Source organism: Acinetobacter rudis (genome assembly GCF_031157835.1).
Lineage (GTDB): Bacteria > Pseudomonadota > Gammaproteobacteria > Pseudomonadales > Moraxellaceae > Acinetobacter > Acinetobacter rudis_A.
In genome coordinates this window covers 1-57,671 of the sequence record NZ_JAVIDR010000014.1, presented here as the reverse complement: position 1 = coordinate 57,671, position 57,671 = coordinate 1, and the positions used below count along the sequence as shown (strand labels likewise).

Below are 57,671 nucleotides of genomic sequence, written 5' to 3'. Positions count from 1 at the left end.
GGGTGTTGCGGTTTTACCTGATTTTGTTCGTGGAATCGTGAGTGGTAATACAATTGTCAGACGTTTCTCAAATATTCAACCTAAGATTAAATTATTTATTAACTATAAAAATATGCCTAATACACCATCACTTGATCGTTTGATTGAAAACTTTAAGAAAATTATTTAATTTTATATTGCTAGATTAAGGCCTCGCTCCTTATGGGGGCGAGGTCTTAATCTAGTATTCTTGAACTGGTAAGTCGGAAATTGTGAAATTTTATTTAAATTTCCAGGTGTAATCGATATTGATTCGAGTTTCATCTGCAGGTTTGAAGCTGGCTTTTGCACCAAAATCGTTATCATAAATTGCATAACGTGCACGTAAGCCTAGGCCTTTAAATGTACCGGATTGCACTGTATATCCAAGGTCGAAGTCTAAAGAATCTTCTTCATGTTTCTCGTTTGAATAAGCAAGCTTAATATTACGGCCTTTGGTGTATCGGGTCATAAATTTAAGACCAGGTACATAGTCTTTAAAATCATAATCATAACGAAGACCATAAACTTGCTCTTTGGCATTTAAAAAGTCTGTACTCCAGCCATCAATAAAGATTAAAACTTCACCACCAGAAAGATAAGGGTGAGCTGTATCGCCATAGTTTTGCATGGTGCTAAAAGTAAGGCGATGATTGTTGTGGTCTAGACCAAAGTTAGCTGTTGCTAGTGTATTATCAATTTTTCCAGCTTTGGCTGCACCATTTTCAGTACTGTTCCAAACCCGTATATCACTAATCAATTTAAGATTATTATCTAATTTATAATCATTTTTAAATGTGAAAGCTGCTTGATTATAAATATCATCAGCCATTGCATAATATAATCCAAATTGAGTGTTAGGTGAGAAGTTATATTTACCACCTGAAAATATAAACTGGTTGGTTTTTGCAACTTTAAATCTTTGATTAAAACCAATATTAGTTAAATCTTCATAGTTTGTAGAGTCTCGGTGATTGACTTGATTAATATAACCACCAATTAACTCTAGATCTTTAATATCTTTACTCTGAATCATACCACCTAGAAAAGTTTGTGGTAGTAAACGAGAGGGAGAACTAAAAATTACAGGTGTCCAGGGTTGTAATGTTCCTGCTTTTAATTCTGTTTGTTTGTATTTTACTTTTAAGGTGGCTCCTATTTCAGAAGCAGTTTTTTCTCGTTCTCTACTCTGAGGGTCTGTTGGTAATAAACCACTAGGTAGATATTTAGAGTCTCCTTGTAGTTTAATAGATGTTAATGTCTGAATATCTAAACCAAAACCAACAGTGCCAGGAGTATAACCTGAATTAAAATTAAATATAAAACCTTGGGCCCAGTCTTTTGCTCCAGGAATTATATCATTATGTTCTGTAAATGATCGGTCTAAATAATAGTTACGAGTAGTGAGTTTAATTTGGCTATCATCAATAAAACTATTTGCAAAACTAGGTGTGCTAATTAAAGACAGCATGAATACTGAAAACTTTACTCTTTCCATGTGTATATCCTATTTCCTTTCCTGAATTTGGATTAAAAGTATTTTGCATACTTTGTAGTAATTATATTATTTTAAAAACACTGGAATAATTCAAAATAAAGATATTGAAAATTATATTATCTATTAATAAAGATCTTTAAATAAAAAAAGGCTTACTTTGATGGAAGTAAGCCAAAGGGTTGATCGAGAAATAAATGATCTTATTGTGTTTAATTTGCATATTAATATGCAAATTAAATGGATCTATATAGTTTAAATGCCGTGTTGAGTTAAATAATTACAAACGATCTGATTAAACTCGACAGATTTTTCAACTTGTGACCAATGACCACATTGGTTAAAGATGTGTGCATCGGCATGAGGCACGGTATTCAAGATATCCCAACTACGGCTTACAGGAATAACCACATCTTGTACGCCATGAATAAGGAGTACAGGTATTTGAATATCTTTCATTTTTTCAAAATCTAGAGGGAATTCAAAACGGTCACGATCACGAGCACCAACAACCTCAAGTAAGCGGTCTGAAGCATAGTCATTTTTTGCAGCATCAAAACGTACTTTGACCAGTTCATCAGTAATGAGGGTTTTATCAACCACAAACATCTCTAAGGTCTTTTTAATACCCGCAGGCGATAACTCTGGATTTGAATGTTGTTTTAATGCAGCAGTTTGTTTTGCACCGCCTGTACCCATTGAGATAATACCCAGCAGTCGTTCTGGATAATCAAGTGCCATTTGAAATGCGAGCCAGCCGCCAAGTGAGTTGCCAACAACCCATGTTTTTTCAATGCCTTTTGCATCAAGAAAACGGATTGCATGTTCAACCCATGCTTTAATACCATAAGCGGTACCAGGTGCAACAACTGTCTGACCATAACCAATGGAGTCGATAGCGTAACAATGACCTACTTGCGCAATATCATTCAGATTTAACCACCAGTTCGCTGCTGCAGATACACCTGTACCAGAACCATGTAAAAACAAGATAGGTGTACCTTCACCCACTTCATGGTAATGCGTTAATTCACCTGTTGCAGTTTCTAACCATTGATCTTGTAGTCCGAAAAATGCATCAGTTTGATAGTTCGGAATATCCATTGCGCTCATATAAGTTCCTTTCATGTATCTAGATGATTGAGACTCAGTTGATAGAATTGCATAATTTGATTATGTTCGAGCTTTATTTAAAAGATCGATAATGCAATATATTCAACCTCAGCAACATACACTGTAATTATGATAATGGTAGAGTCTGGTTAAAATGACTAATATTATTTTTATTTTAAACAATCTGTTTTTTATATAGTCTCAGCAGCATATTAACTTAGCTGCTGAAACTTTTTATTTTGAATAGCATTAATAAATATTTCGATGTTTTTCTGATTGTTCTTGGTGTTATAGCTCATAAATAAGTCAATTAAAGGTGGCTCTATTTCTAATGAGCGAATTGCAATATTCGGGTGGTTTTTAATCATGGGTTCAATGTAGCTTGGTAAGATAGCGCAGCCTAGACCCATATTTACTGAGTTGATATTAAATAAAATATTTCCTGCATGCTGAATGAAGTTGAACTTAATATTATGCTGTTTTGCAAAGTGCATGACTGAACGATGCAATGTTGGTGCATGTTCAACAGAAGCAATAATTAATGCTTCATGATCTAAGGCGCGAATTGGGATGGTTTCATACCGACAAAGTGGATGAGTTTTTGGTAAAAGAAAAATTAATTTCTCGCGAAACAATAGGCAGCTGCGTAAATCTGGGCCTGTTAAATTTTCTCGGATGAAGCCAATATCAATTTGTCCTGCCTCTAAAGCCTTCTGTTGTTGAATTTCATTCATACTTTGTAGATTGAGTTTGAGGTCGGGATAGTCAAATCTCAAGCTTGGTAAAATATTAGGAAATATTTTTAATTCTGCAACAGGTCCAAAACTAATACTCAAACAATTACTCAGTTCATTGGCTACTTTTTGTGTTTTTTGTATGGTGAGGTCAGCTTGTAATAAGGTGGACTGTGCATAAGGAAGAAAAGATTCACCTTCAGAGGTTAGTTCTACTTTGCGTTTAGTTCGATTAAATAATTGGATGCCAAGTCGTTTTTCCAAATCTTTAATTTGTTGGCTCAAAGAGGGTTGTGCAGTATGTAAGCGTAATGCAGCTTTACTAAAATTTAGCTCTTCAGCAACAGTAACAAAATAACGAAGGTGACGTAATTCCATTTGGTTATCCTATTTGACCTATTATAAATAAGTACACCTAAATATATTATAGGCCTAGCATATCTGATTATTTGGAGATAAATCTATCGCACTATAATCGTTAACAGCTATAGGTGCATATATAAAATATATTTCTCAGACATCAGGCTTAAATCCATATTATCCCAAAATGAATCTTTTTGATTTTTCTTGCTGAGGATACTATGGAGAGTTTAAATGGAAAATAGAATTGAAGCCCTCAATATCGACAGTTTAGTTGATGCCAAAAATGGACGTATTGTTCCTTCTATTTATACAGATCCAGCGATCTATGAACTTGAATTAGAACGAGTCTTCGGTCGTACTTGGTTATTCCTCTGTCATGAGAGTCAAATTCCCAAAGCGGGCGATTTCTTTAATACCTACATGGGTGAAGACCCAATTATTGTTGTCCGTCAAAAAGATGGTTCAATTAAGGCATTATTAAACCAATGTCGTCATCGCTCTATGCGTGTGAGTTATGCAGATTGTGGTAATACACGTGCATTTACTTGTCCGTATCATGGTTGGTCGTATGGCACAGATGGTAGCTTGAAGGATATTCCTTTAGAAGATCGTGCATTTCCTCAAGGTGCCTGTAAAGAAAAATGGGGCCTGATTGAAGTTAACCGTGTTGAATCGTACAAAGGTTTAATTTTTGGTTGCTGGGATGAAACAACGCCAAACTTAGATGAATACATGGGTGATATCGCTTGGTATTTAGACGGTGTTTTAGATCGTCGTCCAGGTGGAACAGAAATCATTGGTGGTGTACATAAGTGGGAAATTGACTGTAACTGGAAATTTGCAGCAGAACAATTTGCTTCTGACCAGTACCATGCTTTGTTCTCTCATGCGTCTGCAATTCAAGTTTTAGGTGCAAAACCTGATGATGATGGATCTAAACAATTAGGTTCAGCTCAAACAGCTCGCCCTGTATGGGAAACTGCAAAAGATGCAATTCAATATGGCCAACGTGGTCATGGTTCAGGTTTCTTCTTTACTGAAAAACCAGATGCAAACGTATGGGTAGATGGTGAAGTAGCTAACTATTTCCGCGAAACCTACGACGAAGTTAAAGACCGTTTAGGTGAAATTCGTGCTTTACGTTTGGCTGGGCACAACACGATGTTCCCAACACTTTCATGGTTGAACGGTACTGCGACTTTACGTGTATGGCATCCACGTGGTCCAAACAAAACTGAAGTTTGGGCATTTTGTATTGCTGATGCAGATGCGCCACAAGATGTGAAAGAAGCATTTGAACGTTCAGCAACACGTGCTTTTGGTCCTGCTGGTTTCTTGGAGCAAGATGACTCAGAAAACTGGATTGAAATTCAAAAAGTATTACGTGGTTTTAAAGCACGTCAAAACCCATTGATTATGGAAATGGGGCTTGGTAATGAAAAAGTACGTGAAGATGGTATTCCAGGCATCACTAACTATATTTTCTCAGAGACAGCAGCACGTGGTATGTATCGTCGTTGGGCAGATTTATTGATCAATGAGACTTGGGAAGAAGTCGAAAAAGCCGCTGAGGCATATGAGCAGGAGCTAATGAAATGAGTCAAGTATCAATGGAATTGCATCACGAAATTAGTCAATTTCTCTATCAAGAAGCTGCCTTACTTGATGAGTGGCGCTTTCGTGAGTGGCTCGATGTTTTAGCTGAAGATATTTCTTATACCTTGCGTACTACGCCGAATGCACAAACACGTGATCGTCGTCGTCATCTTGAATTACCAACAACTTGGGTATTTAACGATAACAAGCATCTGTTAGAACGCCGAGTTGCACGTCTAGAAACAGGTATGGCTTGGGCGGAAGAACCTCCATCTCGTACGACACATATGGTGACGAATATTCGTGTAGAACCGACCGAAGTTGAAGGTGAATATGACGTTCATGTTGCTTACTTACTCTATAGAACTCAAAAAGAGAAAGATGTGACTTTCTATGTTGGTAAACGTTTAGATAAATTGCGTCGTGTTGAAGGTGGCCTTGGTTGGCAAATCTTTAATCGCAAGATCACTCTTGATCAGGTCACTTATACTTCTCATAACCTCAGTGTGTTTTTCTAATGGAAAAGATTTTTGTTTGCCAAATTGGCGAGTTAGATGAAGGCGAAGCAATCAAAGTAGATTGTGGTGTCAATGGTATTGAAGCACTGGCTGTGTTTAATAACGGCGGTGAATACTTCGCTATGAATGACCGTTGCTCACATGGTAATGCTTCAATGTCTGAAGGCTATTTAGAAGATGATGGTACGGTTGAGTGCCCTTTACATTCAGCACGTTTTTGTTTGAAAACAGGACAAGCCCTTTGTTTACCTGCAACTGATCCAATTCAAACTTTCCCAGTACAGGTTGAGGATGGTGCACTTTATGTAGACATGGCAGGAGTACCGGCATGAGCTGGGTCAAAGACCAAGTCGTACTGATCACTGGTGGTGGTTCAGGTTTGGGGTTGGCGTTGGTTGAACGCTTTTTGGCAGAAGGTGCCAAAGTGTCAGTTTTACAACGCTCTCAAGCTAAAGTCGACGCATTGGTTGAACGCTTTGGTGATAAGGTTTTGGCAATTGCTGGTGATGTAACCGTTTATGCAGATAATTTGCGTGCGGTTGAAGCAACAGTTGCTCATTATGGTCGATTAGATTGTTTTATCGCCAATGCGGGAATTTGGGATCATTATGCCGATATCGTGCATATGACAGGTGAGCAATTGGAAAATGCCTTTGATGAGATTATGGCTATTAATACCAAATCTCTGATTTTAGGTGCCAAGGCTGCGCTTGAACCACTGACTAAATCGGAAGGTTCAATCATCTTAACACTCTCTAATGCTGCGCTTTATTCTTCAGGTGGTGGACCCATTTACACTGCTTCGAAACATGCAGGTGTTGGAGTAATGAAAGAGCTTGCCTATGAGTTAGCCCCTAAAATTCGAGTCAATGCTGTCGCACCATCAGGGATGAATGTCAATATTAAAGGTGCTGCAAGTTTAGGTCAGCAGGACAAAGGCTTACTTGATGGTCGTGATATGAGCAAAATTGGTGAAGGCATGCCTTTACAGTTTTTGCCAGAGCCAGAAGATATGACTGGAAGTTATGTATTGTTGGCATCGCGTGAAAATAATCGCCCACTGACAGGTGTATTAATCAATGCGGATTGTGGTTTAGGAATCCGTGGCTTACGTCAACCTCGTGCTGGTTTCTTAGACTAAGTATTTGAACCTTAAAGTAAAACGCAATGGATGATGCGGCATTTAGATGTCGTTGGGAATAGGGGAATCAATTATGGCGGTAAAACTGATTTGTGCTTCGCACAGTCCTTTAATGGAGTTTGCCAAGCCACAAGATCAAGCTCAGGAACGACAAGTTCGTGAAACTTTTGCGACAATGGCAAAACAGGTTGAGGATTATGATCCAACACTGATTATTGCTTTTGGTCCAGACCATTTTAATGGTTTTTTCTATGATCTTATGCCAAGTTTTTGTGCCGGTATTCGCGCGACAGCGGCTGGTGATTGGGATTATGGTCCTGGACGGCTTAATGTGCCTGAACAGACCGCTTTAAGTCTGGTTCGTCATGTATTGAAAGATGGTGTTGATCTGTCGTATTCGTATCGTATGCAGGCTGATCATGGGGTTACCCAGCCTTTACATTTTTTGTGTTCGGGCCAACTAGACCGTTATCCAGTGATTCCAGTGTTTATTAACAGTGCTGCATCACCTATGCCAACAACTCAACGTACTGTGGCACTAGGGCGTGCAATAGGTCGTTTTATTAAAAGCTTAGATTTAACTAGCGAACGAGTTTTAATCCTAGGTACTGGTGGGTTATCTCATGATCCACCAACACCTCAGATGGGTAGTGTTCCAGCTGAAGTTGAAGAGTTTTTGATTGCTGGACGTAATCCAAGTCATGAAGCACGTGCTGCTCGACAAGGAAAAATCATTGCAGTTGGCCAGAAGCTTGCAGCTGGAGATAAAAGTGTTGCTGTACCACTTAATCCAGAGTGGGATCATGCTTTACTTGATATTTTTGCCCGTGCTGATTTTGCGGCTATAGAAGCAATGACTGAACAGCAAATTCGTGAGCAAGGCGGTCGAGGTGGTCAAGAGGTTCGTTGTTGGATGGCGGCATTTGCTGCTTTGAGTGAACTTGGTGACTATCGTATGACGACTCATTGCTACCAAGCAATCAGTGAGTGGATTGCAGGCTTTGGTATTGTTTCAGCCGTTTTAACTTCAGGAAATTCTGCAGATGAGCATTAAAAATATTGTCATTATTGGTGCCGGTCAAGCAGGGGCCAACGCTATTTTACAGTTACGTGCCTTGCAATATACAGGCACAATTACCCTAATTGGGGATGAGACCCATCTTCCTTATGAGCGTCCACCTCTGTCTAAAGACGCTATTTTAGATCCAGAAAATACTAAACTCGAAATTTTGTCTGTACAGAAGCTGCAAGATTTGGGGGTGCGACATATTTCTGGTACAGCAGTTGTGTCAATTGATCGTGATGCTAAGCAGGTTGTGCTGGCTAATGCCGATCGTATTGCTTATGACAAACTGTTAATTGCAACAGGTGGATCTGCACGTCGTTTACCTGCCCTTGATGCCCTTGAAAAACATGTTTATACCTTGCGTAATTTGGAAGATGCACAAGCACTTATTCCTGTGTTACAGCCAGGCCGCCGTATTGTGTTAGTTGGTGGTGGTGTTATTGGTTTAGAGTTGGCTTCATCTGCTCAGTTCCGAGGCTGTCAAGTGACAGTACTTGAAGCCGGTCCTCGTGTGATGGGACGTTGTGCGCCACAATTATTGACTGATTTTATGGCGCAGCAGCATCGTCAACACGGAGTCAATATTTTACTCAACACACATATGGCAAGCTGTCATTTAGACGGTGAGGTTGTCAAAGTTGAATTGCAAAATGGTGAAGTGCTTGAAGCCGATGCCGTGATTTACGGGATTGGTATCGTTGCCAATGCACAGTTGGCTGTTGATGCTGGACTTGAAGTGGATGCTGCTATCATTGTTAATGAATTTGCGCAAACCAGTGATCCAGACATTTATGCCGCTGGTGATGTTGCTAAGCAACGTTTAGCCAATGGTCAAATGCAACGCATTGAAAGTTGGGAAAATGCTAATCGTCAAGCTGAGAGTTTTGCTCGTCATGTTATGGGTGCAAGCCCTCTAACAGAACAAGCACCTTGGTTCTGGACAGATCAATTGGGTGCAAACTTCCAATTTGTTGGTGCGATGGATGCTGAACAATGGTATGTCCGTGGAGAAATGGAGAGTTCTGGTGTACTCTCAAACTTTATTTTATTTGGTGTAACTAATGGTGTAATTACCGCTGCCATTGCAGTGAATGCTGCGAAGGAAATGCGTCACCTTAAAAAAATGGTAAATACCACACAAGCCTTTAAAATGGAACAACATCTAGATTGTAGTTTGGCTTTAAAATCAATGTGTTAATTATTGATTGAGTTTATTTTTAGTTTTTGGAGTCGGTGAGTCCCTAATGTCCGACTCCTTTTTTATTTTAAAATAATCATAAAATATTTTTTACTGTAGCAATATTCAAAAACTTGCCAAGTTTATACAGTTTATTGTGATGAATTTGAATTATAGTTGTAGGTCACATAGATAGATTTTATTCTGATGATTATCCCGTATACTTCAATTGATCTTCGAGCTGTATACTTTAAAGGGCGGCAATGAATCAATTAAATACACAATCGGTACAAGAGGCTGAGCCTCTCAAACCAAAACAGACGACCTCATTGAGTTATAGCTTAAAGACTGCAAATTGTTTGGCGCATGTTTGGGGTGTCCCTAAAGTTGCTATGGCAGTAAACCCTTCAGCTCAGCGTTTCTCAAATGAAATTCCAAGTAGTACGGAGCGTAACTACTGGACTTTATTTAAGTGGTTGTTATTACGTAAATCTAATACTTGGGATGTAGAGGATATACAAGATAATCCTCATCTACATGCCAACGAATATGGTTTAGCACAAGATCGTCCTCATGCTAGCCTTGATGATTGGCAAGTATGGTGGGTTGGACATGCAACAGTGCTCATTCAAATTGGCCCATATAACTTTTTGACAGATCCCGTATGGTGCGAGCATGTGAGTCCACGTCAGGGGATAGGGCCTAAACGGGTGATTTCTGCAGGTATTGCTTTGGAGCAATTACCTCATATTCATGCAGTACTTTTAAGCCATAATCATTATGATCATATGGATTTGGCTACATTAAGTTGGTTACATCAAAAATTTGCTATGCCTATTTATACAGGTTTAGGTAATGCCTATTATCTAGATAAAAGTTGGCATGTGATTGAGATGGATTGGTGGCAAAGTGCGCTGTTCCATGGTTTGAAGATTGTGTATACACCAGCGCAGCATGGTTCAGGAAGAGGTTTACTTGATCAGAATGCTGCTTTATGGGGGGGATTCTCAATAGTAAATGAACATGGTCATTGTTTCTTTGCTGGAGATACTGGCTATTCACCACACTTTAAGCAAATACAACAGCGGTTAGGGCATGCTCGTTTGGCTATTTTACCTATTGGTACTTATGAGCCTCGAGAACTCATGCGTTATATGCATATGAATCCACAAGATGCCTTTCAAGCCCATATCGATTTACAAGCTAAGCGTTCATTGGCGGTACATTATCGAACTTTTCAGCTAACAGATGAGCCTCGTGAACTGCCACAGCAGCAGTTACAACAGACCTTACAACGGCAATCTAAGCTCATGAACCCATTTTATTGTTTAAAAGAAGGTCAGAAGTTGTCTGTTTAAGCAGATATTTTGATTGAGTTCAATGAGATGAGATGGTAAAAGCCCTTAAAATTTAAGGGCTTTTTTATTATTGATTAAAGTAAGCTTGATTGGCCTTGTGCAGGATCAGTGGCACGAGCAGCTTGTGCATCGGCAACGCTAAGTCCAAGGGCTTTTGCAACCCCTTCTCCATAAGCTGGATCACAAGCGTAGCAATTACGAATATGACGGTATTTGATGAAGTCTAACGCATCACCCATAGCAGCAGCGGTATTATTAAATAATGCCTGTTGTTGTTCTGGCTTCATGAGTTGGAACAGGGCACGTGGCTGACTAAAGTAGTCAGCATCATCTTGACGATAATCCCAAAAATCTGCATCACCCGTAATTTTTAAAGCAGGCTCTTTAAATTCAGGCTGTTCTTGCCATTGGTTAAAGCTGTTTGGTTCATAGTGCGGCAAACCACCATAGTTTGCATCTGTACGACCTTGCCCATCACGATGGTTAGAATGTACTGGACAGCGTGCTGCATTCACTGGAATTTGCTGGTAGTTTGCACCTAAACGATAGCGCTGTGCATCGGCATAATTAAATAAACGTGCTTGCAACATACGGTCAGGAGATACGCTAATACCTGGGACTAAATTACTTGGTGCAAAAGCAGATTGTTCAACATCTAGGAAGAAGTTTTCAGGGTTGCGGTTAAGCTCAAATTCACCCACTGGAATAAGAGGGTAGTCACCATGTGGCCAAACTTTGGTAAGGTCAAATGGATGATATGACACTTTTTCTGCATCTGTTTCAGGCATGATTTGGACGTACATGCTCCATTTTGGATAATTGCCTTGTTCAATTGCATTGAATAAGTCTGCTTGGTTGCTTTCACGGTCTTGGCCAATGATTGCTGCAGCTTCTGCATCGGTTAAGTTTTCAATACCTTGTTGTGTACGGAAGTGGAATTTAACCCAAAAACGTTCATTATTTGCATTGATAAAACTATAGGTATGGCTGCCAAAACCATGCATATGGCGGAAACTTTTAGGAATACCACGATCCGACATCACAATAGTAACTTGATGTAGTGCTTCAGGCAGTAGGGTCCAAAAGTCCCAGTTATAAGTGGCACTACGAAGGTTGGTGCGTGGATCACGTTTAACTGCTTTGTTGAGGTCTGGGAATTTTCGAGGGTCGCGTAAGAAAAATACAGGAGTATTATTTCCAACCATATCCCAGTTGCCTTCTTCGGTATAGAACTTTAGCGCAAAACCACGAATGTCTCGTTCAGCATCAGCGGCACCACGCTCCCCAGCAACGGTCGTGAAACGAGCAAACATTTCGGTTTTTTTACCCACTTCACTAAAAATTTTTGCACGTGTATAAGCAGTGATATCGTGGGTTACAGTGAATGTACCAAAAGCACCAGAACCTTTTGCATGCATACGGCGCTCAGGAATGACTTCGCGTACAAAGTTGGCTAATTTTTCATTTAACCACAGATCTTGAGCAAGCAGAGGGCCTCGTGCTCCAGCTGTCATACTATTTTGATTATCAACAACGGGTGCACCAAAATCAGTAGTGAGGTGCGAAACAGGACATTTTTTAAAGTCTTGGCTCATTATTGTCTCCAAAGAATCACGATATTCTTGCGAATGAATTAATATACTAGAGAATTAATTGGCTAGAAGAATCTACAATAACTATATGTATAACACAGATAAAGAGATGAACTGTAAACCATTATGTATCATATGATTCGATGGGATTTAGTGTTAATTAAGTCATCGTAGTCATGCGATAAATTCAATTTAGTGCAATTTCATTTATTATTCAAACCGATTTAAAAGATATTAATAATTCATTTTAGCGATTAAAAAGGGTCATTTAATTGAATGATAAAGTATGTAACATCAGGCTGTGTCAATTTGATGAATGCTTGTATTTTGGTATAAAAGGCATACAATTATCGCAACTAGTTGAGCTCAATCAATTTAGTCATGCTTTTTTAGTTTAAAGCACCAAGAAGCAATAATCTGAAGACATTTATAGGTGAATATTATGGCAAAGCAAAAAAAGCTGCCACAGCTTGAACAGCATAATTTTGTTGCAAAACATATGCATGAAGTTAACCGTAGTCAAGTGTTTAAAGACCGTAAAAAAGATCTCAAACGAGGTTATCAAAAACATAAACAAGGGCGAAATTCTGCGGAAGATCGCCTTTTTTATTGCCTGTTCACTGCTTTAAATTGTGCTGCATAATATATTTTTAGTTTAAATAACGACGTATTTCTTAACTGTTCTTATTGCCATCATTCACTTCTGTTCAATTTCTCTAATTTATACATACAATCTCTTATATCCGATTAATCCTGAGCAATTTACTAGGTTGAATCGATTTAAAATCAAATTAAAATAAACACCTACTTTTTATATGCCTATAGGTTCATCGTGAGTATTACCCAAAGCACTGAGCTACTTTCACCCGCAGGTTCATTAAAGAATATGCGTTATGCATTCGCCTACGGTGCTGATGCGGTTTATGCAGGTCAGCCACGTTATAGCCTGCGTGTCCGAAACAATGCTTTCGATCTTGAAAATCTTGCTATAGGCATAAAAGAAGCACATGAACTTGGAAAGAAGTTTTATGTGGTCGTAAATATCCAGCCACATAACAGTAAGTTGAAAAATTTTATTCAGGATTTAACTCCAGTCGTTGCCATGCAACCTGATGCTTTGATCATGTCTGATCCTGGTCTAATTATGATGGTACGTGAACATTTTCCTCAAATGTCAATTCATCTATCTGTACAAGCAAATGCAGTAAATTGGGCTACAGTAAAGTTTTGGAAAAACATGGGACTAACACGTGTGATTTTATCGCGTGAACTGTCACTTGAAGAAATTGAGGAAATAAAAAAACAAGTACCAGAAATGGAAATTGAAGTGTTTGTGCATGGTGCATTATGTATGGCTTATTCAGGTCGTTGTTTACTATCCGGATATATGAATAAGCGAGATGCAAATCAAGGGGCTTGTACCAATGCTTGTCGTTGGGATTATAACATTCATGCAGCTCAGGAAGATGTAACTGGCGACGTGATTGCAGTACAACAATTAGATGAAAATGACCAAGTTATAAAGGCTTGTTGTAAAGCTGATGCTGATGAACAGCATGCGTTGGCACAGCATCATATGGCTGATCCAGTGTTATTGCAGCGCAATGATGAAGATATGTTTGCCGCCGAGGAAGATGAGCATGGTACGTATTTCATGAACTCAAAAGATTTACGTGCAGTTCAACATGTAGAGCGCTTGAGTAAAATGGGAGTACATTCACTTAAAATTGAAGGGCGTACTAAGTCGTATTTTTATTGTGCTCGTACAGCACAAATTTATCGTAAGGCAATTGATGATGCTCTAGCAGGGCGTGCATTTGATCCTGCCTTAATGACACAATTAGAAGGTTTGGCGAATAGAGGATACACGGAAGGTTTCTTGCGTCGTCATGTACACAGTGATTATCAAAACTATGCAACCGGTTCATCAGTATTTGACCATCAACAATACTGTGGTGAAGTACTTGAGCGTCAAGGAGAGTATCTGCTGATTGATGTGAAAAATAAATTTGTTGTAGGTGATTCTTTAGAGTTGATGACACCGCAAGGGAATATCACATTTGATTTGACTGAAATTTTAGATAAGAAAGGTCAAGCGATTGATGTTGCTAAGGGTTCTGGTCACATTGTAAAAATTCCTATACCTGCTGAGGTTAATGTTGAGTTTGCACTTTTGATTCGAAACTTAAATCATTCTAGTCAAAATATTTCCGCATCTGCTCTAGCTTATGTTGCAGATTAAGTCATGAGTTTATTCATTACCGATGACTGTATCAATTGTGATATGTGCTTAGCTGAGTGTCCCAATCAAGCGATTTTTGAAGGGGAGAAGTATTATGAAATTGATGTGGAACGTTGTACCGAATGCGTTGGTTTCTATGATCATCAAACTTGTGTAGCAGTTTGTCCCATCGAATGTATAGTGCCACATCCAGAATTTAGAGAGAGTCAAGAGCAGCTTTTAAGCAAATTTAAAGCGCTTAATATTGTCTAAAGTGGCGATGCTCGATTTTAAATGAGGACGAAGCTATTTTTAAAATACACTAATGTGGTGAAATGAATTCAATCATTCCCCTCCTGTAGGTATAACGGGAGGGGGTGTTTTTTAGACATTAACAATACGAGAAGATTTCACCATGTCTGCAAGACCATGTGTTTTAAAGTAATATTCAATCCAGCTTTTAACGATGAGTGGGTTATTCATCTTTAATACCTGTTCGAGTAAGACCTGTGCATCGCTCATTGATACGTTACAGATCGCTTTACGTACCCGTAAAATATTACTTGAACTCATAGACAGTGTGTTGAATCCCATTGCCATGAGCAGAACCGCAGAAAGTGGATCACCAGCCATTTCACCACAAATACTAATTGGCTTATTGTATTTATGACACTCTATAACGAGGCGTTGTAGTGAGCGTAATACCGATGGGTGGAAATGTGAATAAACACTAGAAACACGTGGATTATTACGGTCTACGGCAAGTAAATATTGAATTAAGTCATTAGAACCAACAGAGAAAAAGTCCACTAACTCTGCAAACTCGTCAATTTGTAGGAGTACGCTTGGAACCTCAACCATAATACCAATTTTAGGTTTGGTGATTTTGACTTCTTCCTCTTCTTGTACCGCAATCCAGTCACGTTCAAGTAGGTAGAGTGCTTCTTCAACCTCACTTATGCTGGTCACCATAGGCAACAAGATATGCAAATTATTCAGGCCAATGCTGGCTTTGAGCATGGCACGAATTTGAGAAGAAAAAATCTCAGGATGATCAAGCGTAAAGCGAATACCTCTCCAGCCTAGGGCAGAGTTTTCTTCTTCAATTTCAAAATAGGGTAAGTCTTTATCTGCGCCAATATCGAGGGTACGCATGACCACAGGTTTATTGGCAAAATGACTCAGCTGTTGTCTATAAATTGCCCGTTGCTCTTCTTCGCCAGGAAAACGTTCACGGAGCATAAATGGAATTTCAGAACGATATAGACCAACGCCTTTGGCACCACGTTGAACACCTCGGACAACATCAATCATGAGGCCAGTATTAACAAACAAGCGTACTGTTACACCATCGGGTGTAATCGCATCTTTGGTCTCATATTGTTTGAGATCCTTCGCCATTTGTTCTTCTTCTTTTTGAATCTCTTTATAACGTTGGCGTAAGCGCCGTGGCGGATTTACAAAAACACGCCCTTGATAGGCGTCAACAATGAGTTCAACATCATCTAATGTATTAATGGGGAGTTCGGTGACACCCACAACAGTTGGAATACCTAATGCACGAGCAACAATGACCATATGTGAGTTTGCTGCACCTTCAGAGGTAACAATAGCTGCAATTTTACCAACAGGAAGCTCAACTAAGGCCGCTGTACTGATTTCTTCACCAATAATAATGCTGTCAGAACTGAGTTCCTTATGGCTAGAATCTGCCTCTTGTAAGGAAGCGAGAATACGTCGACCTAGATCTTTAAGATCTGCAACACGCTCACGTAAATAGTCGTCTTCCATTTGTGCAAAAAGAGCAACATGGCGATCAATAACGCGTTTTACTGCACCTTGTGCCCAGTGACCATCACGAATTAATTCTTTTATTTCAGCAGGCAGAGCATTGTCATCTAACATGCGTAAGAACACGCTAAACAGAGCACGTTCCTCTGACATGAGAGAGTCATGCATTTTTTCATCAAGTGAACGAATCTCTTGTCGAACAGATTCTATGGCTTGATCAAGTAAAACAAGTTCTTCACTGATATCGTCAGCTTCACGATCAGGAATGGCAGCTAAATCTGCTAAAGGATAGAGAATAATGGCACGGCCTAAAGCAATGCCTCCAGCACCTGAAGAGCCTTGAAAAGTTTTATAGGTAGAGCCTAGGTTGGGTTTTCGAAAAACATCAATATTACCCACAGCGTGTGCATGTGCAATTACACCAGAAAGTTGAGCACAAAGCGTTACTAAGAATGATTCAGCTGCTTCACTAAAGTCTTTAGCTTCACGGTTTTGCACAACCATTACGCCCATGACCTTACGCCGATACATGACGGGTACACCAAGAAAAGAATGGTAAATTTCTTCTCCGGTTTCAGGGAAGTAAGCGAAACGTTCGTGTTTGGAGACATTGTCTAAATTGACAATTTCTTCACGCTGCCCAACCAGACCAACTAAGCCTTCGCCAAGCTGTAACGCAACGTTGCCTACAGACTCAGGATTTAGACCTTTAGAAGCCATAAGTAGATAACGTTGATTGCGTTCATCAAATAGATAAATTGAACAGACGTCTACATGCATGGCATCAGAGACCTGATTGACCATGATGTCTAAGGAGTCATGCAAACAAACAGACGAATTGATTTCTTGCACAATTCGCCGCAAGGTATCTAGTTGCATGTTTGACATTAATGTCAACTCCTTAAAATATAAAATCTATTAATTAGTCTGAAGGTAGACCCCATAGTTATAGCAGCTGTATTCTAAAAAAGCATTTGCCATTTATAATGAATTTTTATGTATATGTTGTGGAACACATGCACATAACTCCATCATCGCTTTACGATAAACATCTCTTTTAAAATTCACTACTTGCCCAAGTGGATACCAGTAACTTACCCACTGCCATTGATCAAATTCTGGAGATTCTGCCAGATTTAATCGAATAAATTGTGTAGAAGCTGTCAGTTTTAATAAAAACCACTTTTGCTTCTGCCCGATACATACCGGATCAGAGTCTGACCGAATGTAGCGATGTGGCAAACGATAATGTAGCCAACCTTGTGTTTGAGCAATGACCTGAACATGTTCAGGTAATAACCCCACTTCTTCGCGTAACTCTCGAAATAGCGCTTGCTCAGGAGTTTCACCAAAGTGAATCCCGCCCTGAGGAAATTGCCACGCATTGTGTCCAATGCGTTTTGCCCATAACACTTGTCCACTATCATTTGCCAAAATGATCCCGACATTCGGTCGGAAACCTTCTGAGTCGATCATTTGGCTACCTAAAATCTATCTATATGTTGACTTTGATTCTGCGAGCATTTTGCCTTTTTGCTCATATCTAAAAAATCAAAGTAATAATGTTTTAAAATTGCTATGATCTTAACGAATTTCTATCGACTAGCGGAGATAGATTTACATTTTTTTTCTTAAATTTCAGTTTGAATGGAAGTTTTCATGAAATTGGCACTGTTTGATCTTGATCACACCCTCCTTGATACCGATTCTGACCATGCTTGGGGTGAATTTTTAGTAAATGAGGGCTTAGTTGATCCTATTCGACATCGTCAAATGAATGATCAATTTTATGAGGACTATAAAGCAGGGCAGTTAGATCCGATTGCTTATAATGAGTTTGTTTTTGAGTTTTTAACTCAACATAGCCAAGCTGAGTTAAAAAAATTACATCAACAGTTTATGGACAAAGTCATTCGCGTAAAAATGCGTAAAGCTGGTTTTCTTGCGATTGAACAGCATCGTCAAGCAGGGCATCAGTTGGTGGGGATTACTGCAACATCTGATTTTATTACCGCACCTATATTTAATGAATTTGGTATTACTGAGGTGATTGCAACGACTGCTGAGTTTAAAGACGGATACTATACAGGTAAAGTTGCAGGAACACCTTGTTATCAAACAGGTAAGTTGCTTCGTTTGGAACAGTGGTTGGATGGACGCGAGGTGACAGAGTCTTGGGCGTATTCAGATTCTATAAACGACCGTTTTTTACTGGAATATGCTGATCATGCAATTGTTGTCTCTCCAGATGAGCGTTTAGCTCAATTAGCTCAACAGCAAGGTTGGCCTATTGAGGATTGGTCGATTACGGCATCAGTTTAATTCAACCCATTCTTTATTAAAGATAAGCCACATTTATGCTTAAAAATCATGTATGTTGAACAAATAATCTAAAAATATTTTATGTGTAAGCAATGAAAAGGAGTATGAAAATGAATGGTTTAAGACCTAGAATGACTTATTTATTTGAGCAACTCGGTTTAGATGCAAGTCAAGAAGCAATTGCTTTGTTCATTGAGCAGCATCAGTTGGCTGCACATGTTGATATTTTACAAGCTGAGTTTTGGAGTATATCCCAACGTGCTTTTTTAGAAGAGAAAATGGGTTCAGATGGTGAGTGGACTACAGTAATTGATCAACTCAATGAGTCTTTGCATGAAGATTCTGTAAATCAAGTAAAATAATGATACAGGCGATTTAACTTATCAAGATTAAATCGCCTTATCTCACTTGTCGTTTTACTCTACAATTTTAATAAGTTCTTGTATTGCTCTAGATTGGGTACGTCCGGGATGCCAGACAATGCCAAGTTGGCGATGCATTTCAAGATCAAGATCAAGTTGTTGTAACTCGTCTGTGAGTAAGGTTTTAGGTAAAACAGACCAACCCAGCCCAATTGACACCAACATCCGTATGGTTTCTAAAGGATTATTGCTCATACTTACACGCGGCTTAAGCCCTTCTTTCTCAAATTCACGTAGCGTAATCTGACTCGTAAAGGTTTGTGCTGCAGGTAAAATACTTGGGTACTCAATTAAGTCTTTAAGTTTTAAGTTCCTTTTTCCTGCTAATGGATGAAAAGGAGCACTAACAAAGACTAAAGGGTCATCCCATATATGAATATATTTAAGGCGATCATCTAAAACTGGAGGTAAGGTCAGGAATGCGAGTTCTAGATCCCCAGCTAATACCTGCTCATGAGCCTGTTCAGAGTCAACAAAGTGTACATCTAAGGTAACGTCACTAAAGCGTTGAGTATATTGTTTTAAATAATCAGGTAAATGATGCAAGCCAATATGATGACTTGTCCCAATTTTTACTATGCCACGAACTTGGTCATGTTCATGGCTAAGGGTGTGGTGGATATCATTAAGCTCATTCATCCAATTTTTTACTTTGGGAAGTAAAGAATTAGCTGCATGTGTGGGTTGTACTCCCCGTCCAGCGGATTCAAAAAGTTTAACGCCAAAATAGCTTTCTAAAGTATGAATACGTTTGGTGACTGCGGGTTGTGTAATAAAAAGTTGTTCCGCAGCCATAGAAATAGAACCAGTTTCCATAACTTTAATGAAAGCATCAAAAGCTGCGAGATTCATAGATTCACCATTCGTTAAAATGACTTTAACTCATCAATTAAGTTTCGTCGTGATAATACTCGATTTGAGTTTACATTGATTCTTTCTTTAAGCTTAATTTCATTATCGAAATTAATAAATTAAGTTTAATTAAAGGGCTTACTCACATGATAAATAAAAATATGTGAGATAGTTAACACTTTTTGTATCAAAATACACTTTTTTGTAAAATAAAAAAGCATACTTCTTCGGTGCAAGAAGTATGCTTAAATTTTTTTAAATCTATTATTTTAATTATTTATTTTTATTTTTTTAATTTGAATTTAATAGCTTACTATTCCAAATTTTTTCATGAAAAAAGAATGCAAATGCTTGAACAGTGGGTTCAAGTAGGCTAAGTGTCATTGCAATCATCATATTTCCTGTAACGATGTATGCCACTAACATGGCAATACTAATATGCATTACATAGTAACTTAGGGTTTTTTTAAGAGTGCGTTGATTGTAACGCATAAAGTTTTTCACACGACTCATCTCAACCTCCTCATGTAAACTAAGTAAATAACTTGATGATGCAAATGATAATCATTAACAATGATAATGTCTAGTCTAAATTAATGTTTAATGAGGATTTATTGAATAATAAATATTTATTCCAATAAGTTTGTTAATCTATAAAAATGATAAATTAGAATAATGAATAAAGCTGGGTATAATAGATTTAAACAGAAATACCTAGATCTATGGAGCAAGTCGACATGGCAGGCAATATTCAAAAAACACTTTATGATAAATTGTGGGATGACCACTTGGTAAAACAGCGTGATGATGGATCATGCTTACTTTATATTGATCGTCATTTATTACATGAAGTGACTTCACCACAAGCCTTTGAAGGTTTGCAACTTGCTGCTCGTCAACCTTGGCGTTTAAGTGCCAATATTGCAACACCTGACCATAATGTACCGACTTCTAAAAAAGAACGTGCTGCAGGTATTGCAGGTATAGAAGATGATACTTCACGTATTCAAGTACAAACCTTAGATGATAATTGTCGTACTTTTGATATTACACAATTTGATATTAATGATATCCGTCAGGGAATTGCACATGTTGTAGGGCCTGAACAAGGTTTAACTTTACCTGGTATGACAGTTGTATGTGGGGATTCGCATACAGCTACACATGGTGCTTTTGGTTGTTTGGCACATGGTATTGGTACTTCAGAAGTTGAACACGTATTAGCGACCCAATGTCTTGTACAAAAGAAAATGAAAAACATGTTGGTCCGTGTTGATGGTCAATTAGGTCAAGGTGTAACTCCTAAAGATGTTGTACTTGCCATTATTGGTAAAATTGGTACCGCTGGTGGAACAGGACATGCAATAGAGTTTGGTGGTCAAGTTTTTAGAGATATGTCTATTGAAGGACGTATGACTGTATGCAACATGGCAATTGAAGCTGGTGCTCGTGTTGGTATGGTTGCTGTAGATGAAAAGACCATTGAATATGTTAAAAATCGTCCGTATTCACCACAAGGCGCTGAATGGGATGCCGCAGTAGCATATTGGAATACTTTGCATTCAGATGCTGATGCTCATTTTGATACGGTTGTTGTAATGCAAGGTGAAGAGATAGAACCACAAGTCTCTTGGGGAACTTCGCCAGAAATGGTGATTCCAGTATCACAAGATGTTCCGACTTTAGAACAAGCTAAAGATGATGTGCAGCGAAGTGATTGGAAACGAGCGTATCAATATATGGGTCTAGATGCTGGTCAGGCATTAAGTCAAATTCAATTAGACCGAGTATTTATTGGTTCTTGTACCAACTCTCGTATTGAGGATATTCGCGCAGCAGCTGAGGTTATTCGTGGCCGTAAAGTTGCAGCTAGTATTAAGCAAGCGATGATTGTTCCTGGTTCTGGCTTGGTAAAACAACAAGCTGAACAAGAAGGCTTAGATAAAATATTTATCGAAGCTGGTTTTGAGTGGCGTGAACCTGGTTGTTCGATGTGTTTGGCAATGAATGCAGATAAATTACAGCCTGGTGAGCATTGTGCATCTACTTCAAACCGTAATTTTGAAGGACGCCAAGGTAATGGTGGTCGAACACACTTAGTAAGTCCAGCAATGGCCGCTGCTGCCGCAATTGCAGGGCACTTTGTCGATGTACGTAACTTTTAATAGGGGATGACTATGCAAGCCTATACGATTGAACAAGGGATCGTTGCGCCATTGGATCGTGCCAATGTGGATACCGATTTAATTATTCCGAAACAGTTTTTAAAATCAATCAAACGTACTGGTTTTGGTGATAACTTATTTGATGAGTTGCGCTACCTTGATGAAGGCTATCCAGGACAAGATAATTCAAAACGTCCTCTAAATCCTGATTTTGTATTGAACCAAGCGCGTTATCAGGGTGCGAATATTTTGATTGCACGTCAAAACTTTGGCTGTGGTTCAAGTCGAGAACATGCACCGTGGGCTTTGAGTGAATATGGTTTTAGAACTGTGATTGCATCAAGTTTTGCCGATATCTTTTTTAATAACTGTTTTAAAAATGGGATGTTGCCTGTAATTTTGCCAGAAGATGTTGTTGATCAATTATTTAAGCAATGTGCTGAACAACCCAATTATCAACTAACCGTTGATTTGGAAGCGCAACAAGTGCGTACACCAAATGGTGAAATCTTCAGTTTTGAGGTCGATCCATTTCGTAAGCATTGTTTATTAAATGGTTTGGATGATATTGGCTTGACCTTACAAGCAACTGATGAAATTCGTGCTTATGAAGAGAAAACACAACGAGCACGTCCTTGGGTGTTTCGTGAGCTTAAAGCTTAAGCCGATGATTGGGTAGGAAACTCATAGCATCACTGCCTGACACCTGCTAAGATTCTGAGCACATTTGTCTTGGTATTATTGATAGGGGTTGGGCTGTGTAATGTTTCGTAGTCGTATCATTATCATTGGTTTCGCAGGTTTTCTACTCAGTGCTTGCCAATCTACGCATTTTGCTTTGGATCGTTTAATGATTCAACAAGTAGAGAAGAGGCCGAACGCAGAAAATAATGTCAGCCTCTATTGTGCTGGTGCAAAAAGTTGTGAGTTTAGTCGAATAGATCAAATTGAAATTGTGAATGACCAGAGTAAACGTGTAAATCCAAATGCTATACGCAAAGGTTATGTTCATTTAACTGGAGAGGCACGTGATCAAAGTAATTTATATTTGACTATACCTGCAAAGCAGCATGAGGTCGTTGTTCATTTTTATCCGATATCAAATAAACACGCTGAAGTGTTTCATTTTATTCATCAATTTAAGCCAAATAAACGCTATCAGTTAACAATGTATCGCAAACAAAGCAAGAAGGCTGGCAGTTTGCTGAGTGTTTCCCCTCCAGCACCACTCTGTGTTGATGTTCATGAAGTCAACAAACTGGTGCGCCGTTTTTGCCGTCCTCATGATGCAGCAACAGGGGTGAGCGAGTTTGTGGAAGAAAAGATTTAATTTATACAGTTTGAATTGACTGTACGACCTATGGAACAAGACGATGTCTAAAAATATTTTAATTCTTGCGGGTGATGGAATCGGTCCTGAAATTATTGCAGCGGCTGAACAAGTTCTACAACATGTTAATGTTCAATTTGGTTTGGACTTAACATGGCAGCATGGTTTGCTTGGTGGTGCAGCTATTGATGCACATGGTGAACCGTATCCAGCGGTTACTGCCGCACAAGCTACACAGGCCGATGCAATTCTTTTAGGGGCAGTTGGTGGACCTAAATGGGATAGCATTGAGCGTTCTATTCGCCCAGAACGTGGTTTGTTAAAAATTCGTAGTGAATTAAATCTGTTTGCAAATTTACGTCCAGCATTGCTTTATCCGCAATTGGCTGATGCCTCAAGTCTTAAGCCAGAAGTTGTTGCAGGTTTAGATATTTTAATCGTTCGGGAGCTAACAGGCGGGATCTATTTTGGTCAACCTCGTGGTATTCGCGAATTAGAAAATGGCGAAAAACAGGGCTATAACACAGACGTTTATAGTGAGTCAGAAATTAAACGTATTGCAAAAGTAGCTTTTGAATTGGCAGGTTTACGTGGTTCTAAAGTTTGTTCTGTCGATAAAGCCAATGTTTTAGAAGTAACAGAGCTTTGGAAGCAAACAGTAACTGCTATGCAACAAGCAGAATATCCAAACATTGAATTGTCACATATGTATGTTGATAATGCGGCAATGCAATTGGTACGTGCGCCAAAACAGTTTGATGTTATTGTAACAGGTAACCTTTTTGGTGATATTTTGTCCGATGAGGCTGCAATGTTAACTGGTTCAATTGGTATGTTGCCATCTGCTTCTTTAGATGAAAATGGCAAAGGAATGTATGAGCCATGTCATGGTTCTGCACCTGATATTGCTGGTCAAGATGTTGCAAACCCATTAGCAACCATTTTATCTGTTGCAATGATGTTGCGTTATAGCTTCCGTGAAGAAGCTGCTGCTAAAGCGATTGAAGATGCTGTAGGTAAAGTGCTTGATCAAGGTTTACGTACAGCAGATATTATGTCTGAAGGTATGCAACGTGTAGGTACAGTGGCTATGGGTGCTGCTGTGGTTGCTGCACTCGGAGAATAAATATTTCTCACTTATAGATGATGTATTTAGCAGCTAGATAGAAATATCTAGCTGCTTTTTTGTGTGACTTTTCAAGATAAAAAGTGACATTGATTTAGAGACAGTGAATAATAATTAAACCTGATTAGGGAACAGGTATGCGCACAATATCATGAATATACAATAATGGTGACGGATGTCATCTAGGGGAATCAATGAAAAAAATACTTTTAATGTTGTCTGTTATGTGTACGCCAATTTTGGCTTTTGCTGATAATTGCGATAGTACACGTAATACTTATGATGCCGTATATTGTGATGGTAAGGTCTACGTAAATGCAGACAATGAGCTAAATAAAAACTATCAAGAGTTACGAAAGCTTTTGAATAAAGAGCAAAAAGATAGTTTAAAGCGTTCGCAATTGGCATGGATCAAACAACGTGATCAAGCATGTACACGAGAGTCCAACCGTGGTGATGTGATTAACACATCATGTCAATTACGCAAAACCCAAGAAAGAAATTCATGGTTACGAGAGCGGACACGAGAGTGTCAAACTGTAGGCTGTAAAACCTCAGCTTTGAAGGAAGTTTAAAATATAAAGGTACACTTTGTATAAACAGCAAAAGCCACAATATGTGGCTTTTTTTGCTTACACTAAAACTTAGCGTGCACGATAAGTAATACGACCTTTACTGAGATCGTAAGGTGTCATTTCAACCTTTACGCTATCGCCAGTTAAAATACGAATATAGTGTTTACGCATTTTACCAGAGATGTGTGCAACAACCTCGTGACCGTTTTCTAAACGTACACGAAACATAGTATTAGGAAGCGTTTCGGTGACAACGCCTTCGAACTCGATAAGTTCCTCTTTATTGGCCATAGCCTACCTGATGATCAAATTGGAAAGGCGCAAATTATAGGCAATATTTCGGTGAAAAACAAGAGAGTGTATACATTGTCTTATTTGTATGGAGTGAAAATGAACGAACATTGAGATAAATAAATTCTACAAAAATTAGCTTATAATTATTGTCAGTATGGTCAATCGAAGCTAAGCTAAAACTAATTTTTTTGAGTATAAATGAATAACATACAAGGAAGGGCAGAGCGTGAGTCAGCTAACTGATGCTTCGGTGGTATTGCGATTGGGCTATCAAGCGATACGTCGTTCAGGATTGCCCACCGAAGAAATATTAACAAAAGCAGGTGTGGCATTAAATCAAGTTGAGCTAAATGCGAGAACACCTTTGAGTGCGCAATATGCTTTTTGGGTTGCAGCAGAAGAAGTCAGCAAAGATCCAGATATTGGTTTGCATTTAGGTGAACACTTACCCCTATATCGTGGGCAAGTTATTGAGCATTTATTTATTAGTAGTGAAAACTTTGGTGAAGGTCTAAAGCGTGCTTTGGCATACCAACGTTTAATCAGTGATGCACTACATGCACGACTTGTCATAGAAGATGATCATTGTTATTTAACCAATGGTGAGCAACCTTGGGCTGATAATTTGATTAATCGTCATTTTTCTGAATGTGCTTTTTCAGGTATTTTGCGATTTTTTAAATTTATTACTGAAGGGCGTTTTGAACCGTTATACATCGATTTTAACTTTAATTCAGGCGCAAGTGCCGATGAATACCTACGTGTTTTTGAATGCCCAGTGAGCTTAGGACAAAAAGAAACCCGTTTATACTTTGATCCTGCAATTTTATCTTTCCCACTTTGGCAAGCTGAACCTGAATTATTACAACTACATGAGCAATTGGCGATTGAAAAATTGCAAGAACTTGCGCGTTATGACTTGGTTGGGGAAGTGCGTAGAGCGATTGGCTCTACTTTGGAAAGTGGCGAAACAACATTAGAAACCGTTGCTACACAGCTTGATATTACGCCACGTCGACTTAGAACACAGTTGAGCGAAGCCAATACAAGTTTTCAGCAAATTTTGTCTGATTATCGCTGTCGTTTGGCCAAAAAATTATTGGCAAATACCAGTGAAAGTGTAGAGCGTATTGTGTATCTGACGGGTTTTTCTGAGCCGAGTACTTTCTATCGTGCTTTTAAACGTTGGACCAATGAAACGCCTGTGGAATATCGTAAACGTAAACAACGTTAACGCAGACTGGGGTATGAATTGCCTAGAGCGAGGAGTGATTGTCGTTTTCTAGGTGCCTAGTCCTGAAATAAAAAGCCCCATACAGTACTGTTGGGGCTTTTGCTATTTGTTATTAGCAACTAGTCTGGCATATTGAGCCACTGTGGCCCCAAAGGAGGTGTTGGTAGCTGGAACTGTTCTGGATATTCCGCATGGATAAAGTAAAGACCATCAGGCGGTGCTGTAATACCCGCTGCTTTACGATCTAGTGCTGCAAAAATTTCATCAATATGTTCGATTGGGTATAACTCTTGTCCAATTTCTAGCAAGCACCCCATAATATTTCGCACCATGTGATGCAAAAAGCCATCGGCTTGAATATCTAAAACTAAGAAAGCACCATGACGAATAAGGCGACAATGGCGCACATGACGTACAGGTTGATTTGACTGGCACGATGCTGCCCGAAAGCTTTCAAAATTATGAGTTCCCTCAAACTTTTTTGCTGCCTCAATCATGAGTTCTACATTGAGCGGGTAGTAAGCATGTGTAACTTGCTTATGTAATAGTGCTGGGCGTTGGGGTGATTGGTAGACAACATAACGATAACGGCGGGCTTGTGCCTTAAAGCGGGCATGAAAGCTGTCATCCATTGGACGAATCCATTGCAATGCAATATCTTTGGGTAATTGACTATTGGCACCCATTAACCAACCACGTTCTGGGCGAATTGCCGTGGTGTCGAAGTGTGCAACCATATTGGTCGCATGTACACCAGCATCTGTGCGACCAGCACCATGTAAAGTGATAGGATGGTCGGCAATTTTACTGAGAACTTTTTCTAAAGTCTCTTGAATACTTCGTACACCAGCTTGTTGGGTTTGCCAGCCACGATAACGCATCCCATTAAACTCAATTCCAATTGCGAAACGTTGCATAGCGACCTCTAATTTAAATGATCTGACCAATGTTGCACATACTCGTCAGTAGTGCGGTATTCTAAATAAATTTTAAGAATTTTGGCATAGAGATCGGCATGGCCATAACTGTCATTGATTAAGATTGCAGCATTTTGGGTCCATTGTGTAATGGCGTAACGTTGATCTGTTTCACCTAATGCAACTTGTGTGGTGAGTACACAGACGCAACCGCTCTGTCTTAGTTGCTGTAAGGCATCAATAATACCTGCATCGCTGGCCATGTTACCTGTGCCATAGCCTTGCAAAATTAAAAAATCGGGTGGATTTTTACAGAGCTGGATGATGTTCTGTGCTAATTTTTCTTTTTCAATTGGCTGTAACATCCAATTGAGAATGTTGAGTTGTTGAGCGCGTTGTAAGTGCTCATTATGTACCTGAAAGGCTTGTTTGGATTGGTTGGTTATTTTTTCATTATAGGCAATACCATGAAATGCTTTAAGCGCTGTTGTATGTAATTTTAGCGCTGTTGCAGCATGGAAAAGTTGCTGATCAAAGGCCAAATAAACACCTACATCAACATGTAAAATATGTTTGAGTGCTGTATTTAAGTTGTCAAATGCATCACTGATAGGGCGTGGGTGTTCACCTGTTGGGTCAAGCAGGGGAAATTGACTTCCAGTGATAATAACATGGAAAGAACGTGCTAGAAAACGCGCTAAAGTTGCAGCAGCATAACTTAAAGTATCGGTACCATGAATAATAATGAAGTGTTGAAACTCATGCTGTAGCTGTTGGATTTGTTGAATGAGTTGCAGCCAATCTAAGGCAGTACAGGCACTACTATCTTTAATTGTTATTGCTGAGAAACATTGTACGTCAAACTGTTTGGGAAGAAGTGTTTGTAGTTTTGGGAGAAAGCTGTGTTGTGGCATAGGTGCAAGTGGTTCACCAACACAACCAAAAGTACCGCCCATATAAATTAAGGCAATTTTTTGCATAGCAAGATAAATTTTAGGAACAAAGTGTTTACATCATAATTTTAAATATGGATTGATGCTAGGGTTTCGCTATTGCGCTCGATACACTGCTTTGGTTTTTCTGTATTTAAAAATTAAACAAGCCGATCATTTGATCGGCTTGTGCATACTAAATAATGCCAATAGAGCTTATGCTTTGTAATCGATTAAGATACGCAACATACGACGTAAAGGTTCAGCCGCACCCCAAAGTAGTTGGTCACCTACAGTAAATGCACCAAGATACTCTTTACCCATATTTAATTTACGTAAACGACCTACTGGCACACTTAAAGTACCTGTTACTGCAACAGGTGTTAAATCTGTCATAGATGCTTCACGTGTATTAGGAACAACTTTTGCCCAAGGATTAGATTGACGAATCATATCTTCAATTTCATCTAATGGAACATCTTTCTTCAACTTTAAAGTCAATGCTTGTGAGTGACAACGCATGGCACCAATACGTACACAGTGACCGTCAATTGGAACAATTTGTGCGTTATTTAAGATCTTATTGGTCTCAACTTGACCTTTCCACTCTTCTTTAGATTGACCACTTTCGAGCTGTTTGTCGATGTATGGAATCAAAGAACCTGCTAAAGGAACACCAAACTGTGCTGAAGGGAATTCTTCACCACGTTGTAATTCAGCAATACGACTGTCAATATCCAAAATTGCAGATTTAGGATCATCTAAAAGCGTTTTGGTATTGTTATATAAATATCCCATACCTGTGATGAGCTCACGCATATTTTGCGCACCAGCACCTGATGCTGCTTGATAGGTCATCGCAGAAAGCCATTCGACCAAATTGTTTTGGAATAATGAGCCCATACCCATAAGCATCAGTGAAACTGTACAGTTTCCACCAACAAATGTTTTAACACCATTACTTAAACCATCTTTGATGACATGAGCATTGACTGGATCAAGTACGATAATTGCTTCATCTTCCATACGAAGTGTAGATGCAGCATCAATCCAATAACCTTTCCAAGTTTCTGCTCTAAGTTTTGGATAGACTTCAGAAGTATAGTCACCACCTTGACAGCTAATAATGACATCCATCCGCTTGAGACTTTCAATGTCTGTCGCATCCATAAGTGCTGGGGCGGTTTTGCCGCCATATGCAGGGGCTTCTCCCCCTGCGTTACTGGTTGAGAAGTAAAATGGCTCTATATGCGCAAAATCATTTTCTTCAACCATACGTTGCATAAGGACGGAACCAACCATCCCGCGCCAACCGACCAGACCTACTTTCATGTCACTTTGCCTCGGTGCGTTAATATAAAAAATAAAAGGATTTTTCAGTGTATCAAAAGCGCTTGTAACTGCAAGCATTACACAATTAAAACCGTAAGAAATTTTCAAAAAATATGAAAAACATAATACTTAAGTAGAGTATGTGGTTTGATAAAAAAAAGACAGCTGCGATTGGCATGTAAAAAATGACAATGAGCAACATAAGTACAGCATATGCTTTAAATAAATGTAATTACGGTAAAGGTGATTTGGTTAAGTGTTTGGTTTTTAATTTCACACAATGAGTAGCAAATTCGATGTGCTGATTTTCCACAGTTGCAAATTCTCGTTTTGGGGTTAGCGAGTCTATTGTGTTTAATTGTTTGGCCCACAGCATGGGATAGTTGGAGACAAATAATTCTCGCTGGACTTATTGCTGCGCTCATTTATCAACTTAAAATGGTGCTGCCTTATACTCTGGTATGGAAGAAACAGGTAAAACAAGTACCAGCTTCTGCTTGGAATCCTCAACAGCAACTCTCAATAATTGTTGCAAATGTATTGATGACCAATGATCAGTATCATTTACTTATTAAACATGTTCAGCAGTATCAGCCAGATATCCTACTCACTTTAGAAACAAATTTACTTTGGCAACATCAGCTAGAGGTATTGGAAGTTGACTATCCTTATCGTGTTGCGGTACCGCTTGAAAACTTGTATGGCATGCACTTGTATAGTCGATTACCCCTTCAAGATATTGAGATTAAATTTCTTCTTAGCGATGAAATTCCTTCTATTCATTGCAGCGTGATTTTAACTTCAGGACAGCCAGTACGAATATATGCCTTACATCCAAAGCCTCCAAGTCCAACAGAAGCAAAAAATTCAACCTTACGCGATGCTGAGTTATTGATTATTGGTGATCATATTCAGGATTTGGATGAAAGCTGTATTGTTATGGGTGACTTAAATGACGTTGCTTGGTCACGAACGACAAGATTGTTTCAACGTATAAGTGGTTTGCTTGATCCACGGATAGGGCGACACTATATCAACACATTTCACGCAAATTATCCTTTACTGCGGTGGTCACTTGACCATGTGTTTCACAGTGTGGATTTTGCATTAATTAAAATGAAGCGATTAACACATATTGGTTCAGATCACTTTCCAATCTATGTTGAGCTACAAACAGATCGTATTTTTGAACAAATACAAGATGAATTAGAAATGGTTGAAGGAGATCAAAAGGCTGTACAAGATGCGATTCAAAGCGGAATTGAGCAAGCTAAGGCCGAAGAAAAACCCATCTTAGATAGCATGGTACAGCAGCATGAAATAGAGAAAAAAATACAATGAGTTGATTCTATAGTATTTATGTGAATATCTAATAAGATATTCGACTTTGGCTTACATTCAATGAGTCTGATTACAACTAGTGTTCTAGTTTGCCTCTACGCTAATATGTGAACAGTAGCGCAAGAAAGGCAAAAAAAAATAATAAATAGAATAAAGCTAAACTGAACTAATAAAGGTTGCATAGACAACTCAATGAAAAAAACAACAGATAACTTTGGAAAGCTAATCTAGAGCCCAAATTCTATTAGATACTGAGTTTGGGCTTTTTATTGACTGAGCTTCAATCTAAGATGCTTTGATAAAGCGATAGCGTTTGGTCACACATTTGCTCTAAGCTAAATTGATGTACAGGAGCAACATGTTGTCTTTGTTCAATATGCCATTCTAATTGCATCTGCATGCACTCTATGTCATCAACTTCAATTAGACCTTGAGGATAGAGCTGTGCAAGTATTTCAGCAACGCCACCACGTTTCCAGCCAATAACTGGTGTGCCAAGAGAGAGTGCTTCAAGAGCAGTTCGTCCAAAAGTTTCTGCCTGGCTAGAGAGAGATAATACAACATCACTTAAAGCTAACCATTCTCGAATATCGCTACGATGTCCAACAAAAGTGATGTCATTACTTAAGCCTAGGCTTGAAATCTTTTTTTCTATTTCATCTAAATAAGCAGCTTTTTTTGCATCTGCTCCACCAACAATAACCGCATGAAGTTGAGGAAATTTCTTGTGCAAAGCTGCCACGAGTTCAATGAGTGTTTCGTGTCCTTTTAAACGGGTAATTCTCCCTGGTAAACAAACTAAAAAGCGGTTTTCAAGTTGCGGATAATCTAGAAAGGTCTTTTGTAACCATTGTGCTGATGGTTGATAGTGATGTGGGAAAGCTTGTGGGTCTATACCGCGATAAATACGCACAATATTTTGAGGTGGACAATGAGGGTAGTGGCTATGGATGTATTCAACAACACTATCTGAAACGGCAATAACTTTTTCTGCTTGAGTCATAATGGCGCTATAGCGATTAACAGAATAGAAGCCATGTACTGTGCTAATTAAGTGTGGGCGTTGCTGAGCGGGTATGCCTTTAAGAGCAAAGTGAGTTAACCATGCAGGTACTCGTGAGCGAACATGCAAAATATCTGGTTGATGTTGTTGTATCAACTTACGTAGTGGACGAATTTGCCATAGGCTGGCCAAGGATTTTTTATGAATAGCCAAGCTGAGGTGTTGTGAACCTTCCGACTCAAGTTGATTCACCATACGTCCACCATTGGACACAACTAGGGATTGATGACCTGCAGTGACGAGTGCTTTAGCAATTTCAAGCGTACCACGTTCTACGCCACCACTATTCAGTTCAGGAAGAAGTTGCATCACTTTCATGGCTGGACCTTATTATTTGAACATTGTGTGTTTAGACATTGATAGCTGTACCTTCTTGATTAAGGTACAGCATTTGAAGTGAAGCTGATTAATAAATTTTTTCATACCCTTCTGGGCGTGTTTTAAAGCGTCGGTGAAACCACATATATTGAGTGGGAGCTATACGTAACTGCTGTTCAATGATGTTGTTGACACGTGTAGCATCAGCAGTCTCATCGTTACTTGGCATATTGTCTAGGGCTGCCTCAATGAGAATGTGATAACGAGGATCACGTATATCACCATGACGATAAAAATATAGTGGTACAGCCGCAGCTTTAGAAATTTTTAATAAGCGACGATGTGCGGTGACAGTAGCTGCAGGTATACCAAAAAATGGGGCCATAACACCTTGTTTTAATCCGAAGTCTTGGTCTGGACTATACCAAATAGCATGGCCATTTTTTAATTGTCGAATTAAACCACGCATATCATCGTGATCAATTTGATGACCATAGATAGTGGCACGGCAGCGATAGATCAGCATATCTAGAAGTGGATTGTTTTGAGGGCGATAGACGACATCTGGATCAAAGTACTGCGCACAAATATAACCACCAGCATCAAGTAAAGTGCTATGTGTACCGAGTAGCAGAACACCTTGGCCTTGTGCTTGGGCATTGGTGATGTGTTCTAAGCCTTCAATTGTGACACGACCTTTAAACCAATTCGGACAGTACCAAGCATTTAGTGTTTCAAACACACCAATCATCATGTCAATAAAAACCTGACGTGATTGTTGCTCAACTTCAGCTTCGGACCATTCTGGAAAACAAAGTTGTAGATTGCGAATAGTGGTTTTTCTACGTGATTTTAAATACTTAAAAGCAATGTGACCAAGCCATTGAGCTAAACGGTATTGTAATGCCCATGGTAAGATTGCCAATAACATTAAAAAAACAATTGCAATCCAAATCCCCCAGTATTTAGGAAGAAGGAAAGACCATTGAAACTGACCAGGTTGATAGGCTTGATGTTGGCTCATTTATGTTGCTTAGAGATTGATTTCTTTGGGAATGGCCATAAGTGTATCATGAAGCGCAACGAGTTTTAAAAGACTCTCGTTGGGACACTATACGCTACCATGATATTTAAAGATTTTAATTTTCTTGCAATGAAAACCAAGATGCCATCTTAAAAGATGGCATCTTACTTAGAGCAGTAATGAATTACATGTTTTCCAACTGATCCCAACGCTCTAATTTTTCAAGTAGGAGCATATCAATGTCTGCAAGGCGCTGTGATGCTTCAGTCGCTGCTTCTGCATCACGAACAAACCAGCTTCCATCGGCAAGCTTGTCATTCAGATCGGCTTGCTCCTGTTCTAACTTTTCAATTTCAGCAGGCAGTTGTTCGAGTTCTCGCTGGTCTTTGTAGCTGAGTTTTGCCTTTTTAACACTTGGTGCTGCAGCTGCTTCGGCTTTTGCGATAGCTTTCTTTACTTCACTTTTTTGATCAACAACGGTTTGGTCAGGTCGTTGTTCTAAGTAATCTTGATAGCCACCAACATATTCATCAATATTGCCTTTACCATCAAAAACCCAAGTTGAAGTTACTACGTTATCCATAAAGGCACGGTCATGGCTAATCAATAACAATGTGCCTTTATATTCAGAAAGCATTTCTTCAAGTAATTCTAAGGTGACCATGTCAAGGTCATTCGTTGGCTCATCCATAACAATGAGATTGGATGGCTTAAGTAATAACTTGGCAAGTAGAATACGGTTGCGTTCTCCGCCAGATAATGCTTTGACTGGAGTACGGGCACGTTCAGGTGCAAAGAGGAAATCTTGTAAATAGCTATAAATGTGGCGGCGTTGCCCATTTACATCAACAAAATCTGAACCTTCTGAGACGTTATTTAATACTGATTTTTCTAGGTCGAGTTGATCACGTAATTGGTCAAAATACGCAACTTCAAGCTGGGTTCCAGTTTTGACAGTACCGCCGTGTTCAATTTCGCCTAAAATTGCTTTGATAAGTGTGGTTTTCCCAACACCATTATCACCAACTAGGCCAATACGGTCACCACGCATAACCAAGCAAGAAAAATCTTTGATTAATTGTTTTTGATCGTAGCTGACAGAGAGGTTTTCAACTTCAAAGACCACTTTGCCTGAGCGTGAAGCCTCTTGTACGCCCATACTGGCTTTGCCTTGCTGGAAGCGACGTGCTTTGGATTCTTCACGTAATGCTTTTAAAGCGCGGACACGGCCTTCATTACGGGTACGACGTGCTTTAATCCCTTGACGAATCCAAGCTTCTTCTTCAGCTAATTTTTTGTCAAATAAGGCATTTTGTTTTTCTTCAGCTTCAAGTTGTTGTGCTTTTAGCTCTAAGTAAGTTGAATAGTTACCTTCGTAACTACGCAATACACCACGGTCAAGTTCAACAATACGAGTCGCAATGCTATCGACAAAACTACGGTCATGCGAAATAAATAAGAGTGTCAGGTTATTTTGATCTAATAGAAATTTTTCTAACCATTCAATACTTTCTACATCAAGATGGTTTGTTGGTTCATCTAGAAGTAAAACATCTGGTTGAGTGAGTAGGGCACGTGCAAGTAGGACACGACGTTTACGTCCTCCTGAGAGTTCAGCTAAATCAGCTTGAGGATCTAGCCCCATTTTGCTTAGAATGGCATTGACTTTAGTTTCAAGTGCCCAACCATCAAGTTGGTCAAGTTTATGTTGTAACTCTCCCATAAGCTCACAAGCTTGCATATCACCAGCAACACAAGAATCACTTGCTTGATGATAAGCTTTAAGCACTTTGGCAGCTTCACCAGCTCCATCAGCAACAATGTCAGCAACAGTGCCTGTATCCATAGGTACGTCTTGTGCTAGCATTGAAACGCTTAGACCATTTTGAATTGAGACTTCACCTTGATCAGGAATTAAGCTTCCTTCAATTAATTTTAATAGTGTGGATTTTCCTTCACCATTACGACCAATTAAACAGACACGTTCACCACGTTCTAAGTTAAAATTCGCGCCGTCGAGAAGTGCAGGTCCACCAAATGCAAGTTGGACGTCCCTTAACGTAATATAGGCCATAGTGTTTCCTGAAATCCCAAATGAGGTCTAAAATGACTAATGCAAAAAATATAGATGATCATGCGCCATTGTCCGCACCCATCGAAGATTTGCAAGTAAGAATTGCATTTTTGGATGATTTAGTTGAGCAATTAGATGCGGAAGTTGCAAGACAAAATGCAGAACTCGCTGATTTAAAAAAACAATTACAGTTTTTATATCGACGTGTTGAAGCATCAGATTTATCAGAAGGTATTGCGCCTTTTGATCCCCACAATGATATTCCACCACATTATTAAGTTCTAGTTATTTGTAAAATACGTATGATTTTTGAGGTTTACTCGATTTATTGATCTGAATCATGTTGGCGATGACGAATTTCATTTGACCTTAGCCTCTAACATGGTTGTAATGCTTATCAACTTGATTGCTACATCTATTATTCAATATGCAAAACACCGTCGCATTAGTCGATTTGCAAGGCTACGCTTTAGAACTGTCACAACTTACTGCAATGTTGGCAAAGTATGACACTGTGTATTTGTTTCATTGCAAAAACCAGTGTTCATTTAGTTTAACCACGCTCAATGAGTTGGCAACCTTAATTAACAGTGGTCAAGTGATCATTTTGGATTTACCCCAAAACTGCCGTCAAGAGTATCAATATGCCGTATTGGTTGGGCAGATGCTGGTTTTACTGGATCTAGAGTTGAGTGTGACATTATATTCGGCGCAGCTACAGGCGACACAGTTGTTGCAGTTGTTTCAGCAAGCGACTATAAAATGTACATTACAGCAGTTACATACAAATGCACATACTGTAGTACCCACAGCGGCTGAATGGGGCGGTGTAGATTTGACATGGACGCAGCGTGCTTGTGTTGCCTTAGAATTATTATTACAGCCTATACAAAACCATCGGCTATTTATTGACTATGCACCTTTGGCATTACGTAAAGGTTTTGCAAAGCTAAGTAACACTGGTAATACGTTAAATTTACAGCAAGTTGAGTCTAGGGATGATGTACCAAATCTCAATATTCATGAAGCAGTACCTGATCAAGTCCAAACCCCAGCACAACAGTTACGTCAAGGTATTGAGGCACTTATTGATCAAGGCGGGAAAAAACCTTCAACGCTACTTCATGAAAAAGAAGACAGTTTACTTGAAGATGATTTATCCAATCTACATTTTCATCCATCCGATCAAATTCATTTTGAATTGCTTTTACAGCTGAGAGAGAAACAGGTTGTCATGCCTAAAGATATTTATTCGTTGAAAGATTTATTAACTGAGGTCTTTCCTGAAGCGGATGCGAGTTTAATTATTAAAGCATTGATCAAAAGAGGTTACATTCATTGGAATGGACATGAAGTGACCTATAGTTATGAAATGTACTTAAACTAGTTTTAGGGCATGAGTGTTTATAGGGTTAATAATGATATGCTTTTAACTGACTGATTTAGCACATTAAGCAAAATGAAGTTCGTTGTGAATGTTAGATTTAATATCCTGAAATATCTTTTTATTTTTAAAAAAAATTAAAGATGTGTATTACGAAATAGAATTTACGTCTTGCCTTTATCCCCACGCTTATGCAAATCTAATAAAGAGAGAAAAGGGTAATATATGGAAAATACTGGACTTTGGGTTACAGTGATTATTGTGGTTTTCGTGATTGGATCAATTTTTGGTTTAAGAGTGAGCCCAAGAGAAAAAGCCCTAGGAATTTTGCGTGAGAAAGCGCGAAAGATGAGCTTACATCCACGTTTGGTGGTTGCGCCAGACTGGACTGCTGTACCAAAGGCGACAGAAGACCGTGCCAGTATGATTGCTTATTATAGTGTTTTAATCCCTAGCGCAAATTTAGCTTTAATGCGTGCTAAAGTTGAGGATCAAAAGCTTAAAGTACTGTATGGCGATGAGAAATTTAGTGATTTACCCATTGCATTGCAAGGAATTTATGCTATTGATATGCAAGCCAACTGTGTTGGTCTGTATTGGGATGAACACAGTGATCTCAAAGCGACTCAACTTGATGAAATGAAAGCATTTCTTCTTTCTTTGGCTGAATATTAATTTTGTAACAACTAGGAATAAAAGTTTATTATGGCGAAAGCTCCTCGATCCACAACTAAAGACAGTGCAGCAACGGCTGAGGCTGGTAACAAGCGTGCTCTCGTGATTGTGGAGTCGCCTGCAAAAGCGAAAACAATTAACAAATATTTAGGTGCTCAATATATTGTTAAATCTTCTGTGGGCCATGTGCGAGATTTGCCTACCGGTGCAGGTAAATCTACAGAAAAGAAACCAACAAGCCGAACCAAATTAACAGAAAGTGAAAAGGCAGCTAAAGCACAGTCTGCTTTGATTAATCGCATGGGGGTTGATCCCGAGCACGATTGGAAAGCGCATTATGAAGTGCTGCCAGGTAAAGAACACGTTGTTGCAGAACTGAAAAAATTGGCATCACAAGTTGATGAAATCTACCTCGCAACGGATTTGGACCGTGAAGGAGAGGCGATTGCTTGGCATTTAAAAGAAGTGATTGGTGGCGATGATTCTCGGTACCAACGTGTTGTTTTTAACGAAATTACTAAAAATGCCATTCAAGAAGCATTTAAACATCCAGAACGTTTAGATACCAATAAAGTGAATGCACAACAGGCACGACGTTTCCTCGACCGTGTAGTTGGTTTTATGATTTCACCACTACTTTGGGAAAAGATTGCCCGTGGTTTATCTGCAGGACGTGTTCAGTCCGTTGCAGTTAAACTTGTGGTTGAGCGTGAACGTGAAATTCGTGCGTTTATTCCTGAAGAATATTGGCAAATTTTTGCAGATACGCATAACCAAAAAGATGCAATCCGTTTAGAAGCAGTGAAGCAGGCAGGTAAAGCACTTAAATTAAAAAATAAGGCTGAAACTGATGCTATCTTGACGATTTTAAAAGATGCAAACTTTGTCGTTTCTAATCGTGAAGACAAGCCAACCAAAGTTAATCCCAGCGCACCTTATATCACCTCAACCTTACAGCAAGCAGCCAGTACTCGTTTAGGCTTTTCTGTGAAGAAAACCATGATGTTGGCTCAGCGCTTGTATGAGGCTGGTTTTATTACTTATATGCGTACCGACTCAACATTTTTAAGTGATGATGCCGTGAATATGGTGCGTAGTCACATTGAAACTGAGTATGGTAAGAAGTATTTACCAGAAAAGGCTAATCGTTTTGGTAATAAGGCTAACGCACAAGAAGCGCATGAAGCGATTCGTCCATCAAATGTTGCACTTAAAGGTGATAGTTTAGTTGGTGTGGAGCGTGATGCTCAGCGGTTATATGATCTTATTTGGCGTCAGTTTGTGGCTTGTCAAATGACCCCAGCTGAGTATTTATCTTCAACTATTTTAGTTGATGCCAATGGTGTAGAACTCAAAGCTAAAGGCCGTACTTTGGTGTTTGATGGCTTTACACGAGTACGTGGTGCAAACAAATCTGATGATGATGTACTTTTACCGGCAGTGAAAGTTGGTGAACACTTACAATTAGATAAACTTGATCCATCACAGCACTTTACTAAACCACCAGCACGTTTTACAGAAGCTTCTTTGGTAAAAGAGCTAGAAAAACGTGGTATTGGTCGTCCTTCAACTTATGCAGCGATTATTTCCACGATTCAAGATCGTGGTTATGTCAAACTCGAAAACCGCCGTTTATTTGCGGAGAAAATGGGTGAAATCGTAACAGATCGCTTGGATGAAAGTTTTAATAATTTAATGAATTATGCCTTTACTGCAGATCTTGAAGGCCAGCTTGATAAGGTGGCAATGGGTGAGCGTAATTGGAAAGAGTTATTAGATAGTTTCTATGGTGACTTTAAGAAACGTTTGACAACTGCTCAAAGCGAAGCAGGTATGCGACGTAACCTACCTGTTGAAGTTGACTCTGTGGCATGTCCTGAATGTGGTCGTCCAATGCAGATTCGTACTGGGACAACTGGAGTGTTTTTGGGATGTTCGGGCTATAACCTACCTCCTAAAGAGCGTTGTAAAGGCACCATGAACTTAACACCTGTTGAGTCTTTGGCTGTGCTTTCAGATGACGATGCGGCTGAAACAGCAGATTTAATGTCGAAAAAGCGTTGTACAATTTGTTCAACAGCAATGGACAGTTATGTGCTTGATGGTAGTCGTAAGCTGCATATTTGTGGTAATAACCCAGATTGTCATGGTTTTGAATTGGAACAAGGTCAGTTCAAAATCAAAGGTTATGATGGGCCAAGTTTCCCATGTGAAAAATGTAATGGTGAAATGCAATTAAAAACTGGCCGTTTTGGTCCTTACTTTGCTTGTAATAGTTGCGACAATACACGCAAGGTACTCAAAAGTGGTCAGCCTGCGCCTCCACGAGTAGATCCAATTAAAATGGAACATCTCCGTTCAACGAAACATGATGACTATTTTGTGTTACGTGATGGGGCAGCGGGTTTATTCCTAGCAGCAAGTAAATTTCCTAAAATTCGTGAAACGCGTGCGCCTAAAGTAGCCGAATTACGCAGTGTTGCGGATCAGCTTGATGCGAAGTATCAGTTCTTACTTATGGCACCAGATACAGATCCTGAAGGAAATGCGACTTTAATTAAGTTTAGCCGCAAAAATCAGTGTCAATATGTGGGCTCTGAAAATGCAGAAGGTAAGGCGACTAAGTGGAGTCTAGTTTATCAAGATGGTAAATGGGTTGAAGCATAGTCCTCCTTACAAGACATCCCTCCGTATAAAGGAGGGATTTTTTTGAGTTTAAGCATCAATATTAGGCACTATCAACCACAAGATAAGCTGGCTTTAAGCCAACTTTTTCTACAGACTAGAATTGAAAGTTGGTCTTGGTTAGATGCTTCACAGTGGACGTTGCAGGATTTTGAAGCGTCGACCCAAGATGAGTTAATACTTGTTGCAGAATATGGGCAGCAATATTTGGGATTTGCAGCAGTTTTTCTTCCTGATAATTTTTTACATCATTTATTTGTTGCGCCTCAATTTCAAAATTTAGGTGTAGGTTCAGCACTTTTAATCGCAGCTGAAAAACACTTTACGACAACGGGAAATTTGAAATGCTTGAGTGAAAATCACGCAGCGCAACGTTTTTATATTAAACATGCTTGGCAAGTAGTTGATGGTGGGAAATGTGCTGAGGGTGATTATGTATTAATGGCAAAAGGTTGATTTTTTTATTAAAAGTTTTGAATTAAGCAATAAAAAAAGCCAGCACGCTATTTAGCTGCTGGCTTTTCTATGCCATAAGCGCTTAGCCTTGAGCCGCGTCTACAACTGGAATTTTACCGATTTTTGCTTGCCAAATTTTTGGTGCAATCGCATGAATAGAAGTACCGTTTACATCTACTGCTACAGATACTGGCATATCTTGAACTTTGAATTTGTAGATTGCTTCCATACCAAGGTCAGCAAAGGCAACAACTTCAGCTTCACGTACAGCTTTAGATACTAAATATGCAGCGCCACCAACAGCCATTAAATAAGTGGCTTTGTTGTCTTTAATTGCTTGAACAGCAGCAGGACCACGATCAGCTTTACCAATCATACCGAACAATCCTGTTTCTTCTAGAATTGTACGGGTAAATTTGTCCATACGTGTTGCCGTAGTTGGACCAGCAGGGCCAACAACTTCGTCACCAACAGGATCAACAGGGCCAACGTAGTAAATAAACTTACCCTTTAAATCAACAGGTAGTTTTTCACCTTTTGCTAACATGTCAACCATACGTTTATGTGCAGCATCACGTCCAGTATAAATTGTACCGTTGAGTAATAGCGTATCACCTGGTTTCCATGAATCCATTTCTTCTTGTGTGATGTTATCAAGGTCTACACGTTTAGACTGTGAAGAATCCCAAGTGACTTCTGGATAGTCTTCAAGTTTAGGCGCCTGAATATGTGCAGGACCAGTACCATCAAGCTGGAAGTGTGCATGACGAGTTGCAGCACAGTTTGGAATCATACCTACTGGTTTTCCAGCTGCATGACAAGGATAGTCTTTGATTTTAATATCAAGAACAGTCGTTAAACCGCCTAGACCTTGTGCACCAATACCAAGAGCATTTACTTTTTCGAAAATTTCGATACGTAGCTCTTCAGTTTGGTTCTGTGGACCACGACGAAGTAATTCGTCCATGTTAAGTTCTTCCATGAGCGCTTCTTTTGCAAGCATCATGGCTTTTTCAGCAGTACCACCAATCCCGATACCAAGCATACCAGGTGGACACCAGCCAGCACCCATAGTTGGAACTGTTTTTAATACCCAATCTACGATTGAATCAGATGGGTTAAGCATTGCAAGTTTAGATTTATTTTCTGAACCGCCACCTTTAGCAGCAACAGTAATATCTACTTTATTACCTGGTACGAGTTTATAGTGAATCACTGCAGGCGTATTATCTTTGGTGTTTTTACGACCAAAAGCAGGATCAGCTAAAACTGAAGCACGAAGGACGTTACTATTTTCTAAATAGCCCTGACGAACACCTTCATTGATGGCATCATCTAAGCTCATGGTCAAATCAAATTTAACGTCCAAACCAACATCAACCAAGACGTTGACAATCCCTGTATCTTGACAGATTGGGCGGTGGCCTTCGGCACACATACGCGAGTTAATTAAAATCTGTGCAATCGCATCTTTAGCGGCTTTATTCTCTTCACGATCATAGGCACGACTCATCGCTTGGATAAAGTCTTGTGGGTGATAGTAAGAAATAAATTGAAGCGCATCCTTGACCGAGGTGATCAAGTCATCTTGCTTGATAATCGTTGTCATATCAAAATCTCTTGAGCGGGCTGAAAGCTAGCGGGCTAAATTATACGTGATAAACGTGTTGAAGTGGTGATTTAGCAGAATTTTTAGACTATGGTGGGGCAATACAATAGGTTATTTTTTGATGATGATATTGCTTGTGTGAATTGGATCATCATCATAAAAACTTGAGTATGAATATGTTGAGTAATAATTGTGCAAAAATCAATAATCCCAGACCAAAGCTCAGGCTAATACACCACTCATTCCAATATTGTTGTTTAGAGTCGATTTTAAAAATATAGCGTGAGAAAAAATGTAATATGGCGGCTAAGAATAGGGAAGAAAGCACAATGGTAACAAAAGCAAAAAAGAACAGCGCGGTACGGTGATATGTCCAATGACTCAAATACTGCAACATGGTAATCACATATGACCATGGGCCTAAAATGACCCAAAAAGTCGTGAGTGCTAATGCAAAAGCAATGATCTTGCCCCATCGATACTTTTGCGCATAGGAATTTTCTTTTGGTACAGAAGATGTGCTTAGGGCTGTGTGAGGGTGTTGGGGAGATGATTTAAAAAAACGCTGAGTAATCCATGGGAGGCAGAGACTACCCACCAGCATAAATATGATCTGAAGACTTTGCTCAAAGCTAATTTGCATGCCTAGATAACGATTTAACATCAGTATAAGGGCGATTGATGCCAGTAGAATTAAGGCAATACCCAGCATTGCCAATAAGAAGGGGATTAAAAAAGTATGTCGAGGAGAGGGCTGCATTTTAATTCTCTCTATAGTAAGCAAGAGATTGTTGTTAAAACAATCTCTTGCTTAGCTTGGAGTGCTTTAGAACGGCTTAGGGAAAAGGTGTACAGTCATTTCCCTTGCAAATTGTTGCATATGGACGTGTTGTTGTTTTGATATTTACACCACCCTGTGGTGAGAGATCATCTGCTACTGTATTGGTGTTTAAACCATAGCTTGGTGATACTGTACTAGATTGAATATTAGCAATATTTAAAATATCTGCCGCAAGCATATTACCGAGCTTTTGGTAACCAGAAGCACTGAAGTGAACACCATCACGACGTGCATCACCACGGTTGATCCACGTCTTCATGCTACAGTTGCCACCCATAGCCGCTTGCCAGTCCCAGTAGAGTGTTTTGTATTGTTGAGCAACTTCACGTTGCATTTGCTGTACTTCGTCCAGTTTAATTGGACGTACACCACAAGAGCCATTGATGCTTTTTAGGCTTTCAGGTGCAGAAACAATCATTACTGCAGTTTTAGGGCTTGCACTACGAATTGCTTGAATTTTCTCAATCAAGATTTGACGTGTTTGAGCAACATCAAGATTGTTATTGTAGGCTTCGTTGGTTCCATAAGCCAAAATCAATAAATTGGGTGAAACAGCTGCGAGTTCTTTTTGCCAAGCTTGAGTATTCCAGCGATTCCAATAAGAGAGCTGAGCACCATTAATACCGAGTGCAGAAACCACAGCACCTTGTCCTCTTTCATTTTCTCCCCACCATCCACCTAGAGCCGTTTGTTTTGCTTGTTGGCTTTGAATGGTAAACGGTGGCTGGGCAACAAACTGCACAAATTGCCAAGTGCCATTTTTGATTGGTGCTTCTATAGAGATAGGGCGGCCTTGGGCATCTTGGCCAATGAGGGGACTATCACCTGCCTGCTGGCGAATACTGACTGTATAGCGTTGGCTAACTTCACTTTGTTTCGCTTTAATCGTAAGACTGGCAGCTGTTGACTGTGGTATTGCTAATAATCCACCAAGACTATAATTTTCATCACTGCGTGTTCGACTTGAGACGGGTTGCCAACCACTATTGTCATAACCATAGCGGACTAAACGATGGCCAGTAAAATACATGGGCATACCCCAACCCATTCCACCATTGCCCAAAGTGCTCTGTAGTTGGAGACGCATATTATTCGTCATTTCATCAGCAGCAGTATGTGAGTCTCCAAGCTGCACAATGTGAATTTTTTTTGTTTGTAAGGCTTGAATTAAATTTTGACTATTCGGTTCATTAAAATTACTTAAACTCGCTGCGGATAGACTTTGGCAGCTCATGAATAACATACATGATAGTGAGGTCAAACTTTGCAGTTTATTCATAATAAATCTTTGTATCTAAGATGGATTAGTTCACAATTCTAATATGTTGTTCAATAATCTTGGCAATATTTTTTTGACCTTCTGTTGAAAAATGTATGCCATCGGCACTGCGCATTTTATTTGAAACTCCATCTTTGAGTAGATAATCATTATAGATGTTGTTACTTGTTCCTAAGATTTCTCTTGAATCTATTAAATAGGCATGTTGTAGCTGAACTTCAGCTGCAATAATCTGGTTAAGATAAATCATTTGATGATTTAAACTGTCTTTACGCATATTCGGTGGGCTGATCCACATGACTTTAACTTGGTGTCGTTGAGCTGTTTGAATAATGTCTGCAATTCGTGAGCGATATTCAGCTTCCCATTCAGGTGTTTCAAACTTGAGGTAAGCACCTCCTGTAGGGCTAGGCATATCCCAAGGGTCATTTGGACCTAAAAAGACCACTAAGATTTTAATTGCTGGATTTTGTGCCAACGTTTCTTTGATGGTTTGAGGCCAATTAAAGAATTTTGGGTAGGCAAGCCCTGTACTTTGTTTACTAAGATTAACGGTTTTAATTGAATATTGTTCTTGTAGGTATTTTTGAACATGTGGTGCAACTCCTTGCATTAAGGAGTCACCAGCAAAGAAGACCTGATCTGCTTTGGTAATACTAAATTGATTTAACTGTGCTTCTTGTGCACGCGCCTCTGCCTGAGCTTTTGCTTGGCTTGCAAGTTTGAGTTGTTCTTGTTTTTGCTTTTCTAACATTGCTGTTTTAAATTCTGGGCTAAAAGCATATTCAGCGTTAAAATTTTCGATGATGTCACTGTTCCATGCAGATATTTTGGCTTTTACTGCATCATGTTGATGATAAAGTTCATCACCAATTGTTCCACCTAAACTCCAACTTGGATAATCATCTAAATCAACCAGTGGACTAGGCTGATGATAGGTTTGCTGGTAGTACGCATTTACTGAGTTTTGCATTATCCAGATACTCAGCAATGCGCAAATTAACAAACTACTTAAGATATAAACAAAAGCCGCAGAGGTTGAACCTTGTTGTGCTGTTGATGATGCATCACTGAGGTCTGTGCTGACATGGTCTATTGATTCAGGTTGCTTAGAAGTTTGCATAGATAAAGCCCGGGATGCCAGATGGTGCACAGATAACAATAATTAAAAATACGATGAAAAGTGGAACAATAAGCAAATAGCGTGGTACACGTATAAGGCTTAGGCAGGCACTTTGCAGTAAACGACTAATAAACGGGTATAGTCCCCAAGCGATAACCATTAAACTCAATAAATAAAGTGGATTATTTGTCCACTGTATATTGATGACATTACTAAAGAGCGCTTGGAAGACTTGTAGTGCTTCATCTAGGCTTTTGGCACGGAAGAAGACAAAACAGAAACAAACAAAGTTAATCGTTACAAACACAGAAATAACTTTGCCAATCCAACTTGATTTTGAAAGTGCATCACGTGCTTGTTTTGCGGTTACATTGAAGGTTTTTTGATAGAGTTTATCGCTACAGTTTAAGAGCACTAGGGCTAGACCATGTAGCAAGCCCCAGAGAAAGAAATTCCAACCAGAACCATGCCAAACACCCGAGAGTACCATGGCGGTGACCAAGTTAAATTGTGTGCGAGTGAAACCATCTCGGCTTCCCCCAAGTGGAATGTAGATATAGTCTCGAATCCACGTCGATAAACTGATATGCCATTTATCCCAAAAGTCACGAATATTGTGTGCTAGTAAGGGAGCTTTAAAGTTCACAGGAATACGAAAACCAAGCAATAGGGCAAATGCAATCATCATTTCACTATAACCAGAAAAGTCTAAAAACAACTGTAAGGTATAGGCATAGATCGCTGCTAAAATCTCAAGACTGTGATATTGCATTGGGTTTGCAAAGACAGGGTTAACCCATTCATCGGCTAGCCAGCCAGCAATCCACCATTTTTTAATCAGTGCAATAATGATGAGCAATAACGCTAAACTTGGAAATAAAACTTGTCTTGGTGTTGTACTGCGTAATTGCTCACTCATACCGCAGTTTTGACCACAAATATCATTTAAACCTTTCACATTCTTGGCTCGAGCAATTGGCCCTGCGGTAATCGTTGCAAAAAATGAAAAGTGTGTCAGTAATTGTAAGATGCCAAATCGAGGTACTTCGCTTTCATTATAATATCGACTGACTAAGTAACTTATTGCCTGGAAAGAGTAATATGAAATACCTAAAGGCAAGATAAGATTAGCCATCAAGCCTGAGCTATCCAGTTGTAATGCATCAAGTGCTTGGCTGATATTCACTTTGAAAAAATCGTAGTACTTAAACCAACTGAGCTGGGCTAAGGTAAAAACAATACCTAAAATGAGAATCTTCTTTTTATGTTGTTGATAAGCATCCATTGCTAAGGACAACAAATAAATACCCAAACTAAATCCCAAAAGAATAACAACGGCTGTTGCATTAGCCATAGCATAGATCACAGCATAACTTGCAAGCATCAAAACAAAATTTTGGATTTGTGGTTTTGAGCGAAATGACCAATAAAGACAGAAAAATAAAATAAATAATAGACTGAATTCAATGGATAAGAACGAGAACATTGTTATTGGATCTATGAGAGTTAGCTGGCGGATTCTAGCACGCTCACTTATGAATGTAATTATACAAAAGTGCGCTTTTTAAGCTAAAACGCCTAAATTAATAAAAACTTGTCAACGACATTATTCATAAAATTACACAGACTGTTAATGAGTTAAATATATTCATGAAAAAGATAATATAGTTGAATATTAATCAGTTTAAAGCGAAGAAGAGAGAAGCTTTGAAATTTAGGCGACAGTTATACGCACTTTAATAAATAAAAGAAGCTCCTTACATCATAATCAGTAAGGAGCTTCTTTTGAGCATGCAGAGGTTAGGCTGTTTTTTGTTGCTCTGCTTGAATTGCTGTGAGTGCAATAGTGAAAACAATATCATCGACTAAGGCACCACGTGATAAATCATTCACAGGTTTATTTAGTCCTTGTAACATTGGTCCAACACTAACCACATTAGCTGCGCGTTGCACCGCTTTGTAAGTGGTATTACCTGTATTCAGGTCAGGGAAAATGAATACATTGGCACGTCCAGCAACTTTAGAATCAGGTGCTTTAGAGCGACCAACACTTTCAACTGATGCAGCATCGTATTGTAATGGTCCATCAATGAGTAGGTCAGGGCGGCGTTGCTTAGCAATTTCAGTTGCTTCACGAACTTTGTCCACATCTGCACCCGTGCCAGAAGAACCTGTTGAATACGAAATCATGGCAATACGAGGGTCAATACCAAAGGCTTTGGCTGAATCGGCTGATTGGATTGCAATTTCAGCTAATTGTGCCGCATCTGGATCTGGGTTAATGGCGCAATCGCCATAGACATAGACTTCATCTGGTAACAGCATAAAGAATACAGAAGAGACTAGTGAGTAATCTGGTGCTGTCTTAATAAGCTGGAACGCTGGTCGAACCGTATTGGCTGTAGTGTGTACTGCACCAGATACGAGACCATCAACTTGATCAAGTGCAAGCATCATTGTACCAAGTACAACCGTATCTTGAAGTTGTTCATCAGCTTGAGATTCATTCAACTTGCCTTTGCGTAACTCAACCATTTTTGCAACGTATTCAGAACGAATAAGATCAGGGTCAATAATTTCTAGATCTGCTGGGAGTTCAATATTACGCGCTTTAGCAACCTCAAGTACTGCTTCTGGTTTTGCAAGTAAAATACATTGTGCAATACCACGGGATTGACAAATAGCAGCAGCTTGAATCGTACGTGGTTCATCACCTTCTGGTAAAACAATACGTTTTTTCGCAGCAATTGACTTCTGTACGAGTTCATGACGGAAAGCAGATGGAGAAAGGCGTGCAGTATATTGACCATTCACCAATTCGGTGAGCCAATCTAAGTCAATATGACTCGAAACAAAACGGGTAACTTGTGTAGCACGTTCAATATCATCCACTGGAATTTCATTGCTGAGCTGAGCAAGTTGTTGAGCTGTTTCAAATGTACTTAAAGTTGTATGTAAAATTGGTAAGCCATTTTTGATTGCTGGCTGACAAAAATCTAAAATTTTAGCACTTGGTTGGTGGTGCTCAGTCAGAATTAAACCTGCTAATGGCACACCATTACTACAAGCAAGACTACTTGCCAGTAATACATCCACGCGATCAGAAGCACTGATGATTAACTCGCCAGCAACAAATTTATTCAATTCATATTCAATGTTTGATGAAATGAGGCTGCTGTGTAGTACACGACGTTTTTCTGCTTTACCAACATTTATCCAGCTGGCACGGATTTGTTGTGCGAGGTCACTGACACGAGGTACACTCAAACTATCACTAAATGGCACTAGACCAATAATAGGAAGTTGTGATGAACCTATATGAGCATGTGTTTTTTGAATTGCTTGACTAAAATCAGCAATCTCTTTGGTGAGACGTAAGCTTGGGTCGAGTGTGACCGGAATTTGGGCAGTTCCTTCAGCTAAGCCACGAGTACGCATGAACAATACCCCAGCGGTTCGTTCAGATGCAGCTCCACCAAAGTGACGTAACTGAGTTTCTACTTTTTCAGCACTGCATTCTGCTTGACGAATATCTGCATTACTTACAAATACCACCTTAGCATCAAGTGCCTGTGCAAGCGAAGCGTTGAGACTTGATGCGAAGCTATCACGTGCATTGGGTAACAAGCCTTCAACAATAATAAAATCATGAGATTTGGCAATTTGTCGATGCATATGAACAGCTTGTTCAAGTAATACATCACACTCACCTTGGTTATATTGCTGAATCAGTTGAGTATAAGCAATAGGTTCGACTACATTATCGGATTGGGTAAGATGCTGGTAAAGCGCAGTTGTACGATCAACTGTAGCATCGTACTCCTGTGAAAAAGGTTTGAGAAAACCTGCTTTAATTCCTTGACATTCCAAGGCATAAATAAAACCTAAGCATGCAGATGTTAAACCTACACCTTCCCCAGTTGGCACCAATAAAATCGTTTTCATATACGTGTCTTAACCTTTAACAAGGTGAGTCATAATAAAGTAAATTGATATTTGATTACGACAGTGAGGGTGACAACGGTTTTAAACCGCTGCCACTTCAGCTGTTGTATCTTGCGCAGTCAAGTGATCGACTACAGTACGGGTTTCTTGTGCAATGCGGCCTTCTTCATCAGTTGGAATAACCCAAATTTGAGGACCTGTGCCTGCGTCAATGCGACCTTCAGTACCACGTTTAAGTTCATTATTTTGCTCTTTACTGAGCTGGAATCCAAAATGTGGTAAATAAGAAATAGTTTTTTCACGAATATAAGCTGAATTTTCACCAATACCGCCAGTGAAGATTAAGCCATCCACACGTGGTATGCCACAGCTTAGACCAGCCAAAGATTTTGCTAAGCGATAGCAGAATACTTCAATTGCTAAGCTTGCATCTTCGTTACCTTGTTCTGAAGCTTCAATCAATGTACGCATGTCATTTGATAATGCAGACAGACCGAGTAGACCACTTTCGCTATTGAGCATTTTGTCAATTTTTTGGATATCCCAACCCAAGTTATTGGCTAGGAAGCTGTGAATACTTGGATCTACATCACCACTACGTGTGCCCATTACAATGCCTTCAAGTGGTGTTAGCCCCATTGAAGTATCAACACTTTGACCATTCCAGATGGCACAGGTTGAGCTACCATTACCAAGGTGAGCACTTAACCAACCACCTTTTTCAGTCAACTGAGATACTTGAGTTGCACGATTTGAAACATAAGCGTGACTTGTACCATGGAAACCATAACGACGAACATTGTGTTCTGTATACAAGAATTTCGGTACTGCATAGCGATAAGCATGTGCAGGCATCGTTTGATGGAAGGCTGTATCAAATACTGCAACTTGAGGTAAATCAGGGAACAAACGCATAGTTGCGTCAATACCAATCAAGTGAGCAGGGTTGTGAAGTGGCGCAAGTGGTGTTGCTGCACGAATACGTTCAATAATTTCGGGAGTCAAGCGTTCAGCTTTCGTCAAAGTACCACCATGAACAACACGATGACCGATCGCTTGAGGGCGGTATTGAGACAAACGGTTAAGTACCGTTTCTAGCGCCTTTTCATGATCTGCAAAAGGGATAGAGAGTTCAAGTGGTTGACCACCAAAAGTAATACCTTTGATGCGCGCTTCAGCAGAGCCTAAGTTTTCTGCTAAGCCGTAGATTCGATCTTCACGACGATCAGAAACAAGCGCATATTTGATAGATGAAGAACCACAGTTGATGACCAATACTGATGTAGACACGTTGAATTACCCGAATTATTAAATGATGAATCTTCCTGATAAATTCAATCACACCTTTTAAATGGCGGGCTGTGTAAAGTACAACGCAGCACAGCTAAAAAGTTGCAATATCGAATTAGTGCTTAAGTTTTAGCATAGCGTTTTTATTTGGCCTAGTTAGACTTTAGGTCATTAGACTTAAGCATGATCGACCAAGGTGTATAAAAATATACGTTGTTGGTAAAAAAAACGCTTCGACTTGAATCTAACAAGGAATGAATTGGGCTGCAATTATAAAGTTGAACTAAATTGAAAAAGATGTTTTAAAATGTGAAAAACCCAGTAGTTACTAACAAATACTGGGTCTCAAATAGATGCTATGAAGGTTACAATCTGGCAAAAGTAACCATAATGTGAGGAAGATTATTGGCGAATTTGCCCATCACCCAATACAATCCATTTTTGTGAGGTTAAGCCTTCAAGACCTACAGGACCACGGGCATGGATTTTATCGGTAGAGATACCAATTTCAGCACCCAGTCCATATTCAAAACCATCAGCAAAACGTGTAGAGGCATTCACTACAACCGAACTAGAATCAACGCGTGCTAGGAATTGGCGTGCGAGACTAAAGTTTTCAGTAATAATGGCATCGGTATGATGTGAGCCATAATGGTTGATGTGTTGAATAGCTTCATCAATACCACTGACTACTTTGATTGCTAAGATCGGTGCCAAATATTCAGTAGCCCAATCTTCTTCTGTTGCTGCAATACATGCCTTGCCTAAGATCGTTTGAGTGGTATTACAACCACGAAGCTCTACCTGTTTTTCTGCATAAAGTGCTGCAATTTGAGGTAAGAAATCCGCTGCAACTTTTTCATCGACCAATAATGTTTCCATTGCATTACAGACACCATATCGGTGTGTTTTTGCATTGAGTGCAATTGGTAATGCCTTACTAAAGTCTGCCTGTGCTTCTACGAAGACATGGCAGTTACCGTCAAGGTGCTTAATGACAGGAATCGTTGCTTCACGGGTAATTCGCTCAATTAAGCCTTTGCCGCCACGAGGAACGATGACATCTACATATTCAGATAAGGTAATGAGTTGTCCAACAGCTGCTCGATCTGTGGTATTCACAACTTGTACGCAATGTTCAGATAACCCAGAGGCTTTTAGACCTTCTTGAATGGCATTGGCAATGGCTTGATTGGAATGTAATGCTTCTGAACCACCACGTAAAATAATGGCATTGCCCGACTTAAGTGCAAGAGAGGCTGCTTCAAGCGTTACGTTCGGGCGTGATTCGTAAATCATACCTACAACACCAAGAGGTACACGCATTTTACCTAATTGGATGCCTGATGGGCGATAGGCCAGATCAGTAATTTCTCCAATTGGGTCTGTCAAATTAGCAACATCTTTCAAACCTGCTAACATCGCGTCAAAGCGTGCAGGAGTAAGTTCTAAACGATCAAGTAATGCTGCATCCAGATTCTGTGCAATACCTTGTTGCACATCAATTTGGTTAGCATCTAAGATGTTTTGTTGATGCTTTTCAAGTGCCGTATAAATGGCAAGAAGAGCATTATTTTTGACGAGGGTAGACGCGCTGGCCAAGATGGTCGATGCTTGGCGTGCTTGTTGCCCAAGGGTTTGCATGTATTGCTCAATGGACTGTTGCATGGCAGTGATCATTTCTCTATAAAAAGTAGTGCGATATCTTCAGGATGGTAGCAGTGCCTTGCCAAACACGCTACGGTTATTTTTCATTATGCTGTTTGTGGTATAGATATTGGATTTAACTTCTGAAGGAATGTAGGGAATATAAATTCATTTTATTAAATTATTCTTGAAAGTGGTTTTTGAAAATAAATAACACCCAGCTATCAACTCGAATGAAAAATGTTCGACTTTGGTCGTGGTTGCTTAAATCTAGATCTAAGCAACCCGTTTTTAACCATGTGGTATTTACATGATTAGAAATTAGTTTGCTGTTGCATTTTTAAATGCTTGAATAGTATCAACACATTGTTGCCATTCTGTGCCTAGATCTAGGGTATCACCAATACTGAGTTCAGGGATTTTTCCACGCATACGCTCTAAGCGTGTTTGATTTGGTAAAGCAAAATTCTCAATGGCAGATAATGCTAATCGTGCAGCATCACGGTCATTGCAGACTAAGCCCATATCACAACCAGCACTCAGCGCAGCGACGATACGTGCATCGGCACCACCTGCAACACCTGCTGCTTGCATAGATAAATCATCTGAGAATAAAACACCATCAAATTGCATTTGTTCTCTTAATATCTGTTGAATCCAAAATTTTGAGAATCCAGCTGGATGAGGGTCAACTTGATCATAGATAACATGAGCTGGCATGAGTGCATCTAATTGTGGTTGAAGTTGAATAAAGCTCTGCATATCTTTTGCATGGATTTCATCGTAAGAACGACTATCTATTGCTGCAGCAATATGAGAGTCAGCTTTGACTGAACCATGGCCAGGGAAATGTTTTCCTGTTGTTGCCATGCCAGCTTCCTGCATACCCTGCATAAATTGGCGGGCTAAGATAATAATATGTTCTTGGTTGTCAGCAAAAGCTCGGTCACCAATCACATCACTAATATCATTAATATCTAGTACTGGTGCAAAACTAAAGTCAATACCAACAGCCAAGACTTCAGTGGCCATAAGCCAGCCGCATTGACGGGCCAAGTGGCAAGCACGTTCAGGTTCGCTGCGATATAGCTCGCCGAAACGTCCCATTGCAGGAAGAGCGGTGAAGCCTTGGCGTAAACGTTGTACTCGACCACCTTCTTGGTCAACGGCAATTAAGATCTCTGGACGAACAGAACGTATGTGATCTGTTAACTCTCGAACTTGTCGAGGGGATTCAATGTTACGCGCAAATAAAATTACGCCACCAACTTGCGGAGCTTGTAATAATTCAATATCTTCTTGAGTGAGTGTCGTCGCTGCAATATCGAGCATCAATGCGCCAATCATGAAATACTTCCGTTGCTTTACGTTTTGGGAAAACTGAACAATAACTGAATTTTGCAATGATTTGCTACACTTCATTGATACAGATTATGATAAAACTACACGACATAAACAGAATAAGATGATTAAGATTCTGATTCTACTCACTTCAGTTAGAAATATAACGCTGAAATTGGAAAACTCTAGGACGTAAACGGTAATTATGAAACTTCAAACAATCGCTTGTGCAGTTGCAATTGCGACTGGTGGTTTGTTCTTCAACTACGCTATGAATGAAGCTATTGCAGCAACAGAGTCTGCAACCGTTTCTTCGTCCACCATTAAACCTACACAAGAACAAGCTTTAGTCTCTCGCCAATTAGCAACTTTGGTTGATCGTCAACATTATTTAAATTTACGACTTGATGCTGCAACCTCAGCACGCATTCTTGACATGTATTTAGATAGTCTTGATCCTGACCATAGTCTATTTTTAGCGACAGAAGTTGATGGATACAAAAAGAAATATGGAAACAATTTTGGTACAGCACTGAAAACAGGTGACTTAACAGCAGCTTACGCTATTCATGCTCAATATCGTACTCGCCTCAATGAGTTTTATACTTTTATGTTGGCTGAATTGAAAAAGCCACAGGATTTAAAACAATCAAATGAGTATTTAGACGTTGATCGTGAAAAAGCAGCATATTTTAGTAATCGTGCTGAACTTGAAACGCATTGGAAAAAAACATTAGTTTCACAGCTGATTAATTTGACCATTACTAAAGAAGAAGAAGCTGCGAAGCAAAAAGCATTAAAAGCTGATCCATCTTTAGCGAATGGCCAAGACTTAAGTGCTTCAGAAGATCTTACGCCAGCACAGACGTTAACCAAACGTTATACGCGTAAACTAGAGCGAATTAAACGAATTAAGAGTGATGATGTCTTAGACAAAACACTCAATGCAATGCTTGCAACATACGACCCACATAGTAACTATTTCCCACCAGTAGATGCGATGGAGCTAAACCGTCAAACAAGTTTGCAACTTGAGGGGATTGGAGTCGCGATTCGTCCTGACCGTACCAATGAGGACTACACTCGCATTGAAACCATCGTTGAAGGTGGACCAGCAGGAAAATCTGGGCAGGTGAAGTCTGGAGATCGTATCATTGGTGTTGCTCAAAATGGTGAGAAAATGGTCGATGTGATCGGTTGGCCAAGTTCTGAAATTGTTGGGTTAATTCGTGGTAAACGTGGCACTAAGGTTGCGGTGAAACTGTTGGGTGCGGGAGCATCGTTAAGTCAGGCACGTGTTGTTACCTTGACTCGTGATGTGATTCAGGAAGAGGATGCTGGTGTTCGTTCACGTACTGTAGAAGTTGTTCGTGATGGCAAAAAATACCACATGGGTGTGATTGAAATTCCTTCTTTCTATCTTAACTTCCGCGCACGTCGAATGGGCAACGATTATCGTTCTGTATCTAAAGATACCTATGACGCTTTGCAAACACTAAATGCTCAAAAAGTAGATGGGGTGATTATTGATTTACGTAATAACCCAGGCGGATCTCTAGAAGAAGTGGCTAAAATGATTGGTCAAGTGGTGAAGGAAGGCCCAGTTGTCCAGATTCGTGATGGTAATGGTAATGTTAGCGTTTACGAAGATACAGATGGTGGGCAGCAAGTATATGCAGGCCCATTGGCTGTTTTAATTAACTTGGGTTCAGCTTCTGCGAGTGAAATTTATTCTGCAGCTATTCAAGACTATGAGCGTGGTATTGTCATCGGAAGCACGACAACAGGTAAAGGTACTGCTCAGGTACAACTCGATAGCTTAGCTTATGGTCAGGCTACACTTACACAGCGTAAATTTTATCGTATTACTGGTGGAAGTACTCAAAATAAAGGGGTAATTCCAGACATTAAATTGGTTGATATTTACGATGAAGAGTTTGGTGAGCGTAAGGCGAAAAATGCGTTGAAGTGGGATACGATTCCAACAGCACCATTTAAACGTGAGGGTGATACACATAGTTATATCTCTCAACTTGCTGAATTATCTAAACAACGCGTTAAGTTAGACCCACAGTTTGAATATTTATCAACACGGATGGATATTGCGAAGTCAACTAAAGACCAGAAGAAAGTGGTTTTAGATATTGATCAACGTAAAGCTGAGTTAGTGGCGTTGGAGAATAAAACCTTAGCTGCGGAAAATAAACGCCGTGCTGAGACTGGACAAAAACCATATTCAAATTGGGAAAGTTATCAAGCTTCAATAGAAGCCTTAGCTGAAGCACGATCTAAAATGAAAGCAAATAAGCGTCCTCCATTACCTGAGGAAGAAACTTATGTGACAGAAGCAAGTAATATCTTGTTGGATTATGCACAGGCACAAAGTAAGAAATAAATGAAACATATTAGTCTGCTTAAATAGGTTGACTATATTTCATGAGAACCGAGTTAAGTTATTAACTCGGTTCTTGCTTTTTTAGTGGTGTAAAGTCAAAAACAATAATTACAAAAAGTTACATGATAAAGGTGTGCATTTTAGCTTGCATATTCGTCTATAGAGATAAAGGCAAGTTTTTACTTTGTATACGACATAAATAGGATGAATCAAAAACTTATTCAGTATTGAAGAACTACACGATTGTTATTCTGATCAAGATAGCGTCGGAGATAAATTGAGTTTGATGTAACGAATATATTTTAGTTTCAGTTTAGCTTTAATCACTTTTACTAAGGAGCTTCTTAATGAATGCACCGACAGATCAAACCATTCAAGACAGTTTAATGTTGAGTCTTAAACAAGAAACATTGAGTGAACATGAACGTATGGAAGTACTGATGCAACAAGCTGGTGTATTTGAGAGTAAAGAGAATTATGCTCAATTTACCTTGTCACAATATTATTTCCAAAAAGATGTAGAACATCTTTATCTCGATAGCAAAGTGCAGCAGTTAATTCCTGATCTTGATATTCGTGGTCGTTCGGATGCTGCATTACAAGATTTAAAAGATTTATCACTCACACCACAGCTTGAAACTATCGCTACACAACATGTTTCATATCCAGAGTCTTTGGGATGGATTTATGTCTCTGAGGGTTCAACATTGGGAGCAGCTTTTTTATTTAAAGAAGCTCAAGCACGATTTGGCTACAGTGCTGAGTTTGCTGCAAGAAATTTAGCAGCTTATCCTGAAGGGCGTGCCATTGTATGGAAGCGTTTTAAGCATAGCTTAGATACAGCTCATTTTAGTGATCTTGAAAAAGGACAAATTATTGCTGGAGCATTAGCAGGCTTCAAACGATTTGGTGACTTATTACAAGATTTAGAAAACCTGAAGTAAGCTAATCAAAGGGCTAAGATGTGAAACAAACAGAGTCAGTATCAGAGCTAAATAATACCACTCCTGTAGTAAAAGCGAAGTTAGCTAAGAGTTGGATTGCACGTTGGATTTATATTGCCTTGGCCTGGCTATGTTTGGCATTGGGAACTTTAGGAATTATTGTTCCTGGTTTGCCTACCTTTGATTTTTATTTTTTAGCCACTGTTTTTGCAGCTAAAGGATCTGAAAAATTACATGCAAAAATTGTGAATAACCGTTATATCGCACCAATTTTAAAACAATGGCAAGAGCAACGTCGTTTACCGTTACGGGTGAAAATTGTTTCCTTAATCAGTATGTCGGTTGCAGCTATTATTTTGTTCTTAAGTGTACCGCATCTGTGGATGGTGATAGGTGTGGTGCTGATTATGCTGTGTGTGCAATTATGGATGTGGTTTAAGGCCTAGTTGTTGGTTGACATCCTCACCCCCTTAAATGGGGGTGATTCCTACTGCTAGACGCTTATGTCCAAGCGCAAGTATGTTCAGTGCGGAATTTATATCCCGATCATGGA

Annotated in this window: 51 protein-coding genes and 2 pseudogenes (1 of these 53 running past the window's edge); 28 read left to right on the top strand and 25 right to left on the bottom strand. The window is 39.4% G+C overall.

Features of this window, described 5'->3' with window-relative positions; all coding sequences use genetic code 11:
• Positions 1-169, top strand: partial view of a LysR substrate-binding domain-containing protein gene (locus tag RFH42_RS12210; RefSeq protein ID WP_308975936.1) — the 3' end only. It extends 710 nt beyond the left edge of the window; 169 of the gene's 879 nt are visible here — the last part of the coding sequence; its start codon lies off the left edge, out of view; the stop codon is at positions 167-169.
• A gap of 90 nt (positions 170-259) precedes the next feature.
• On the opposite strand, the gene RFH42_RS12205 is transcribed toward RFH42_RS12210, so the two are convergent.
• From RFH42_RS12205 to RFH42_RS12195, 3 genes are all read right to left on the bottom strand, one after another.
• Positions 260-1,516: an OprD family outer membrane porin gene (locus RFH42_RS12205; protein WP_308975935.1), complete on the bottom strand. Its 1,257-nt coding sequence runs from the start codon at positions 1,514-1,516 to the stop codon at positions 260-262.
• A 252-nt stretch (positions 1,517-1,768) separates the two neighbouring features.
• Entirely contained in the window at positions 1,769-2,626 is an 858-nt protein-coding gene (locus tag RFH42_RS12200) for an alpha/beta fold hydrolase (protein ID WP_308975933.1), read from the bottom strand.
• Between the two features lie 212 nt (positions 2,627-2,838).
• Complete coding sequence (locus RFH42_RS12195) at positions 2,839-3,738, bottom strand: LysR substrate-binding domain-containing protein (protein ID WP_308975932.1); 900 nt, start codon at positions 3,736-3,738, stop codon at positions 2,839-2,841.
• Positions 3,739-3,954: 216 nt separating this feature from the next.
• Here RFH42_RS12195 and hcaE point away from each other — a divergent pair, with 216 nt between their 5' ends.
• The 7 genes from hcaE to RFH42_RS12160 all read left to right on the top strand — a co-directional run bounded on the left by hcaE (position 3,955) and on the right by RFH42_RS12160 (position 10,579).
• Positions 3,955-5,322: a 3-phenylpropionate/cinnamic acid dioxygenase subunit alpha gene (hcaE, locus tag RFH42_RS12190; RefSeq protein WP_308975930.1), complete on the top strand. Its 1,368-nt coding sequence runs from the start codon at positions 3,955-3,957 to the stop codon at positions 5,320-5,322.
• Positions 5,319-5,837 carry a 3-phenylpropionate/cinnamic acid dioxygenase subunit beta gene (gene hcaF, locus RFH42_RS12185; protein ID WP_308975929.1) on the top strand — a complete coding sequence of 173 codons (519 nt, stop codon included), beginning with the start codon at positions 5,319-5,321 and terminating at the stop codon, positions 5,835-5,837. The genes hcaE and hcaF overlap by 4 nt, the downstream gene beginning before the upstream one ends.
• Positions 5,837-6,169, top strand: coding sequence for a 3-phenylpropionate/cinnamic acid dioxygenase ferredoxin subunit (gene hcaC, locus RFH42_RS12180; RefSeq protein WP_308975928.1), 333 nt, complete (start codon positions 5,837-5,839; stop codon positions 6,167-6,169). Before hcaF ends, hcaC begins: the two co-directional genes overlap by 1 nt.
• Positions 6,166-6,978: a 3-(cis-5,6-dihydroxycyclohexa-1,3-dien-1-yl)propanoate dehydrogenase gene (hcaB, locus tag RFH42_RS12175; protein WP_308975927.1), complete on the top strand. Its 813-nt coding sequence runs from the start codon at positions 6,166-6,168 to the stop codon at positions 6,976-6,978. Before hcaC ends, hcaB begins: the two co-directional genes overlap by 4 nt.
• A 73-nt stretch (positions 6,979-7,051) precedes the next feature.
• Positions 7,052-8,032: a 3-carboxyethylcatechol 2,3-dioxygenase gene (locus RFH42_RS12170; protein ID WP_308975926.1), complete on the top strand. Its 981-nt coding sequence runs from the start codon at positions 7,052-7,054 to the stop codon at positions 8,030-8,032.
• Positions 8,022-9,242 (top strand): 3-phenylpropionate/cinnamic acid dioxygenase ferredoxin--NAD(+) reductase subunit, encoded by a 1,221-nt coding sequence (gene hcaD / locus RFH42_RS12165; RefSeq protein WP_308975925.1) that lies wholly within the window; start codon positions 8,022-8,024, stop codon positions 9,240-9,242. The genes RFH42_RS12170 and hcaD overlap by 11 nt, the downstream gene beginning before the upstream one ends.
• A gap of 242 nt (positions 9,243-9,484) precedes the next feature.
• Positions 9,485-10,579 carry an MBL fold metallo-hydrolase gene (locus RFH42_RS12160; protein ID WP_308975924.1) on the top strand — a complete coding sequence of 365 codons (1,095 nt, stop codon included), beginning with the start codon at positions 9,485-9,487 and terminating at the stop codon, positions 10,577-10,579.
• A gap of 74 nt (positions 10,580-10,653) precedes the next feature.
• On the opposite strand, the gene RFH42_RS12155 is transcribed toward RFH42_RS12160, so the two are convergent.
• On the bottom strand, positions 10,654-12,174 hold the full coding sequence (locus tag RFH42_RS12155; protein ID WP_308975923.1) for a catalase: 1,521 nt from the start codon (positions 12,172-12,174) through the stop codon (positions 10,654-10,656).
• Between the two features lie 439 nt (positions 12,175-12,613).
• Between RFH42_RS12155 and RFH42_RS12150 the strand changes: the two genes are divergently transcribed.
• From RFH42_RS12150 to RFH42_RS12140, 3 genes are all read left to right on the top strand, one after another.
• On the top strand, positions 12,614-12,814 hold the full coding sequence (locus RFH42_RS12150) for a DUF7230 family protein (protein ID WP_308975922.1): 201 nt from the start codon (positions 12,614-12,616) through the stop codon (positions 12,812-12,814).
• Between the two features lie 243 nt (positions 12,815-13,057).
• Positions 13,058-14,413 (top strand): prephenate-dependent tRNA uridine(34) hydroxylase TrhP, encoded by a 1,356-nt coding sequence (gene trhP, locus RFH42_RS12145; protein ID WP_374990835.1) that lies wholly within the window; start codon positions 13,058-13,060, stop codon positions 14,411-14,413.
• A 3-nt stretch (positions 14,414-14,416) separates the two neighbouring features.
• Positions 14,417-14,665 (top strand): YfhL family 4Fe-4S dicluster ferredoxin, encoded by a 249-nt coding sequence (locus RFH42_RS12140; RefSeq protein ID WP_308975919.1) that lies wholly within the window; start codon positions 14,417-14,419, stop codon positions 14,663-14,665.
• A 111-nt stretch (positions 14,666-14,776) separates the two neighbouring features.
• Here the strand turns inward: RFH42_RS12140 and ptsP are convergent, their stop codons facing one another.
• The gene (gene ptsP / locus RFH42_RS12135; RefSeq protein WP_308975918.1) at positions 14,777-17,071 is read right to left on the bottom strand and encodes a phosphoenolpyruvate--protein phosphotransferase; all 2,295 of its coding nucleotides are present in this window, start codon (positions 17,069-17,071) and stop codon (positions 14,777-14,779) included.
• A gap of 93 nt (positions 17,072-17,164) precedes the next feature.
• Positions 17,165-17,659: an RNA pyrophosphohydrolase gene (locus RFH42_RS12130; protein ID WP_308975917.1), complete on the bottom strand. Its 495-nt coding sequence runs from the start codon at positions 17,657-17,659 to the stop codon at positions 17,165-17,167.
• 183 nt (positions 17,660-17,842) lie between these two features.
• On the opposite strand from RFH42_RS12130, the gene RFH42_RS12125 reads away from it, so the two are divergent.
• Entirely contained in the window at positions 17,843-18,505 is a 663-nt protein-coding gene (locus tag RFH42_RS12125; RefSeq protein WP_308975916.1) for an HAD family hydrolase, read from the top strand.
• A 110-nt stretch (positions 18,506-18,615) separates the two neighbouring features.
• Positions 18,616-18,867 carry a DUF2789 family protein gene (locus RFH42_RS12120; protein WP_308975915.1) on the top strand — a complete coding sequence of 84 codons (252 nt, stop codon included), beginning with the start codon at positions 18,616-18,618 and terminating at the stop codon, positions 18,865-18,867.
• Positions 18,868-18,921: 54 nt separating this feature from the next.
• Here RFH42_RS12120 and RFH42_RS12115 read toward each other — a convergent pair whose 3' ends face one another.
• Both RFH42_RS12115 and RFH42_RS12110 read right to left on the bottom strand, forming a co-directional pair.
• Positions 18,922-19,779: a LysR family transcriptional regulator gene (locus tag RFH42_RS12115; protein WP_308975913.1), complete on the bottom strand. Its 858-nt coding sequence runs from the start codon at positions 19,777-19,779 to the stop codon at positions 18,922-18,924.
• 291 nt (positions 19,780-20,070) lie between these two features.
• Positions 20,071-20,292 (bottom strand): DUF2061 domain-containing protein, encoded by a 222-nt coding sequence (locus RFH42_RS12110; protein ID WP_308975911.1) that lies wholly within the window; start codon positions 20,290-20,292, stop codon positions 20,071-20,073.
• Positions 20,293-20,516: 224 nt separating this feature from the next.
• Between RFH42_RS12110 and leuC the strand changes: the two genes are divergently transcribed.
• From leuC to RFH42_RS12085, 5 genes are all read left to right on the top strand, one after another.
• Positions 20,517-21,944 carry a 3-isopropylmalate dehydratase large subunit gene (gene leuC, locus RFH42_RS12105; protein ID WP_308975909.1) on the top strand — a complete coding sequence of 476 codons (1,428 nt, stop codon included), beginning with the start codon at positions 20,517-20,519 and terminating at the stop codon, positions 21,942-21,944.
• Between the two features lie 12 nt (positions 21,945-21,956).
• Positions 21,957-22,607, top strand: coding sequence for a 3-isopropylmalate dehydratase small subunit (leuD, locus tag RFH42_RS12100; RefSeq protein WP_308975908.1), 651 nt, complete (start codon positions 21,957-21,959; stop codon positions 22,605-22,607).
• 100 nt (positions 22,608-22,707) lie between these two features.
• Positions 22,708-23,274 carry a hypothetical protein gene (locus RFH42_RS12095; protein ID WP_308975907.1) on the top strand — a complete coding sequence of 189 codons (567 nt, stop codon included), beginning with the start codon at positions 22,708-22,710 and terminating at the stop codon, positions 23,272-23,274.
• Positions 23,275-23,317: 43 nt separating this feature from the next.
• On the top strand, positions 23,318-24,400 hold the full coding sequence (gene leuB, locus RFH42_RS12090; RefSeq protein ID WP_308975906.1) for a 3-isopropylmalate dehydrogenase: 1,083 nt from the start codon (positions 23,318-23,320) through the stop codon (positions 24,398-24,400).
• A 194-nt stretch (positions 24,401-24,594) separates the two neighbouring features.
• Positions 24,595-24,975, top strand: a complete 381-nt coding sequence (locus RFH42_RS12085) for a lysozyme inhibitor LprI family protein (protein ID WP_308975905.1) — start codon at positions 24,595-24,597, stop codon at positions 24,973-24,975.
• 69 nt (positions 24,976-25,044) lie between these two features.
• Here RFH42_RS12085 and infA read toward each other — a convergent pair whose 3' ends face one another.
• Positions 25,045-25,266 (bottom strand): translation initiation factor IF-1, encoded by a 222-nt coding sequence (gene infA / locus RFH42_RS12080; protein ID WP_016657571.1) that lies wholly within the window; start codon positions 25,264-25,266, stop codon positions 25,045-25,047.
• A gap of 229 nt (positions 25,267-25,495) precedes the next feature.
• On the opposite strand from infA, the gene RFH42_RS12075 reads away from it, so the two are divergent.
• Positions 25,496-26,503 (top strand): AraC family transcriptional regulator, encoded by a 1,008-nt coding sequence (locus RFH42_RS12075; protein WP_308975904.1) that lies wholly within the window; start codon positions 25,496-25,498, stop codon positions 26,501-26,503.
• Positions 26,504-26,622: 119 nt separating this feature from the next.
• Here the strand turns inward: RFH42_RS12075 and truA are convergent, their stop codons facing one another.
• The 3 genes from truA to asd all read right to left on the bottom strand — a co-directional run bounded on the left by truA (position 26,623) and on the right by asd (position 29,684).
• Positions 26,623-27,420, bottom strand: a complete 798-nt coding sequence (truA, locus tag RFH42_RS12070) for a tRNA pseudouridine(38-40) synthase TruA (RefSeq protein ID WP_308975903.1) — start codon at positions 27,418-27,420, stop codon at positions 26,623-26,625.
• An 8-nt stretch (positions 27,421-27,428) separates the two neighbouring features.
• Positions 27,429-28,400, bottom strand: coding sequence for an asparaginase domain-containing protein (locus RFH42_RS12065; RefSeq protein WP_308975901.1), 972 nt, complete (start codon positions 28,398-28,400; stop codon positions 27,429-27,431).
• Between the two features lie 168 nt (positions 28,401-28,568).
• Complete coding sequence (gene asd, locus RFH42_RS12060) at positions 28,569-29,684, bottom strand: aspartate-semialdehyde dehydrogenase (RefSeq protein ID WP_308975900.1); 1,116 nt, start codon at positions 29,682-29,684, stop codon at positions 28,569-28,571.
• Positions 29,685-29,906: 222 nt separating this feature from the next.
• On the opposite strand from asd, the pseudogene RFH42_RS12055 reads away from it, so the two are divergent.
• Positions 29,907-31,025: pseudogene (locus RFH42_RS12055) on the top strand (endonuclease/exonuclease/phosphatase family protein).
• A gap of 280 nt (positions 31,026-31,305) precedes the next feature.
• Here the strand turns inward: RFH42_RS12055 and RFH42_RS12050 are convergent.
• From RFH42_RS12050 to RFH42_RS12040, 3 genes are all read right to left on the bottom strand, one after another.
• Positions 31,306-32,406, bottom strand: a complete 1,101-nt coding sequence (locus RFH42_RS12050) for a glycosyltransferase family 4 protein (RefSeq protein ID WP_308975899.1) — start codon at positions 32,404-32,406, stop codon at positions 31,306-31,308.
• Positions 32,407-32,494: 88 nt separating this feature from the next.
• Entirely contained in the window at positions 32,495-33,430 is a 936-nt protein-coding gene (gene lpxL / locus RFH42_RS12045; RefSeq protein ID WP_308975898.1) for an LpxL/LpxP family Kdo(2)-lipid IV(A) lauroyl/palmitoleoyl acyltransferase, read from the bottom strand.
• A 184-nt stretch (positions 33,431-33,614) separates the two neighbouring features.
• A complete protein-coding gene (locus RFH42_RS12040; RefSeq protein ID WP_308975897.1) occupies positions 33,615-35,504 on the bottom strand; it encodes an ATP-binding cassette domain-containing protein in 1,890 nt (629 codons plus the stop codon).
• A 32-nt stretch (positions 35,505-35,536) separates the two neighbouring features.
• On the opposite strand from RFH42_RS12040, the gene RFH42_RS12035 reads away from it, so the two are divergent.
• The 5 genes from RFH42_RS12035 to RFH42_RS12015 all read left to right on the top strand — a co-directional run bounded on the left by RFH42_RS12035 (position 35,537) and on the right by RFH42_RS12015 (position 40,704).
• A complete protein-coding gene (locus tag RFH42_RS12035) occupies positions 35,537-35,782 on the top strand; it encodes a SlyX family protein (protein WP_308975895.1) in 246 nt (81 codons plus the stop codon).
• Between the two features lie 149 nt (positions 35,783-35,931).
• Positions 35,932-36,891, top strand: a complete 960-nt coding sequence (locus RFH42_RS12030) for a hypothetical protein (RefSeq protein ID WP_308975894.1) — start codon at positions 35,932-35,934, stop codon at positions 36,889-36,891.
• 222 nt (positions 36,892-37,113) lie between these two features.
• Complete coding sequence (locus RFH42_RS12025) at positions 37,114-37,563, top strand: ammonium transporter (RefSeq protein WP_308975893.1); 450 nt, start codon at positions 37,114-37,116, stop codon at positions 37,561-37,563.
• Positions 37,564-37,593: 30 nt separating this feature from the next.
• The gene (gene topA / locus RFH42_RS12020; protein WP_308975891.1) at positions 37,594-40,230 is read left to right on the top strand and encodes a type I DNA topoisomerase; all 2,637 of its coding nucleotides are present in this window, start codon (positions 37,594-37,596) and stop codon (positions 40,228-40,230) included.
• A gap of 42 nt (positions 40,231-40,272) precedes the next feature.
• Positions 40,273-40,704, top strand: coding sequence for a GNAT family N-acetyltransferase (locus RFH42_RS12015; protein WP_308975890.1), 432 nt, complete (start codon positions 40,273-40,275; stop codon positions 40,702-40,704).
• Positions 40,705-40,786: 82 nt separating this feature from the next.
• On the opposite strand, the gene RFH42_RS12010 is transcribed toward RFH42_RS12015, so the two are convergent.
• From RFH42_RS12010 to nagZ, 9 genes are all read right to left on the bottom strand, one after another.
• Positions 40,787-42,313, bottom strand: coding sequence for a fumarate hydratase (locus RFH42_RS12010; RefSeq protein WP_308975889.1), 1,527 nt, complete (start codon positions 42,311-42,313; stop codon positions 40,787-40,789).
• Between the two features lie 154 nt (positions 42,314-42,467).
• Positions 42,468-43,073, bottom strand: coding sequence for a hypothetical protein (locus tag RFH42_RS12005; protein WP_308975888.1), 606 nt, complete (start codon positions 43,071-43,073; stop codon positions 42,468-42,470).
• 76 nt (positions 43,074-43,149) lie between these two features.
• Positions 43,150-44,433, bottom strand: coding sequence for an SGNH/GDSL hydrolase family protein (locus RFH42_RS12000; protein ID WP_308975887.1), 1,284 nt, complete (start codon positions 44,431-44,433; stop codon positions 43,150-43,152).
• A 25-nt stretch (positions 44,434-44,458) separates the two neighbouring features.
• A complete protein-coding gene (locus RFH42_RS11995; protein WP_308975885.1) occupies positions 44,459-45,556 on the bottom strand; it encodes an SGNH/GDSL hydrolase family protein in 1,098 nt (365 codons plus the stop codon).
• Positions 45,543-46,940: an MBOAT family O-acyltransferase gene (locus RFH42_RS11990; RefSeq protein ID WP_308975883.1), complete on the bottom strand. Its 1,398-nt coding sequence runs from the start codon at positions 46,938-46,940 to the stop codon at positions 45,543-45,545. The genes RFH42_RS11995 and RFH42_RS11990 overlap by 14 nt, the downstream gene beginning before the upstream one ends.
• A gap of 416 nt (positions 46,941-47,356) precedes the next feature.
• Positions 47,357-49,501, bottom strand: coding sequence for a phosphate acetyltransferase (gene pta / locus RFH42_RS11985; protein ID WP_308975882.1), 2,145 nt, complete (start codon positions 49,499-49,501; stop codon positions 47,357-47,359).
• 81 nt (positions 49,502-49,582) lie between these two features.
• Positions 49,583-50,791 carry an acetate/propionate family kinase gene (locus tag RFH42_RS11980; RefSeq protein ID WP_308975881.1) on the bottom strand — a complete coding sequence of 403 codons (1,209 nt, stop codon included), beginning with the start codon at positions 50,789-50,791 and terminating at the stop codon, positions 49,583-49,585.
• 402 nt (positions 50,792-51,193) lie between these two features.
• Entirely contained in the window at positions 51,194-52,471 is a 1,278-nt protein-coding gene (locus tag RFH42_RS11975) for a glutamate-5-semialdehyde dehydrogenase (protein WP_308975880.1), read from the bottom strand.
• Positions 52,472-52,759: 288 nt separating this feature from the next.
• A complete protein-coding gene (nagZ, locus tag RFH42_RS11970; RefSeq protein ID WP_308975879.1) occupies positions 52,760-53,785 on the bottom strand; it encodes a beta-N-acetylhexosaminidase in 1,026 nt (341 codons plus the stop codon).
• 199 nt (positions 53,786-53,984) lie between these two features.
• On the opposite strand from nagZ, the gene RFH42_RS11965 reads away from it, so the two are divergent.
• The 3 genes from RFH42_RS11965 (at position 53,985) to RFH42_RS11955 (ending at position 57,564) form a co-directional block, all read left to right on the top strand.
• Complete coding sequence (locus RFH42_RS11965) at positions 53,985-56,174, top strand: carboxy terminal-processing peptidase (protein ID WP_308975877.1); 2,190 nt, start codon at positions 53,985-53,987, stop codon at positions 56,172-56,174.
• Positions 56,175-56,521: 347 nt separating this feature from the next.
• Complete coding sequence (locus RFH42_RS11960) at positions 56,522-57,118, top strand: biliverdin-producing heme oxygenase (RefSeq protein ID WP_308975876.1); 597 nt, start codon at positions 56,522-56,524, stop codon at positions 57,116-57,118.
• Positions 57,119-57,138: 20 nt separating this feature from the next.
• Positions 57,139-57,564: a YbaN family protein gene (locus RFH42_RS11955; protein WP_308975875.1), complete on the top strand. Its 426-nt coding sequence runs from the start codon at positions 57,139-57,141 to the stop codon at positions 57,562-57,564.
• 24 nt (positions 57,565-57,588) lie between these two features.
• Here RFH42_RS11955 and RFH42_RS11950 read toward each other — a convergent pair.
• Positions 57,589-57,671, bottom strand: a pseudogene (locus tag RFH42_RS11950) (RNA-guided endonuclease TnpB family protein); the annotation flags it as partial.

Coding starts and splice junctions, on each gene's coding strand:
- RFH42_RS12205 (WP_308975935.1), bottom strand. CDS start 1,516: ATGGAAAGAGTAAAGTTTTCAGTATTCATGCTGTCTTTAATTAGCACA.
- RFH42_RS12200 (WP_308975933.1), bottom strand. CDS start 2,626: ATGAGCGCAATGGATATTCCGAACTATCAAACTGATGCATTTTTCGGA.
- RFH42_RS12195 (WP_308975932.1), bottom strand. CDS start 3,738: ATGGAATTACGTCACCTTCGTTATTTTGTTACTGTTGCTGAAGAGCTA.
- hcaE (WP_308975930.1), top strand. CDS start 3,955: ATGGAAAATAGAATTGAAGCCCTCAATATCGACAGTTTAGTTGATGCC.
- hcaF (WP_308975929.1), top strand. CDS start 5,319: ATGAGTCAAGTATCAATGGAATTGCATCACGAAATTAGTCAATTTCTC.
- hcaC (WP_308975928.1), top strand. CDS start 5,837: ATGGAAAAGATTTTTGTTTGCCAAATTGGCGAGTTAGATGAAGGCGAA.
- hcaB (WP_308975927.1), top strand. CDS start 6,166: ATGAGCTGGGTCAAAGACCAAGTCGTACTGATCACTGGTGGTGGTTCA.
- RFH42_RS12170 (WP_308975926.1), top strand. CDS start 7,052: ATGGCGGTAAAACTGATTTGTGCTTCGCACAGTCCTTTAATGGAGTTT.
- hcaD (WP_308975925.1), top strand. CDS start 8,022: ATGAGCATTAAAAATATTGTCATTATTGGTGCCGGTCAAGCAGGGGCC.
- RFH42_RS12160 (WP_308975924.1), top strand. CDS start 9,485: ATGAATCAATTAAATACACAATCGGTACAAGAGGCTGAGCCTCTCAAA.
- RFH42_RS12155 (WP_308975923.1), bottom strand. CDS start 12,174: ATGAGCCAAGACTTTAAAAAATGTCCTGTTTCGCACCTCACTACTGAT.
- RFH42_RS12150 (WP_308975922.1), top strand. CDS start 12,614: ATGGCAAAGCAAAAAAAGCTGCCACAGCTTGAACAGCATAATTTTGTT.
- trhP (WP_374990835.1), top strand. CDS start 13,058: ATGCGTTATGCATTCGCCTACGGTGCTGATGCGGTTTATGCAGGTCAG.
- RFH42_RS12140 (WP_308975919.1), top strand. CDS start 14,417: ATGAGTTTATTCATTACCGATGACTGTATCAATTGTGATATGTGCTTA.
- ptsP (WP_308975918.1), bottom strand. CDS start 17,071: ATGTCAAACATGCAACTAGATACCTTGCGGCGAATTGTGCAAGAAATC.
- RFH42_RS12130 (WP_308975917.1), bottom strand. CDS start 17,659: ATGATCGACTCAGAAGGTTTCCGACCGAATGTCGGGATCATTTTGGCA.
- RFH42_RS12125 (WP_308975916.1), top strand. CDS start 17,843: ATGAAATTGGCACTGTTTGATCTTGATCACACCCTCCTTGATACCGAT.
- RFH42_RS12120 (WP_308975915.1), top strand. CDS start 18,616: ATGAATGGTTTAAGACCTAGAATGACTTATTTATTTGAGCAACTCGGT.
- RFH42_RS12115 (WP_308975913.1), bottom strand. CDS start 19,779: ATGAATCTCGCAGCTTTTGATGCTTTCATTAAAGTTATGGAAACTGGT.
- RFH42_RS12110 (WP_308975911.1), bottom strand. CDS start 20,292: ATGAGTCGTGTGAAAAACTTTATGCGTTACAATCAACGCACTCTTAAA.
- leuC (WP_308975909.1), top strand. CDS start 20,517: ATGGCAGGCAATATTCAAAAAACACTTTATGATAAATTGTGGGATGAC.
- leuD (WP_308975908.1), top strand. CDS start 21,957: ATGCAAGCCTATACGATTGAACAAGGGATCGTTGCGCCATTGGATCGT.
- RFH42_RS12095 (WP_308975907.1), top strand. CDS start 22,708: ATGTTTCGTAGTCGTATCATTATCATTGGTTTCGCAGGTTTTCTACTC.
- leuB (WP_308975906.1), top strand. CDS start 23,318: ATGTCTAAAAATATTTTAATTCTTGCGGGTGATGGAATCGGTCCTGAA.
- RFH42_RS12085 (WP_308975905.1), top strand. CDS start 24,595: ATGAAAAAAATACTTTTAATGTTGTCTGTTATGTGTACGCCAATTTTG.
- infA (WP_016657571.1), bottom strand. CDS start 25,266: ATGGCCAATAAAGAGGAACTTATCGAGTTCGAAGGCGTTGTCACCGAA.
- truA (WP_308975903.1), bottom strand. CDS start 27,420: ATGCAACGTTTCGCAATTGGAATTGAGTTTAATGGGATGCGTTATCGT.
- RFH42_RS12065 (WP_308975901.1), bottom strand. CDS start 28,400: ATGCAAAAAATTGCCTTAATTTATATGGGCGGTACTTTTGGTTGTGTT.
- asd (WP_308975900.1), bottom strand. CDS start 29,684: ATGAAAGTAGGTCTGGTCGGTTGGCGCGGGATGGTTGGTTCCGTCCTT.
- RFH42_RS12050 (WP_308975899.1), bottom strand. CDS start 32,406: ATGAAAGTGATGCAACTTCTTCCTGAACTGAATAGTGGTGGCGTAGAA.
- lpxL (WP_308975898.1), bottom strand. CDS start 33,430: ATGAGCCAACATCAAGCCTATCAACCTGGTCAGTTTCAATGGTCTTTC.
- RFH42_RS12040 (WP_308975897.1), bottom strand. CDS start 35,504: ATGGCCTATATTACGTTAAGGGACGTCCAACTTGCATTTGGTGGACCT.
- RFH42_RS12035 (WP_308975895.1), top strand. CDS start 35,537: ATGACTAATGCAAAAAATATAGATGATCATGCGCCATTGTCCGCACCC.
- RFH42_RS12030 (WP_308975894.1), top strand. CDS start 35,932: ATGCAAAACACCGTCGCATTAGTCGATTTGCAAGGCTACGCTTTAGAA.
- RFH42_RS12025 (WP_308975893.1), top strand. CDS start 37,114: ATGGAAAATACTGGACTTTGGGTTACAGTGATTATTGTGGTTTTCGTG.
- topA (WP_308975891.1), top strand. CDS start 37,594: ATGGCGAAAGCTCCTCGATCCACAACTAAAGACAGTGCAGCAACGGCT.
- RFH42_RS12010 (WP_308975889.1), bottom strand. CDS start 42,313: ATGACAACGATTATCAAGCAAGATGACTTGATCACCTCGGTCAAGGAT.
- RFH42_RS12005 (WP_308975888.1), bottom strand. CDS start 43,073: ATGCAGCCCTCTCCTCGACATACTTTTTTAATCCCCTTCTTATTGGCA.
- RFH42_RS12000 (WP_308975887.1), bottom strand. CDS start 44,433: ATGAATAAACTGCAAAGTTTGACCTCACTATCATGTATGTTATTCATG.
- RFH42_RS11995 (WP_308975885.1), bottom strand. CDS start 45,556: ATGCAAACTTCTAAGCAACCTGAATCAATAGACCATGTCAGCACAGAC.
- RFH42_RS11990 (WP_308975883.1), bottom strand. CDS start 46,940: ATGCTTGCAAGTTATGCTGTGATCTATGCTATGGCTAATGCAACAGCC.
- pta (WP_308975882.1), bottom strand. CDS start 49,501: ATGAAAACGATTTTATTGGTGCCAACTGGGGAAGGTGTAGGTTTAACA.
- RFH42_RS11975 (WP_308975880.1), bottom strand. CDS start 52,471: ATGATCACTGCCATGCAACAGTCCATTGAGCAATACATGCAAACCCTT.
- nagZ (WP_308975879.1), bottom strand. CDS start 53,785: ATGATTGGCGCATTGATGCTCGATATTGCAGCGACGACACTCACTCAA.
- RFH42_RS11965 (WP_308975877.1), top strand. CDS start 53,985: ATGAAACTTCAAACAATCGCTTGTGCAGTTGCAATTGCGACTGGTGGT.
- RFH42_RS11960 (WP_308975876.1), top strand. CDS start 56,522: ATGAATGCACCGACAGATCAAACCATTCAAGACAGTTTAATGTTGAGT.